This window comes from Nocardioides conyzicola (genome assembly GCF_039543825.1).
GTDB lineage: Bacteria > Actinomycetota > Actinomycetes > Propionibacteriales > Nocardioidaceae > Nocardioides > Nocardioides conyzicola.
In genome coordinates, this window is the sequence record NZ_BAABKM010000002.1 from 568,400 (window position 1) to 624,221 (window position 55,822).

At 72.1% G+C, this 55,822-nt stretch carries 58 protein-coding genes (2 of these 58 cut by a window edge); 27 read left to right on the forward strand and 31 right to left on the reverse strand.

Going from position 1 to position 55,822, the window contains the following annotated elements; translation table 11 throughout:
- Positions 1–1,265: the 5' portion of a WS/DGAT/MGAT family O-acyltransferase gene (locus tag ABEA34_RS05795; RefSeq protein WP_345520169.1), read on the reverse strand. Its footprint begins 184 nt before the window's first position; only the first 1,265 of its 1,449 coding nucleotides appear in the window; the start codon lies at positions 1,263–1,265; its stop codon lies beyond the left edge, outside the window.
- Between the two features lie 126 nt (positions 1,266–1,391).
- Here ABEA34_RS05795 and ABEA34_RS05800 point away from each other — a divergent pair, with 126 nt between their 5' ends.
- Together ABEA34_RS05800 and ABEA34_RS05805 are read left to right on the forward strand one after the other, a co-directional pair.
- A complete protein-coding gene (locus tag ABEA34_RS05800; protein WP_345520171.1) occupies positions 1,392–1,757 on the forward strand; it encodes a hypothetical protein in 366 nt (121 codons plus the stop codon).
- A gap of 12 nt (positions 1,758–1,769) precedes the next feature.
- Positions 1,770–3,098, forward strand: a complete 1,329-nt coding sequence (locus ABEA34_RS05805) for a hypothetical protein (RefSeq protein WP_345520173.1) — start codon at positions 1,770–1,772, stop codon at positions 3,096–3,098.
- A gap of 3 nt (positions 3,099–3,101) precedes the next feature.
- Here ABEA34_RS05805 and ABEA34_RS05810 read toward each other — a convergent pair whose 3' ends face one another.
- A complete protein-coding gene (locus ABEA34_RS05810; RefSeq protein ID WP_345520175.1) occupies positions 3,102–4,322 on the reverse strand; it encodes a nucleotide-binding protein in 1,221 nt (406 codons plus the stop codon).
- A gap of 1 nt (position 4,323) precedes the next feature.
- Positions 4,324–5,040 carry a hypothetical protein gene (locus ABEA34_RS05815; RefSeq protein WP_345520177.1) on the reverse strand — a complete coding sequence of 239 codons (717 nt, stop codon included), beginning with the start codon at positions 5,038–5,040 and terminating at the stop codon, positions 4,324–4,326.
- 98 nt (positions 5,041–5,138) lie between these two features.
- On the opposite strand from ABEA34_RS05815, the gene ABEA34_RS05820 reads away from it, so the two are divergent.
- Complete coding sequence (locus ABEA34_RS05820; RefSeq protein ID WP_345520179.1) at positions 5,139–5,375, forward strand: helix-turn-helix domain-containing protein; 237 nt, start codon at positions 5,139–5,141, stop codon at positions 5,373–5,375.
- Between the two features lie 11 nt (positions 5,376–5,386).
- Here the strand turns inward: ABEA34_RS05820 and ABEA34_RS05825 are convergent, their stop codons facing one another.
- The 4 genes from ABEA34_RS05825 to sigE form a co-directional block, all read right to left on the reverse strand.
- On the reverse strand, positions 5,387–6,670 hold the full coding sequence (locus ABEA34_RS05825) for an HNH endonuclease (RefSeq protein ID WP_345520181.1): 1,284 nt from the start codon (positions 6,668–6,670) through the stop codon (positions 5,387–5,389).
- 468 nt (positions 6,671–7,138) lie between these two features.
- Positions 7,139–8,422: a S1C family serine protease gene (locus ABEA34_RS05830; RefSeq protein WP_345520183.1), complete on the reverse strand. Its 1,284-nt coding sequence runs from the start codon at positions 8,420–8,422 to the stop codon at positions 7,139–7,141.
- A gap of 42 nt (positions 8,423–8,464) precedes the next feature.
- Complete coding sequence (locus tag ABEA34_RS05835) at positions 8,465–8,935, reverse strand: anti-sigma factor family protein (RefSeq protein ID WP_345520185.1); 471 nt, start codon at positions 8,933–8,935, stop codon at positions 8,465–8,467.
- Positions 8,935–9,528, reverse strand: a complete 594-nt coding sequence (gene sigE, locus ABEA34_RS05840) for an RNA polymerase sigma factor SigE (RefSeq protein ID WP_345520188.1) — start codon at positions 9,526–9,528, stop codon at positions 8,935–8,937. The genes ABEA34_RS05835 and sigE overlap by 1 nt, the downstream gene beginning before the upstream one ends.
- A 185-nt stretch (positions 9,529–9,713) precedes the next feature.
- On the opposite strand from sigE, the gene ABEA34_RS05845 reads away from it, so the two are divergent.
- Positions 9,714–10,364, forward strand: coding sequence for an O-methyltransferase (locus tag ABEA34_RS05845; RefSeq protein WP_345520190.1), 651 nt, complete (start codon positions 9,714–9,716; stop codon positions 10,362–10,364).
- Here ABEA34_RS05845 and ABEA34_RS05850 read toward each other — a convergent pair.
- Positions 10,361–11,905 (reverse strand): leucyl aminopeptidase family protein, encoded by a 1,545-nt coding sequence (locus ABEA34_RS05850; protein ID WP_345520192.1) that lies wholly within the window; start codon positions 11,903–11,905, stop codon positions 10,361–10,363. The two genes, ABEA34_RS05845 and ABEA34_RS05850, sit on opposite strands and share 4 nt — an antisense overlap.
- A 4-nt stretch (positions 11,906–11,909) precedes the next feature.
- Positions 11,910–12,077 (reverse strand): DUF3117 domain-containing protein, encoded by a 168-nt coding sequence (locus ABEA34_RS05855; protein WP_082574674.1) that lies wholly within the window; start codon positions 12,075–12,077, stop codon positions 11,910–11,912.
- 159 nt (positions 12,078–12,236) lie between these two features.
- Between ABEA34_RS05855 and ABEA34_RS05860 the strand changes: the two genes are divergently transcribed.
- Together ABEA34_RS05860 and ABEA34_RS05865 are read left to right on the forward strand one after the other, a co-directional pair.
- Positions 12,237–13,013, forward strand: coding sequence for a PaaX family transcriptional regulator (locus ABEA34_RS05860; RefSeq protein WP_345520195.1), 777 nt, complete (start codon positions 12,237–12,239; stop codon positions 13,011–13,013).
- A gap of 12 nt (positions 13,014–13,025) precedes the next feature.
- Positions 13,026–13,820 carry an enoyl-CoA hydratase/isomerase family protein gene (locus ABEA34_RS05865; protein WP_345520197.1) on the forward strand — a complete coding sequence of 265 codons (795 nt, stop codon included), beginning with the start codon at positions 13,026–13,028 and terminating at the stop codon, positions 13,818–13,820.
- A gap of 1 nt (position 13,821) precedes the next feature.
- Here ABEA34_RS05865 and ABEA34_RS05870 read toward each other — a convergent pair whose 3' ends face one another.
- The 6 genes from ABEA34_RS05870 to ABEA34_RS05895 are packed head-to-tail and all read right to left on the reverse strand — an operon-like array spanning position 13,822 to position 17,515.
- Positions 13,822–14,556 carry a M14 family zinc carboxypeptidase gene (locus ABEA34_RS05870; protein ID WP_345520199.1) on the reverse strand — a complete coding sequence of 245 codons (735 nt, stop codon included), beginning with the start codon at positions 14,554–14,556 and terminating at the stop codon, positions 13,822–13,824.
- A gap of 13 nt (positions 14,557–14,569) precedes the next feature.
- Positions 14,570–14,998 carry a hypothetical protein gene (locus ABEA34_RS05875; protein ID WP_345520201.1) on the reverse strand — a complete coding sequence of 143 codons (429 nt, stop codon included), beginning with the start codon at positions 14,996–14,998 and terminating at the stop codon, positions 14,570–14,572.
- A 15-nt stretch (positions 14,999–15,013) separates the two neighbouring features.
- Positions 15,014–15,319, reverse strand: a complete 306-nt coding sequence (locus ABEA34_RS05880) for a DivIVA domain-containing protein (RefSeq protein ID WP_345520203.1) — start codon at positions 15,317–15,319, stop codon at positions 15,014–15,016.
- Entirely contained in the window at positions 15,316–16,047 is a 732-nt protein-coding gene (locus tag ABEA34_RS05885; RefSeq protein ID WP_345522763.1) for an LOG family protein, read from the reverse strand. The genes ABEA34_RS05880 and ABEA34_RS05885 overlap by 4 nt, the downstream gene beginning before the upstream one ends.
- Entirely contained in the window at positions 16,044–17,105 is a 1,062-nt protein-coding gene (gene dapE, locus ABEA34_RS05890; protein ID WP_345520205.1) for a succinyl-diaminopimelate desuccinylase, read from the reverse strand. The genes ABEA34_RS05885 and dapE overlap by 4 nt, the downstream gene beginning before the upstream one ends.
- A gap of 5 nt (positions 17,106–17,110) precedes the next feature.
- The gene (locus ABEA34_RS05895) at positions 17,111–17,515 is read right to left on the reverse strand and encodes an SRPBCC domain-containing protein (protein ID WP_345520207.1); all 405 of its coding nucleotides are present in this window, start codon (positions 17,513–17,515) and stop codon (positions 17,111–17,113) included.
- 105 nt (positions 17,516–17,620) lie between these two features.
- Here ABEA34_RS05895 and ABEA34_RS05900 point away from each other — a divergent pair, with 105 nt between their 5' ends.
- Positions 17,621–18,469, forward strand: coding sequence for an LLM class F420-dependent oxidoreductase (locus tag ABEA34_RS05900; RefSeq protein ID WP_345520209.1), 849 nt, complete (start codon positions 17,621–17,623; stop codon positions 18,467–18,469).
- Between the two features lie 97 nt (positions 18,470–18,566).
- Here ABEA34_RS05900 and ileS read toward each other — a convergent pair whose 3' ends face one another.
- On the reverse strand, positions 18,567–21,752 hold the full coding sequence (gene ileS / locus ABEA34_RS05905; RefSeq protein WP_345520211.1) for an isoleucine--tRNA ligase: 3,186 nt from the start codon (positions 21,750–21,752) through the stop codon (positions 18,567–18,569).
- Positions 21,753–22,145: 393 nt separating this feature from the next.
- On the opposite strand from ileS, the gene ABEA34_RS05910 reads away from it, so the two are divergent.
- Genes ABEA34_RS05910 through ABEA34_RS05930 form a run of 5 tightly spaced genes read left to right on the forward strand, consistent with a single transcriptional unit; the run spans position 22,146 to position 25,519 of the window.
- Positions 22,146–22,745, forward strand: a complete 600-nt coding sequence (locus ABEA34_RS05910; protein WP_345520213.1) for a hypothetical protein — start codon at positions 22,146–22,148, stop codon at positions 22,743–22,745.
- Between the two features lie 7 nt (positions 22,746–22,752).
- Positions 22,753–23,250, forward strand: a complete 498-nt coding sequence (locus ABEA34_RS05915) for a mycothiol transferase (RefSeq protein WP_345520215.1) — start codon at positions 22,753–22,755, stop codon at positions 23,248–23,250.
- A 32-nt stretch (positions 23,251–23,282) separates the two neighbouring features.
- Positions 23,283–24,242 carry a 2,3,4,5-tetrahydropyridine-2,6-dicarboxylate N-succinyltransferase gene (dapD, locus tag ABEA34_RS05920; protein ID WP_345520217.1) on the forward strand — a complete coding sequence of 320 codons (960 nt, stop codon included), beginning with the start codon at positions 23,283–23,285 and terminating at the stop codon, positions 24,240–24,242.
- Positions 24,243–24,288: 46 nt separating this feature from the next.
- Positions 24,289–25,251: a VldE C-terminal domain-containing protein gene (locus ABEA34_RS05925; protein ID WP_345520219.1), complete on the forward strand. Its 963-nt coding sequence runs from the start codon at positions 24,289–24,291 to the stop codon at positions 25,249–25,251.
- A 13-nt stretch (positions 25,252–25,264) separates the two neighbouring features.
- Positions 25,265–25,519 (forward strand): DUF5999 family protein, encoded by a 255-nt coding sequence (locus tag ABEA34_RS05930; RefSeq protein ID WP_345520221.1) that lies wholly within the window; start codon positions 25,265–25,267, stop codon positions 25,517–25,519.
- On the opposite strand, the gene ABEA34_RS05935 is transcribed toward ABEA34_RS05930, so the two are convergent.
- Genes ABEA34_RS05935 through fdxA form a run of 5 tightly spaced genes read right to left on the reverse strand, consistent with a single transcriptional unit; the run spans position 25,520 to position 29,650 of the window.
- Complete coding sequence (locus ABEA34_RS05935) at positions 25,520–26,506, reverse strand: prephenate dehydrogenase (RefSeq protein ID WP_345520223.1); 987 nt, start codon at positions 26,504–26,506, stop codon at positions 25,520–25,522.
- A complete protein-coding gene (locus ABEA34_RS05940) occupies positions 26,499–27,374 on the reverse strand; it encodes a prephenate dehydratase (RefSeq protein WP_345520225.1) in 876 nt (291 codons plus the stop codon). Before ABEA34_RS05940 ends, ABEA34_RS05935 begins: the two co-directional genes overlap by 8 nt.
- Before the next feature lies 1 nt (position 27,375).
- Positions 27,376–28,218: a hypothetical protein gene (locus ABEA34_RS05945; RefSeq protein ID WP_345520227.1), complete on the reverse strand. Its 843-nt coding sequence runs from the start codon at positions 28,216–28,218 to the stop codon at positions 27,376–27,378.
- Entirely contained in the window at positions 28,215–29,327 is a 1,113-nt protein-coding gene (gene dapC / locus ABEA34_RS05950; protein WP_345522764.1) for a succinyldiaminopimelate transaminase, read from the reverse strand. The genes ABEA34_RS05945 and dapC overlap by 4 nt, the downstream gene beginning before the upstream one ends.
- On the reverse strand, positions 29,324–29,650 hold the full coding sequence (gene fdxA, locus ABEA34_RS05955) for a ferredoxin (protein WP_345520229.1): 327 nt from the start codon (positions 29,648–29,650) through the stop codon (positions 29,324–29,326). Before fdxA ends, dapC begins: the two co-directional genes overlap by 4 nt.
- Positions 29,651–29,734: 84 nt before the next feature.
- Here fdxA and ABEA34_RS05960 point away from each other — a divergent pair, with 84 nt between their 5' ends.
- Complete coding sequence (locus tag ABEA34_RS05960; protein ID WP_345520231.1) at positions 29,735–30,628, forward strand: GNAT family N-acetyltransferase; 894 nt, start codon at positions 29,735–29,737, stop codon at positions 30,626–30,628.
- On the opposite strand, the gene ABEA34_RS05965 is transcribed toward ABEA34_RS05960, so the two are convergent.
- On the reverse strand, positions 30,625–31,596 hold the full coding sequence (locus ABEA34_RS05965; protein WP_345520233.1) for a DUF389 domain-containing protein: 972 nt from the start codon (positions 31,594–31,596) through the stop codon (positions 30,625–30,627). The genes ABEA34_RS05960 and ABEA34_RS05965 overlap by 4 nt on opposite strands.
- Before the next feature lie 185 nt (positions 31,597–31,781).
- On the opposite strand from ABEA34_RS05965, the gene aspS reads away from it, so the two are divergent.
- Both aspS and ABEA34_RS05975 read left to right on the forward strand, forming a co-directional pair.
- A complete protein-coding gene (gene aspS, locus ABEA34_RS05970) occupies positions 31,782–33,056 on the forward strand; it encodes an aspartate--tRNA(Asn) ligase (RefSeq protein ID WP_345520235.1) in 1,275 nt (424 codons plus the stop codon).
- Positions 33,053–34,255, forward strand: coding sequence for an AGE family epimerase/isomerase (locus ABEA34_RS05975; protein WP_345520237.1), 1,203 nt, complete (start codon positions 33,053–33,055; stop codon positions 34,253–34,255). Before aspS ends, ABEA34_RS05975 begins: the two co-directional genes overlap by 4 nt.
- Here the strand turns inward: ABEA34_RS05975 and ABEA34_RS05980 are convergent.
- From ABEA34_RS05980 to ABEA34_RS06005, 6 genes are read right to left on the reverse strand one after another with little or no spacing between them, the layout of a single operon-like run.
- Entirely contained in the window at positions 34,239–35,060 is an 822-nt protein-coding gene (locus ABEA34_RS05980; RefSeq protein WP_345520239.1) for an esterase/lipase family protein, read from the reverse strand. The two genes, ABEA34_RS05975 and ABEA34_RS05980, sit on opposite strands and share 17 nt — an antisense overlap.
- A gap of 41 nt (positions 35,061–35,101) precedes the next feature.
- Complete coding sequence (locus ABEA34_RS05985; protein WP_345520241.1) at positions 35,102–36,838, reverse strand: VanW family protein; 1,737 nt, start codon at positions 36,836–36,838, stop codon at positions 35,102–35,104.
- A 9-nt stretch (positions 36,839–36,847) separates the two neighbouring features.
- Positions 36,848–37,183, reverse strand: a complete 336-nt coding sequence (locus ABEA34_RS05990; protein ID WP_345520243.1) for a hypothetical protein — start codon at positions 37,181–37,183, stop codon at positions 36,848–36,850.
- A gap of 7 nt (positions 37,184–37,190) precedes the next feature.
- Positions 37,191–38,114 (reverse strand): N-acetyl-1-D-myo-inositol-2-amino-2-deoxy-alpha-D-glucopyranoside deacetylase, encoded by a 924-nt coding sequence (gene mshB / locus ABEA34_RS05995; protein WP_345520245.1) that lies wholly within the window; start codon positions 38,112–38,114, stop codon positions 37,191–37,193.
- Positions 38,115–38,166: 52 nt separating this feature from the next.
- Complete coding sequence (locus ABEA34_RS06000) at positions 38,167–38,439, reverse strand: hypothetical protein (RefSeq protein ID WP_345520247.1); 273 nt, start codon at positions 38,437–38,439, stop codon at positions 38,167–38,169.
- A 4-nt stretch (positions 38,440–38,443) separates the two neighbouring features.
- Positions 38,444–38,842 carry a (deoxy)nucleoside triphosphate pyrophosphohydrolase gene (locus ABEA34_RS06005; protein ID WP_345520249.1) on the reverse strand — a complete coding sequence of 133 codons (399 nt, stop codon included), beginning with the start codon at positions 38,840–38,842 and terminating at the stop codon, positions 38,444–38,446.
- Positions 38,843–38,866: 24 nt separating this feature from the next.
- On the opposite strand from ABEA34_RS06005, the gene ABEA34_RS06010 reads away from it, so the two are divergent.
- From ABEA34_RS06010 to ABEA34_RS06030, 5 genes are all read left to right on the forward strand, one after another.
- Entirely contained in the window at positions 38,867–39,772 is a 906-nt protein-coding gene (locus ABEA34_RS06010; protein WP_345520251.1) for a hypothetical protein, read from the forward strand.
- Positions 39,773–39,833: 61 nt separating this feature from the next.
- Positions 39,834–41,615, forward strand: coding sequence for an RCC1 domain-containing protein (locus tag ABEA34_RS06015; RefSeq protein ID WP_345520253.1), 1,782 nt, complete (start codon positions 39,834–39,836; stop codon positions 41,613–41,615).
- Between the two features lie 28 nt (positions 41,616–41,643).
- Positions 41,644–41,823 carry a hypothetical protein gene (locus ABEA34_RS06020; RefSeq protein WP_345520255.1) on the forward strand — a complete coding sequence of 60 codons (180 nt, stop codon included), beginning with the start codon at positions 41,644–41,646 and terminating at the stop codon, positions 41,821–41,823.
- A 415-nt stretch (positions 41,824–42,238) separates the two neighbouring features.
- Positions 42,239–43,486, forward strand: coding sequence for an HNH endonuclease signature motif containing protein (locus ABEA34_RS06025; RefSeq protein WP_345520257.1), 1,248 nt, complete (start codon positions 42,239–42,241; stop codon positions 43,484–43,486).
- A 63-nt stretch (positions 43,487–43,549) separates the two neighbouring features.
- Positions 43,550–43,681 carry a hypothetical protein gene (locus ABEA34_RS06030; protein ID WP_345520259.1) on the forward strand — a complete coding sequence of 44 codons (132 nt, stop codon included), beginning with the start codon at positions 43,550–43,552 and terminating at the stop codon, positions 43,679–43,681.
- A 50-nt stretch (positions 43,682–43,731) separates the two neighbouring features.
- On the opposite strand, the gene ABEA34_RS06035 is transcribed toward ABEA34_RS06030, so the two are convergent.
- Positions 43,732–44,541: a thioesterase family protein gene (locus tag ABEA34_RS06035; protein ID WP_345520261.1), complete on the reverse strand. Its 810-nt coding sequence runs from the start codon at positions 44,539–44,541 to the stop codon at positions 43,732–43,734.
- 43 nt (positions 44,542–44,584) lie between these two features.
- Between ABEA34_RS06035 and ABEA34_RS06040 the strand changes: the two genes are divergently transcribed.
- Genes ABEA34_RS06040 through ABEA34_RS06050 form a run of 3 tightly spaced genes read left to right on the forward strand, consistent with a single transcriptional unit; the run spans position 44,585 to position 47,249 of the window.
- Positions 44,585–44,938, forward strand: a complete 354-nt coding sequence (locus ABEA34_RS06040) for a YidH family protein (protein ID WP_345520263.1) — start codon at positions 44,585–44,587, stop codon at positions 44,936–44,938.
- Positions 44,935–46,350: a hypothetical protein gene (locus ABEA34_RS06045; protein WP_345520265.1), complete on the forward strand. Its 1,416-nt coding sequence runs from the start codon at positions 44,935–44,937 to the stop codon at positions 46,348–46,350. Before ABEA34_RS06040 ends, ABEA34_RS06045 begins: the two co-directional genes overlap by 4 nt.
- Positions 46,347–47,249 carry a phosphatase PAP2 family protein gene (locus ABEA34_RS06050; protein WP_345520267.1) on the forward strand — a complete coding sequence of 301 codons (903 nt, stop codon included), beginning with the start codon at positions 46,347–46,349 and terminating at the stop codon, positions 47,247–47,249. Before ABEA34_RS06045 ends, ABEA34_RS06050 begins: the two co-directional genes overlap by 4 nt.
- 2 nt (positions 47,250–47,251) lie before the next feature.
- Here ABEA34_RS06050 and ABEA34_RS06055 read toward each other — a convergent pair whose 3' ends face one another.
- Positions 47,252–48,757 (reverse strand): acyl-CoA synthetase, encoded by a 1,506-nt coding sequence (locus ABEA34_RS06055; RefSeq protein ID WP_345520269.1) that lies wholly within the window; start codon positions 48,755–48,757, stop codon positions 47,252–47,254.
- A gap of 149 nt (positions 48,758–48,906) precedes the next feature.
- Here ABEA34_RS06055 and ABEA34_RS06060 point away from each other — a divergent pair, with 149 nt between their 5' ends.
- Positions 48,907–51,042 carry an MMPL family transporter gene (locus ABEA34_RS06060; RefSeq protein ID WP_345520271.1) on the forward strand — a complete coding sequence of 712 codons (2,136 nt, stop codon included), beginning with the start codon at positions 48,907–48,909 and terminating at the stop codon, positions 51,040–51,042.
- A gap of 1 nt (position 51,043) precedes the next feature.
- On the opposite strand, the gene ABEA34_RS06065 is transcribed toward ABEA34_RS06060, so the two are convergent.
- Entirely contained in the window at positions 51,044–52,024 is a 981-nt protein-coding gene (locus ABEA34_RS06065; protein ID WP_345520273.1) for a hypothetical protein, read from the reverse strand.
- Positions 52,025–52,357: 333 nt separating this feature from the next.
- On the opposite strand from ABEA34_RS06065, the gene ABEA34_RS06070 reads away from it, so the two are divergent.
- The 3 genes in view from ABEA34_RS06070 to ABEA34_RS06080 are tightly spaced (at most 8 nt apart) and all read left to right on the forward strand, a layout consistent with a single transcriptional unit that may run on beyond the window.
- Positions 52,358–54,877 carry a bifunctional FO biosynthesis protein CofGH gene (locus ABEA34_RS06070; protein WP_345520275.1) on the forward strand — a complete coding sequence of 840 codons (2,520 nt, stop codon included), beginning with the start codon at positions 52,358–52,360 and terminating at the stop codon, positions 54,875–54,877.
- The gene (locus ABEA34_RS06075) at positions 54,874–55,314 is read left to right on the forward strand and encodes a DUF5709 domain-containing protein (RefSeq protein WP_345520277.1); all 441 of its coding nucleotides are present in this window, start codon (positions 54,874–54,876) and stop codon (positions 55,312–55,314) included. The genes ABEA34_RS06070 and ABEA34_RS06075 overlap by 4 nt, the downstream gene beginning before the upstream one ends.
- An 8-nt stretch (positions 55,315–55,322) precedes the next feature.
- Positions 55,323–55,822 carry the 5' portion of an SDR family NAD(P)-dependent oxidoreductase gene (locus tag ABEA34_RS06080; protein WP_345520279.1) on the forward strand. The gene runs 295 nt beyond the window's last position, so the window shows 500 of its 795 coding nt (coding positions 1–500); it begins with the start codon at positions 55,323–55,325; its stop codon lies beyond the right edge, outside the window.

Genomic DNA, 55,822 nt, shown 5'->3' on the forward strand with positions numbered 1-55,822 from the left:
CCGATCGCCAGTGGCCGCCCCTCGAAGAGCGGGGGCACGGGATAGGTCGCGACCATCCGCGCGCCTGCGGCGTACAACGGCGCCTGCGGTCCGGGCACGTTGGTGACGCAGAGCTGGTAGCCCCGGCGGCGCTCCGCTCCGGCGACCCGCGCCCCGAGCGCGTGGAACGTCGCGGGCGCGAACCCGGACATCCCCGCCAACCGCGACGCGGGGATGCCGCGGCCGGTCTCCTGGTGGGCCTGGAAGGAGTAGGACACCTGGTGCAGCCGCACGAGGGGGCTCGGCTCGCCGACCGGCAGGTCCACGAAGTGCGCGGCGATCTGGCTGCCGAGCGCGGTCGCCTCGAGCTCGTCGTCGATGACCGACACGGGAGCGAGGGCCCGGATCTTCCGGATCCCGCGCATCGACTCGCCCCGGGTCATCAGCCAGGCCCGCAGGCCCCCGGTGACGGTGGCCAGCACGACGTCGTTGATGGTGCCGCCGTGCACCTCGCGCACCTTGCGGTAGTCGGCGAGGTCGGTGCGGACCGTCACGACCCGTCGCTGCTGCGAGAGCGGCCCGATGATGGGCGAGTCCGACCGCGGCGTGCGGTTGGTGAGGGCGTCGATGACGCGGCCCGTCGTCCGGGCCCCGGAGGCCGCGCTGCGGAGCACGGCGCCCGTGGTCGAACGCACCGTGTCGACGACGGTGTCCAGGTCGGCCGCGGAGTCCTTGACCGCGCCGGCCATCAACGAGAACGGCGACGGCGCACGGCGCGCCCGCCAGTCGTCGGCCCCGAGCTCCTTGGGCTCGGCGCCCGTGTCGAGCAGCACCTGGCCGATGTCGACGGTGTCGATGCCGTCGACCAGCACGTGGTGCGACTTGGTCAGCAGCGCGAACTGGCCGTCGGCCAGCCCCTCGACCACGTAGATCTCCCACAGCGGACGGCTGCGGTCCAACGGCCGCGACACGATCCGGGAGACCAGCTCGCGGAGCTGGTCGAGGCTGCCCGGGCGCGGGAGCGCGGACCGGCGTACGTGGAAGCCGATGTCGAAGTGCTCGTCGTCGACCCAGACCGGGTTGGCGATCCGGCCGGGCACGAACTGGACGCGCTGGCGGTAGCGCGGGACGAAGGAGATCCGGTCCTGCACCAGCTCGACGAGCCGCGGATAGTCGAAGCCGGACGGGCCGGGCTCGAAGATCTCGACGGTCGCGTTGTGCATCGGGGTGGTGGGCGACTCCTCGGCCAGCAGGGCCACGTCGCGCGGGCGGAGCCGCTCGCTCATGCTCTGCCCTTTCGTCTTCGCCGCATCCAGGGGCCGCTCAGCCGGCTCTTGGGTTCCCGTGGGATTCTGACACGCGTCATCGGTCGGCAGGTGTTCCCTGCCCGGAACAGAGCAGAAGGATGCACCATGCGCCGAACCCTCGCGGCAGCCGCCGTCGTGCTGGCCACCCTCACCTTCGCCACCGCGTGCGGGGACTCGGACTCGCCTTCCGACTCCGGGTCATCGGACCCCAAGGTCATCAAGGTGACGTTCGACGGTGACTCGGTCACCCCGAACGGCGAGCGCATCGAGGTCGCGACGGGTCAGGACATCGAGCTCGAGGTCACCGCGGACGTCGCGGGCGAGATCCACGTGCACTCCTCCCCCGAGCAGGAGCTCGAGTACCCGGCCGGCGAGTCGACGCAGACCATCAAGGGGATGGACCAGCCCGGCACGGTCGACGTCGAGTCGCACCACCTGGACAAGGTCATCGTCCAGCTCGAAGTGAAGTGACGGCCGCCTGAGGTGGCATTCGACGGCATCACGCTCGCGCACGGCGTCGGCGGACCGAAGGACCTCCCGATCTCGCCCGAGCTGGCGATCGCGGGGGCGACCGCCGCACTCGTCGTCTCGTTCACGGTCCTGGCGGTCGCCTGGCGCAAGCCGCGCTACGACGCCACCACGTCCGGCCGGCCCGCACCCGCCTGGCTGGCCGGCATCGTCGGCGCCCTCTGGTGGCGGGTGCTGTGGCGCACGGTCGGCTTCGTCCTCTTCGCGTACGTCGCGGCTGCGGCCATCCTCGGCAAGGACCTGGTCATCAACCCGGTCTTCGGCGTGTTCTACGTCTGGTGGTGGGTGGGCCTGGTCCCGCTCTCGCTCCTCTTCGGCCCGGTGTGGAAGGCGATCAGCCCGGTCCGCACCATCAACGCCGCGTTCGCGAAGGTCTCGGGCAGCGACCCCGAGACCGGTGTGTTCACCTATCCCGCCTGGCTCGGCCACTGGCCCGCCGCGCTCGGCCTCTTCGCCTTCGTCTGGCTCGAGCTGGTCTACCCCTACTCCACCGAGCTCGGCCCGGTCCGGCTGTGGTGCGCGGCGTACGTCGCCGTGATGCTCGTCGGCGGGGCCCTCTTCGGCAACGTCTTCTACGAGCGCGCCGACCCGTTCGAGGTCTACTCGACGCTGGTCTCGCGGATGTCGGCGTGGGGCCGCCGCGACGGGGTGCTGCTGATCCGGAGCCCCCTCGCCAACCTCGACTCGACCCCGGCGCTGCCCGGCCTGGTCGGCGTGGTCGCGGTCCTCTTCGGCAGCACCGCGTTCGACTCGTTCAAGGACTCCACGCACTGGGTGCAGTTCGTGCAGGGCAGCACCACCTCGGCGTACCTGCTCAACAACCTGGCGCTGCTGGCCTTCTGCCTGGGGGTGGGGGCGATCTTCGCCGCGGGCACGATGCTCACCGGGCTCGGCGACGACCTGCGTCGCCTCCAGCTGCCCGACCTCTTCGCCCACTCGGTGGTGCCGATCGTGGTCGGCTACGTAGTCGCGCACTACCTCAGCTACCTGGTCGAGGTCGGGCAGCTCACGCTGATCCAGATGAGCGACCCCTTCAGCAACGGCAGCAACCTGCTGGGCACGGGCAACCTCGACGTGAACTACTGGCTCAGCTACCACCCGACCCTGCTGGCCAACATCAAGGTCGTCGCAGTGGTGGCCGGACACGTGCTGGGCGTGATCGCGGCCCACGACCGGGCGATCCGGATCCTGCCGCCGCGGCACCAGCTCACCGGGCAGCTGCCGCTGCTGGCGGCGATGATCGCGTTCACGGTCGGCGGGCTCTACCTGCTCTTCGCCGCGTAGCCCTCAGGTCTCGACCAGCACGGGCAGCAGGCCGTCGGCGACCCGGGCGACCGCCCGGCCGAGGTCGGAGTCGCCGCACTCGACGAGGGTGCGGCCCGCCACCAGGGCTCGGTCGACGGCCGACGGGTCGTCGGGCAGGAAGTGCACGGCGCTGGGCCGGGCGAACTCCGAGACCATGGCGACGATCTCCCGCTCGTTCCAGCCGAGCGTGGACCGCATCCGGTTGACGACGACCTGCGGCGGCCGGCCCGGGCGTCGCTCGCGCAGCTCGACGACCGCCCGCGCCAGCCTGGACAGCCCGACCGGGTCGGCGCCGCCGACGACCAGGACCTCGTCGGCCACGTCCACCGCCTCCAGGGTCATCTGGTTGCGTCCCGGTCGGCCACCGAGGTCGGGCAGCGAGTCCTCCTCGAGGCTGAAGCCGGTGTCGACCACGACCTCGGCGCCCGCGCTGGCCAGCGTCAGCAGCTGCTCCACGGTGCCCGGCCGCACCTCCACCCAGCGGTCGGCCCGGGGCAGGCCGGTCACCACGCTCAGGTGCTGGTCGATCCCCCGCTGCACCGACCCGAGGCGCTGCTCGAGCTGGCCGGCCGCGTCCAGGCGGACCGCGGCCAGCAGCCCGGACACCTCGTCGAGGATCCCGAGCTGCTGCGCGAGCGCCCCGCCGTACGGGTCGGCGTCGACGAGGACGACCCGGCGCCGGCGGCGGGCGACCTCGGCCGCGAGCGCGGCGGCGACCGTGCTGCGCCCGGACCCCGATGGACCCCAGACCGCGACGACGCGTCCGGCGACCGCCGCCGGTCCCTGGGCCGGCGGGCCGACGGGTGCCGGCTCGGCCGGTCGGCGGACCACCGTCGGCGGCCGGTCGTCGGCGCAGATCGCGTCGGCCAGTGTGTCGAGGTCGTCGTCGGTGACGACCTCCGGGATGCCGATCCGGCCCGCCCGCAGCCGGCCGCCGTCGAGCGTCGCGCCGCCCGGGGCGATCGCCACCGCTCGTACGCCGTGGGCGCGCAGGTGGTCGACCGCTGCCCGGTCGAGGCCGGGCGCGTCGAGGCCGACGACCGCGACGTCCGCCTGGCCCGCGGTCGCTGCCGCCAGCAGGTCGTCCACGTCCACGCACCGCTTGAGCACGACGATCCGCGGGTGGTCTCCGAGCAGCCGCAGCGCCTCGGGCTCCCAGCCGGCCCCCGAGGCGACGATGAGGACGACCACCCGATCAGCCATGTCAGCCCCGGCGTACGACCGTCAGGAGCGGGCTGTCCAGGGCGGCGACGGCGGCGAAGTACGCCGTCGCGTCGGCCTGCGGCACCGCCAGCACGAGCTGCCTGCGGCCGGCCGCACCTCCCAGCCCACCGTCGGGGCTCGGCGCGTCCACGACCGTCGCCTCCTGCAGCACGGGCGTGCCCGGCTCGCCGGTGGCCCGCTCGCCCCGCGCGGGGCTGCCGAGCAGGTAGACGTCGACGACCGACCCGGCGTGCACGGCCTGCGGGACCTGCTCCGACTCGACCGCGATCGGGAGCTCCACCGTGTCGGCAGCCTGGTCGCCAGCACCCACCGCTGCCCGTGGCAACAGCTCCCCCGCACCGACTCCGCGCACCAGCCGGAGGTCGTCCGGCAGGGTGTCGTCGACGCGGTAGTAGCCGGCCAGGTCGCCCGAGTCGGCGAACCGCACCCGGTGCACCACCAGGTCGTCCTCGGTCAGCGCCGCACCCGGCCCGGCGTCCGCGGACACCGCCCACACCGCCACGGTGTCGTCGGCCGCCGCGAGCAACCGGGACCCCGCCACCACCGAGACCGCGACGATCAGCAGACCGATCCAGAGCCGCGGATCGCGCCACCCCGGCGACGTGGCTCGCGCAGCGGGCGGCACCGCCGCCGTCACCGCCCGGCCACCGGCCCGGCGTCCGGCGTCCGGGTCGTCGTGCCTGACCCCGAGACTCACCTCGACATGATCACCCCTGCCGCCGAAACCGAAACCAGATCATCCACAGGCACGCGAGGCGGCGAGCGTCGTACCCGCCGGGATGCGACGATGGGCCCATGTCCGCGACGCCACGCTTCCTGACGCTGGCCGACGTCGCCGAGGTGCTCAACACCTCGAGTGCGCAGGTCTACGCGCTCGTACGCCGCGGCGAGCTCGCTGCCATCAAGATCGGCGGCCGCGGACAGTGGCGGGTCGAGTCGGCGCAGCTCGAGGAGTTCATCCAGCGGATGTACTCCGAGACGCGCACCTTCGTCGACGAGCACCCGTTCGTCGACGCCGAGCCCGAGGCATAGTCGGGCCTGGGTCAGGCGGCGAGGACGACTTCGAGGAGGTAGGTCTCCGCGGGGCTGATCTGCCTGGTCGTCGATGGTGTCGGTGTCGGTGGCGCGGTCGACCTCATGGTGTGGCCGGTGGGCAGCCGGGTCTCGATGGTGTGGGGTTGGTCAGGTGGTCCGTTGAGGGGTCGGCTGCGCCAGCCGGGGGCTTGTTTGGTGTGGTTGCAGTGCTCGCAGAGGCCTTGGCCGTTGATGCTGGTGGTGGGGCCGCCGGTGGCGTGGTCTTCTGCGTGGTCGCGGTGGCGGATGGGGGCGTCGCAGAAGGGGGTGCGGCAGGTGCGGTCGCGGAGCTCGATGAACCGGGCGAGCGCGGTGGGGAACTCCCGGGCCACGGACTCCATCGCGACCAGGGACCCGGTGGCGGGTTTGGCGTAGAGCCGTCGGATCGCTGCCAGGTGCTCCGGGTCGACCGCGTCGGCGGGGATCGGGCCGTACCCGTGGAGCCACACGGGCTCATGTCCGCCGTCGAGGAGGGCCTGGTCGGAGATCACGACGTTGACGACCACCGGGATCTGATCGGCTCGGGCGACGCCGGTGATGCGCTCCACGAGGGTGTCGGCCATGACCTGCCCACGGGTGCGGGGGTCGCCGGCGGACCTGGCTTGGTCCGCGATCCGGGTCAGCGTCGCCCACACCGCGACACCCTGCTTCGCGGTCAGCAGGGCGGAGAGGCGGGCCATGGTGTCGGGTGCGGGCCGCATCGAGACGTGGCGGTCCGCTTCGGCCTTGGACCGGCGGTTGACCACGGCGGCGGCGTCGGTGCGGATGACGGCCTTCTGGGTCTCCGCGGTCAGTCTGCGGTCGCCCCACCCGTCGAACGGGTACGTCCCGTCATCGTTGGGTGCGCAGATCTCGGCGTCGACCAGCGCCCGGTCCGCACGGGAGAGGCAGGAGGTCTCGCGGGTGATCAGCGTCGCCCGCCACTCGGAGATCACGCCGGCGCGCATCGCGGCCCAGAGGTGCGGCTGCTCGGCCAGGGCGTGCGCCAGCCCCAGCAGCCGCGATCCCTTCGCGGGGGACTCACGCCGGGCGTAAGCGACCAGCCCGGCGACGTCGCGGCCCTGCCGAGCAGCCGGGATGCGGTCCTGGGCGTGGCGGGTCCGGACCAGGTGGTCGAGCTGCACGGTGAGCTCGGCCTGCTGCGCTGCGATCTGAGCCTTGGTGTCCTCGAGGGCGCGGATCTGGTCGAGGAGCGCGCGTTCGTCCGCGGGCGCCGCCGTGGTGGCGGGGTCGGGGACGAGTTGCGGGGCCATGTCTCATTGTATCGAACAGATGTTCGAATGACAAGCCCAAGTCCAGCACTTTTCTTGGTCCAGCGAGTTGGGTGCGGGGGTCTCGTCGACGCTCGCTGGCGCTCGCTGCTCGACCACCGGGGTACCGGCAAGCCGGGAGGCGGCGTCGACCCGCGCCCGCCGCACCCGCGTAGCTGCCTATCGGTCTGCCACCACTGACCACCCGCAGGCCGCGGTCAGGCTTCCGGGGTCTCGACGACGCTCGCTGGCGCTCGCTGCTCGACCACCGGAAACCGGCAAGCCGGCAAGCCGGCAAGCCGACGAGCGGCGCCGACCCGAGACCGCCGTACCCGCGTAGCTGCCTATCGGTCTGCCACCACTGACGACCCGCAGGCCGCCGTCAGCCTTCCGGGGTCTCGACGACGCTCGCTGGCGCTCGCTGCTCGACCACCGACCACCCGGAGGCGGCTGACAGTGGAGGTGCCGGCGCTAGCCGACCTCGCCGTCCAGGGTGAGCTTGAGGGACCGTTGCTTCCCGTCGCGGAGGACGGTGAACTCGACGGTCTCGCCGGGCTGGTGGGTGCGGATCGCCACGATCAGAGCGATGCCGTCGGTGACCCGGGCGCCGTCGACCTCGGTGATCACGTCGCCCTTCTGCAGACCGCCGGCGGAGGCAGGCGTGTCGGGCTGGACGGAGTCGACCTCGGCGCCGGTGCCGTCGGACTTGCCGGTGCGCACCTTCGCCCCGATCACCGGGTAGCGGGCCTCACCGGTGCGCAGGATCTGGTCGGCGGTGATCTTCACCTGCTCGATCGGGATCGCGAAGCCGACACCGATGTTGCCGGACTCGCCGCCGACCGAGCCGCCGGTGGTGGCGATCGCGGAGTTGACCCCGACCACCTGCGCACGCAGGTTGACGAGCGGGCCACCCGAGTTGCCCGGGTTGATCGCGGCGTCGGTCTGGACCGCGTTGATGTACGACGAGTCGTTGCCGGAGTCGCCGGTGGTGACGGGGCGGTGCAGGGCGCTGACGATGCCCGCCGTGACCGTGGAGCTCAGCCCGAGCGGCGAGCCGATCGCGACGACGCCCTCCCCCACGACGAGCCGGCGGGACGAGCCCAGCGCCGCCGGGACGAGACCCTTCGCCTTCGGCACGTCGAGCACGGCGAGGTCGTAGACGGGGCTGCGGCCGAGGATGGTCGCGTCGTACCGGTTGCCCTCCTGGTCGACGACCTCGATCGGGCCGTCGTCGGAGGCCGCGTCGGCGACGACGTGGTTGTTGGTGATGATGTGGCCCTGGCGGTCGAGCACGAACCCCGACCCGGTGGCTCCGCCGGCCTGGCCGTCGTACTCCGCCACGATCTGCACGGTGCTCGGGAGCATCTTCTGGGCGACCGCCGCGATCGAGCCGTTGTCTGCCGCGAGCGGCGGCTCCGAGACGGTGTCGACGTCGTCGAGGCCCCCGCTGAAGGTGCCCGGCTCGTCCCGGAGTCCTTCGTACGCCGCACCGCCGACGAGACCTCCGAGCACCCCGATCACGAGCGCGAGCACGCACACCGCCGGCCACAGCCAGGCGGGGACGCGGCCGCGGGGCGGGAGGTGCCGGTTGACGGGAGCCGGCTGCTGCCATCCGGGGTACGGCGGCGGCGCCTGGTAGGTCGGCGGCGCCCAGCCGGGCGCGGGACCGGCCGGCGGCGGCGGGTACGGCAGCGGCTGGGTCGGCTCCGTCCCGTACGACGGGGGGCCGGACGGTGGGACGTCGTCGGGGCTCACGGTCCCATCATGTCCCGACGACCCAGGTCTACGCCTGGAGGGTCAGTGCCGGCGAGCGGCGGAGGACCCGGCGAGCGTGGGCTCGGTGGGGGTCGGGACGCGCGGGGACTGGGTGTGGGTGATCGTCGCGGGCGCCCGGCGGTCGTTGACGGGGCCGTCGGCCGGTGCGACCCCGAGCGCCAGCACCCCCATCACGGCCGCCCCGACGGCACCGCCGCCCAGGGCGACCAGCCCGATCTGGCGGCGCCGGTGGTCGCGGCCGGCGACCAGGTAGGCGTCGCCGGGCGAGGAGGGCAGCGCACCGAGCAGGGAGCCCTTCAGGCTGTCCGGCGTCGCGGTGGTGCCGAAGGACAGGCCGGCGAGACTGGTCTTGACCCAGCCCTCGTGCTCGACCAGGTCGCGGCAGGCGTGGCAGGTGTGGACGTGCGCCCAGGCGCGCTCGGTCTCCTCCGCGGACAGCTGCCCGTCGAGCAGCGCGCTGACGCGGGTCCCGAGGTGACCGACCGGGCCCATCACTGCGCGGACCCCTGACCGGACAGCAGCTGGTCGGCCTCCGGGCCGGCGTACCGGACCCGTCCGGCGACGGGCGCCCGGTGGGCCAGGGCGGTGCGCAGCATCCCGCGGCCGCGGTGGATGCGCGAGCGCACCGTCCCGAGCTTGGTGCCGAGGATCTCGGCGATCTCCTCGTAGGTGAGGCCTTCGACGTCGCACAGCACGACCGCCGCGCGGAAGTCCGGGGGCAGCGTCGCGAGCGCGACCTCGATGTCGCCGTCGAAGGTGCGGTCGACGTACGCCAGGTCGGGCGTCGGCGCGGACGACGTCAGTCGCTCGGCGCGCTCGTCGGAGAGGGCGTCGAAGCGGATCCGCTGCTTGCGGCGGGCCTGGTCGAGGAAGAGGTTGGTGGTGATGCGGTGCAGCCAGCCCTCGAAGGTGCCCGGGGTGTACGTCGACAGCGACCGGAAGACGCGGACGAACACCTCCTGGGTGAGATCCTCGGCGTCGTGACGGTTGCCCGTCAGCCGGTAGGCCAGCCGGTAGACCCGGTCCGAGTGCTGCTCGACGATCTCGTCCCACGAAGGGACGTGCTGGTCCGGGGTCGTCTCCACCGGGACCTCCTTGTCGCGCTCTCGCGCTGCTCCGCCGAACAGGGCCTTGTCCTTCCTCACCGTAGGGACACGTACTGAGAGGAACCTGTGAGCCCAGTGTCCCTCTTCCGGGCTCGTCTGGGAGAACGAGCGGGGCACGGGCGGTGTTCCCGCCCGGGGCCGCGCACTCGCGATACGTTGGGCCCGTGAAGCCCCCGAGTTGGTCCTACGCCGAGCAGTACGTCGTCGAGGACGCGGTGCTCGCAGACGCCCGTGCCCGAGCCGCCGAGGTCGGCGTCACGCCGATCGGCGCCGGCGGGGGTGCCGCACTGCGGTTCCTCGCCTCCGTCCTCGACGCCCGCGCGGTGGTCGAGATCGGCACCGGCACCGGTGTCTCCGGCCTGTGGCTCCTGCGCGGGATGCGCGCCGACGGCGTGCTCACGACCGTCGACATCGAGACCGAGCACCAGCGCCTGGCGCGGCAGTCGTTCACCGAGGCCGGCTATGCCAACCAGCGGGCCCGGACGATCTCGGGTGCCGCGCTCGAGGTGCTCCCCCGGCTGACCGACGGCCACTACGACCTGGTCTTCTGCGACGGCGACAAGCGCGAGTACTCCGCCTACCTGGCCGAGGCCCTGCGGCTGCTGCGCCCGGGCGGCGTGGTGGCCTTCGACAACGCCCTGTGGCACGACCGGGTGGCCGACCCCGCTCAGCGTGACGAGGAGACCGTGGCGATCCGCGACCTCGGCCGCGAGGTCGCCGACCACGACGGCCTGGTGCAGCTGCTGCTCCCGGTCGGCGACGGCCTGCTGCTCGCCAAGAAGGAGTGGAGCCCGGACGGCGAGGTCCGGGTCTAGCCGATCCCCTTCAGGGGCTCGGGCGAGCCGAGCCACTCGAGGAGCGCCCGCGACCCGAAGCCGGTCGGCCCCTTCGTCCACTCGTAGGACTCCTCCGGGGCGTCCCCCACCGAGGCGACGTCGAGGTGGGCCCACGGGGTCTCGCCGACGAAGTGCTGGAGGAACAGGGCGGCGGTGATCGCCCCCGGTCCCCCGGGCGCGTTGTCCGCGTCGGCCACCGTCGAGGCCAGCTTGGCCTCGTAGGACTCGCTCAGCGGGAACCGCCACAGCGGCTCGCCGGCGAGCTCCGCCGCCGCGCCGACCAGGGCGGCGAGCGTGTCGTCGTTGGCGAAGTAGCCGCCGACCTGCTGCCCGAGCGCCACCTTCATCGCGCCGGTCAGCGTGGCGACGTCGACCACGACGTCGGGCTTGATCTCGCTGACGGCGTACGCCAGTCCGTCAGCGAGGACCAGCCGGCCCTCGGCGTCGGTGTTGGTGACCTCGGAGGTGCGCCCGCCGTAGTGGCGGATCACGTCACCGGGCCGCAGGGCGTTGCCGCTGACGGCGTTCTCGGCGGCCGTCACCAGCCCGACCACGCGGACCGGGCAGCCGACGGCGGCGAGCGCCGCCATCGTCGCGAGGACGACGGCACCGCCCGTCATGTCGCGCTTCATGTTGACCATGGCCTCGCCGGGCTTGATCGAGAGGCCGCCGCTGTCGAAGGTGATGCCCTTGCCCACGATCACGACCGTGGGCGTACGACGGGTGGCCTTGGCCGGCGCGTAGTCCAGCCGGATCATCCGCGGCGGCGTCGCGGACGCCTGACCGACGGCGACGATGCCGCCGAAGCCCTCGTCGGCGAGACGGCGCTCGTCCCACACGTCGTACCCGAGCCCGTGCTCGTCGGCGATCGCGCGCGCCTGCTCGGCGAGCCAGGCCGGGTTCTTCAGGTTGGAGGGCACGGTCGCGAGCATCCGCGAGCGCCAGCCGGCGCCGCCGAGGGCGACCGCGCGGGCCAGCACCGGAGCCAGGTCGGCCGGGAGGTCGGCGAGGACCACCCGGGCCACCGGCCGGTGCTCGGGCGGGCCCGAGCGCCAGTGGAACCCGAACGAGCCGAGCATCGTGCCCACCACGAACGGCGTGATCGCGTCGTCGGCGGCGATCGCCGGGATCGTCGTCGCCACCGAGGCCCGGTCACGGGTCGCGCGGGCCAGCACGGCTCCCGCGCGGCGGAAGTCCTGGGGTCGCTGCTGGCCGACGCCGACGAGCAGCACCAGCTCGAGGTCGGCGTTGTCGGTGCTGCCCAGCGGCACCGGCACGGCCGTGACCTCACCGACCTCGCCGGTCGCGTCGGCGACGTCGAGGACACCGAGCAGGTCGACGCCCAGGAGGTCGCCCAGGTCGGCCGCGCCCGGCCCCAGCAGGGGCGGGGCGCCGTCCTCACCCGGGAGGACCGGCAGTGCCACGACCTCGACCCCGGCGACACCGTGGGGCAGGGCCGTGCTCAGCGCGAAGTCGGGAGGTGAGACCTGGCTCGGAAGATGGAGCTGCGACGCCGGCACGCCGTCAGCCGACGACATCCTTGAGGGCATCCCCGAGAGCGCCGGCCTCCTCGGCGTTGAGCTCGACAACGAGTCGGCCACCACCCTCTAGCGGAACGCGCATCACGATGCCGCGTCCCTCCTTGGTGACCTCCAGCGGACCGTCGCCAGTCCGCGGCTTCATCGCCGCCATCCGCGCACCTTCCTTCGCCTGTGAGGGACAAACGAGCCTCCGAGCGAGCCCGCTGCGCCATGTGCGCAACCATTATCCCCTATGCAGCGGTGACGTGAACCACAGGGCACGTCACCTGGGCACAACCCTAGTGTCTACGGCTGCTGGCACACTCGTCGCATGCAGGCCCGGTCGGCTCTCTTCGACGTCTACGGCGACCATCTGCGCGCCCGTGGCAGCCAGGCGCCGGTGGCCGCCGTGGTCCGGATGCTCGACCCCGTCGGCATCGCGGCGCCTGCCGTCCGCACCGCGATCTCCCGGATGGTGATGCAGGGCTGGCTCGAGCCGATCCAGCTGAGCGGCGGGCGCGGCTACCGGACCACCGAGCGGGCCAACCGCCGCCTCGACGAGGCTGGCGACCGGGTCTACCGGCGACACCTGCCCAGCTGGGACGGCCGCTGGCACCTCGTGTTCGTCGAGCCGCCGACGGTCCGCGCCCCCCGCAGCCGGCTCCGGGCCGACCTGACCTTCGTGGGGTACGCCGAGCTCGTCGACAACGTCTGGGTCAGCCCGTTCGCCCGGGCCGAGCTCGACTCGATCCTCGAGCGCTCCGGCGCCACGGCCCGGACCGCCTGGGCCGACCGGTTCGACCCCGAGCCCACCGGCGCCTGGGACCTGAGCCGGCTGCGGACGGCGTACGACGGCTGGCTGGCCTCGGCCGACGGACTGGTCGTGCGGCACCTCGACGCCCACGACGACGAGGACGAGGCGGCGTTCGCGGCCCGCTTCCACCTGGTCCACGAGTGGCGGAAGTTCCTCTTCGCCGACCCCGGACTGCCCGACGCGCTGCTGCCCGGCGACTGGCCGGGGCGGGAGGCGGCGGTGCTGTTCGCCGAGGAGGCGACCCGCCTCAAGCCAGGCGCTGACCGCTTCGTGGCCCGCTGCCTGGGCGCCTGACAGGATGCACCCATGACCGACTCCCCCGTGCTGCTGGACGTCACTGACGGCGTCGCCACGATCACGCTGAACCGTCCGCAGGCCTACAACAGCCTCAACATCGAGACCAAGGAGCTGCTGCGCGACACGATCCAGCAGGTCGCCGACGACCCGGCCGTCCGCTGTGTGGTGCTGACCGGCAGCGGCAAGGCGTTCTGCACCGGACAGGACCTCAAGGAGCACATCGAGCTCCTCGAGAACGGCGGCAGCGACGCGCTCTTCACGACCGTCGACAAGCACTACAACCCGACCGTGACCGCGCTGGCCGGGATGGCCAAACCGGTCATCGCGGCGGTCAACGGGGTCGCCGCGGGCGCCGGCTCGAGCCTCGCCTTCGCCTGCGACCTGCGGATCGTCGCCGACACCGCGGGCTTCAACCTGGCCTTCGCCAACGTCGCGCTCTCCTGCGACACGGGCGCGAGCTACCACCTGCAGCAGCTGGTGGGCCGCGCCAAGGCGATCGAGCTCCTCTACTTCCCGCGCACGATCAGCGCCGCCGACGCGCTCGAGCTCGGGCTCGCGACCAAGGTGGTGCCGGCCGACGAGCTCGCCGCCGAGGTGGCGTCGTTGGCCGCCACGCTCGCCGCCGGCCCGACCGTCGCCCTGGGCGCGATGCGGCAGTCGGTCGCGTACGCCGCCGGGCACTCCTTCGAGGAGGCGCTCGAGTTCGAGAGCGCGATGATGACCAAGACCGGCGCGACGTCCGACCACCGCGCCGCGGTTGCGGCGTTCGTGGCCAAGGAGAAGCCGGCCTTCGAGGGACGCTAGGTCAGCGCCGGGCGCCGAAGAGCCGCAGCAGCCGGGGCGGAGCCGAGGTCAGCTGCCGGCGCGACGGGTGCGCGCCGTACTCGACCGTGACGGCCGAGCCGCGCGCGTGGTGGTTGAACCAGCCGGTCATCGTGCCGTGGCAGACGCCGCCGCAGGTGAAGGACTTCGTCGGCAGGTGCAGCGCCCGGGCGACCCGGCGGGAGAACGCACGGTCCTTGGTGTCCGTGTCGACACCGTACAACGGCTGGTGGAAGCTGATGATCCTCGACGGCCGGATCTTGCGCAGGAAGGCCATCATGGCCTTGGTCTCGGGCTCCGAGCCGGCGCGCGGGCCGGACTCGTAGGAGCCGTCGAGGTCGGCCCAGCGGTAGGGGAAGTTGCGGTTGAGGTCGACGCCATGAGCGTTCTTGCGGGTGCCGCGGGCCAGGCCGTCGGGGTTGTAGACCGGCACCACCCACAGGTCGATGCCGCGGATCCGACGGCCGTCGCGCAGGCTCGCCAGGATCTGCCGCGGCTTGCCCTCGTCGCCGTGCATGGTCGCGATCAGCAGCACCTTGCGCTTGCCGGGCTGGCCGAGGTGCCAGGCCGTGATCGGCCGGTGGCGCACGGAGTGGCCGATGACGACCTTCTCGATCACGGCCGGCCGGTCGACGGGCGCCGGTGCGGCGTACGTCGGCGCCGCGGTCAGGCAGGTGAGGGCGATCGCGAGGGTGGTCAGCAGGGTCCCGAGACGCATGCCCTGCACCCTGTCACACCACCGAGGTGAGGTAGGCCCAGGTGAAGATGCAGACGCCGACGAGCATGCCGACGTGGGCGAGGATCGAGAGACCGGGTCCGTCGGACCAGGAGTCCGCAGCGCCGTCGGACGCGTGGCGCCCCTTGGGGCGGCGCCAGCGCACCAGGATCAGCAGGCCGGCGATCACCGTGACCCACCAGAACGCCAGCGACAGGATGCCAAAGGTCGAGCTGCCGAGGAACGTGTCCTCGGAGGCGACCAGGAAGGCGACCCACGAGACCAGCGCGAGCCCGCCGGCGACGGTGTGCACGTCGACTAGCCCGCGGCCCATGCTCAGTCGACCGGCCCCGCCACTCCCACGGCCCAGGCGCAACCGGGTCAGCACCACGACGACGGCAGCCAGCGCGGTGAGGACGTAGACAACGATCTCCTCGGTCGACACGCTGCGAAGTGTGCCCTACAGCGTGTGCTCGTCGCCACGCACGGGCTCGGGAGCGGCCTCCTCGCGGCTCTCGTCAGGGCTCGGGTCCCGCTCGCTCGCGAGGCGGTCCAGGAGGGCGTCGACCTCGGACATCCGGTAGCCGCGGAAGCCCAGCGAGAAGCGCACGCGACGCAGGTCGTCGGCCGTCAGCGGCCCCGTCGCGGGCACGCTGGAGTCGGGGCGGTCGTCGTACACCTCGGCCAGCGGCGTACCTCGCCCGGCGGCGAGCAGGGCGACGCCGCCGAGCGCGAGGACGACCAGGATCGCGAAGAACCACATCATGAGAGGTGCGCCTCCCGGGCGGCGACCATCAGCGCCACGGCCTCGTCGATGTCGTCGGTGAGGATCAGCCGGTCCAGGTCGACCTCGCTGAGGGTGCCGCTGGCCAGGGAAGTGTCGCGCAGCCAGTCCAGGAGCCCCTGCCAGTACGACGCGCCGACCAGCACGATCGGGAAGTCGGTGATCTTGCCCGTCTGCACGAGCGTGAGCGCCTCGAAGAGCTCGTCGAGGGTGCCCACGCCGCCGGGGAGCACGATGAAGCCCTGGGAGTACTTCACGAACATGGTCTTGCGGGCGAAGAAGTAACGGAAGTTGACCCCGACGTCGACCCACTCGTTGAGCCCGGACTCCCACGGGAGCTCGATGCCGAGGCCGACGCTCACGCCGCCCGCCTTGCTGGCGCCCTTGTTGGCGGCCTCCATCGCACCGGGACCGCCGCCGGTGATGACGGCGAAGCCCTCCTCGACCAGGCGTCGCCCGGCGGCCTCGCCGAGCGCGTACCAGGGGCTGTCGACGGGTGTGCGGGCCGAGCCGAAGACCGCGATCGCCGGACCGAGCTCGGCGAACGCCCCGAAGCCCTCGACGAACTCCGCCGTGATCCGCTGGACCCGCCACGGGTCGGTGTGCACCCAGTCGGTCGCGCCGCGGGAGTCGAGCAGCCGCTGGTCGGTGGTGCCCTGGTCGACCTGGTTGCGTCGCTGCAGGATCGGCCCCTTGCGCTTGGACATCATGGGGTCAGCCACCGGGTCAGCAGCGCCTCGCAGCGCTCGATGTGCTCCACGGGCACGTGCTCCTCCTGCTTGTGGGCGAACATCGGGTCACCCGGGCCGAAGTTGACCGCCGGGATGCCGAGGGCACTGAACCGCGCGACGTCGGTCCAGCCGAACTTGGGATGGACGTCGCCGCCGACAAGGTCGACGAACGCCCGGGCGGCGGGTACGTCGAGGCCGGGCAGCGCGCCGGGCGCCGAGTCGGTCAGCGTCACGTCGTACCCCTCGAAGAAGTCGCGGACGAACGCCTCGGCGTCGGCCTCGGAGTAGTCGGGCGCGAAGCGGTAGTTGACCTCGACGACGCACTCGTCGGGGATGACGTTGCCGGCCACGCCGCCGCGGACGAAGACCGCGTTGAGTCCCTCGTGGTACTCCAGCCCGTCGATCACGGGCGTGCGCGGCACGTAGTCCTCGAGGCGGCGCAGGACCGCGCCGGCCTTGTGGATCGCGTTGGAGCCGCGCCACGCCCGGGCGCTGTGGGCGCGCTCGCCGGTGGTGCGTACCTCGACGCGCAGCGTGCCCTGGCAGCCCGCCTCGACGCCCGCGTTGGAGGGCTCCATCAGGATCGCGAAGTCGGCGGCGAGCAGCTCGGGGTCGGTCTCGGCCAGCTTGCGCAGGCCGTTGTGCTCGGCCGCGATCTCCTCGGCGTCGTACAGGATGAACGTGACGTCGCGGTTGGGCTCGGGGACGGTGGCGGCGATCCGCAGGATGACCGCGTCGCCGCCCTTCATGTCGCAGGTCCCGAGCCCGTGCAGGATCGCTCCCTCGCGCCGAGCGGGCAGGTTGCCGTTGACGGGCACGGTGTCGAGGTGACCGGCGATCACCACGCGCTCGGCACGGCCGAGGTGGGTGCGGGCGACGAGGTTGTTGCCACGGCGTACGACGTCGAGGTGGGTGAGACCGCGCAGTGCGTGCTCGACGGCGTCGGCGATGGCCTGCTCGTCCAGGCTCACCGACTCGATGTTGACCAGCTGCTCCGTCAGCGACACGGCGTCGGTCGTCAGGTCGAGGGTCGTCACGTGCCCTATCCAACCAGCCGGGCCAGCTTGTCCAGCGCCATCCTGGTGCCGAGCTCGTTGTCGGCGCGGGGCACGGCGTCGGGAAGGCCGTCCATCCGGATCTCGACCTCGGTGCCGTCGGGGACGTCGCGCAGCGTCGTGGTCATCGTGATCGGGCCGTCGAGCGCGGCGTCGTCGGTCTCGAACTCGACCCGCTCCACGACCCGCTCGTGGGGCACCAGCTCGACGTACGTGCCGCTGTAGGTGTCGGTCGCGCCTCCGGACTTGCCGGCGGTCGCGGGGTCGTCGTAGGTCAGCGACATCCGGACCCGGCCGCCCACGCGCGGGTCGAGCTCGTGGACCTCGCCGGTCATCCCGTCGGGGACCCGCCACTGCGCGACGGCGGCCGCGTCGAGCAGAGCGGCGTACACGGTCGGCCGGTCGCGGCGACGGTGCGGCCCGCCGTGGTGGAGTACACAGCAGAACTCTAGGCAGACACCTGTCCAGAAAAGTGGAACACGTTCTAGTGTGGGCTCATGCGCAACGGACTCGTCCTCTTCACCTCCGACCGCGGCATCCGGCCGGCCACCCTCGCGGCAGCCGCGGAGGAGCGGGGCTTCGACACGTTCTACGTGCCCGAGCACACGCACATCCCGATCAAGCGCGAGGCCGCGCACCCGGGGACCGGCGACGAGACGCTGCCCGACGACCGCTACACGCGCACCCTCGACCCGTGGATCTCGCTCGCGACGGCCGCGCAGGTGACGTCGCGGATCAAGCTGTCCACCGCGGTGGCGCTGCCGGTCGAGTCCGACCCGATCACGCTGGCCAAGCAGATCGCCACCCTCGACCACCTGTCCGGCGGGCGGGTCGAGATCGGCGCCGGCTTCGGCTGGAACACCGACGAGCTCGCCGACCACCACGTGCCGGCCGCCAAGCGACGGACCGTCCTCAAGGAGTACGTCGAGGCGATGCGCTCGCTGTGGACGCAGGACGAGGCGTCGTACGACGGTGAGTTCGTGTCGTTCGGGCCGTCCTGGGCGTTCCCGAAGCCAGCTGCCCACATCCCGCTGATCATCGGTGCCGGCGGCGGCCCGAAGACGTTCGCCTGGATCGCCGCGAACGCCGACGGCTGGATGACGACCCCGACCCAGTCGGACATCTCCGGTCAGATCGAGGCGCTGAAGAAGGCCTGGGCCGACGCCGGGCGCTCCGGTGCGCCGGACATCCGGATCCTGATCGCCTTCAAGCCCAACCCCGAGGACCTGATGGCCTGGGCCGAGGCTGGCGCCACCGAGCTGATCTGGGGCGTGCCGGACAAGGCCGAGGACGAGGTCCTCGGCTCGCTCGACCGCCTCGCCGGCCGCCTGGGCATCTCCGGCTGACGCCGAGTCGGCGCCAGATTTCAGTCGAGTCGGCGCCAGTTTGCGCGCGCACCCGCAATCTGGCGCCGACTCGGCTGCAAAGTAGCGCCGACTCGGCCTACTGCCTGGTGACCGTCACCGTCGGCTCGCCCTCCGGGCCCTCGATGACGTCGTACGACGTCGCGAGGGTCTCGGACGTGATCAGCTGCTCGTGGGTGCGGGCCGCCGCCTGGACGTCCGCTCCCCCGGCGATCGTGAGCGCGATCCGGTCCGACACGTCGAGACCGGCGTCCTTGCGGGCCTGCTGGACCGCGCGGACCAGGTCGCGGGCGAGGCCCTCGGCGGCGAGCTCAGGGGTGACCTCGGTGTCGAGCACGACGAAGCCGCCGCTGCGGAGCACGCCGGTCGCCGTACCTCCGTCGGCGGAGCCGGCGACGGTCTCGAGGGTGTACTCCCCCTCCTCCAGCGCCAGCCCGCCGGACGTGACGGTGCCGTCCTCGGCCACCGACCAGTCGCCCGACTTGGAGCCCTTGATGGCGACCTGGACCTCGCGACCCAGGCGCGGGCCGGCGGCACGGGCGTTGACGGTGAGCTTCTGCTCGACGCCGTACGACGCGGCCTCGTCGGACTCGGTCGCGAGCAGTCGGACCTCCTTGACGTTGACCTCGTCGCGGACGATCGCCTCGAAGCCGGCCAGCGCGGCCGGGTCGTCGACGACGACGGTCAGGGAGCCGAGCGGCAGGCGGTTGCGGAGATTGCGCGCCTTGCGGAGCGCGGACGAGGCGGAGCAGACCTCGCGGACCAGGTCCATCGCGGCCACCAGGGCGTCGTCGGCGGGGAGCTCGTCGACGAGCGGCCAGTCGGCGAGGTGCACCGAGCGGCCACCGGTCAGCCCGCGCCAGACCTCCTCGGTCGTCAGCGGCATCAGCGGCGACGTCGTCCGGCAGACGACCTCGAGCACCGTGTAGAGCGTGTCGAAGGCGGCCGGGTTGTCGCCCCAGAAGCGGTCGCGCGAGCGGCGGATGTACCAGTTCGTCAGCACGTCCAGGAACGACCGGGTCGCGTCGCACGCGTCGGCGACGGCGTACGCGTCGAGCGACGTCGTCATCTCCTCGACGTAGTCGCGGCACTTGGCCAGCAGGTAGCGGTCCAGCGGGTCCGTGGACGCGGTCGACACCGAGGCGTCGTACGCCGACGCGTTGGCGTAGAGCTGGAAGAAGTACCAGCTGTTCCAGAGCGGGATCAGCACCTGGCGCACCGAGTCGCGGATGCCCTGCTCGGTGACGACCAGGTTGCCGCCGCGCAGGATCGGCGACGACATGAGGAACCAGCGCATCGCGTCGGCGCCGTCGCGGTCGAAGACCTCGCGCACGTCGGGGTAGTTGCGCAGCGACTTCGACATCTTGTTGCCGTCGGAGCCGAGCACGATCCCGTGGCTGATGCAGTTCTCGAACGCCGGCTTGTCGAAGATCGCGGTCGCCAGGATGTGCAGCGTGTAGAACCAGCCGCGGGTCTGGCCGATGTACTCGACGATGAAGTCCGCCGGGAAGTGGTGCTGGAACCACTCCTCGTTCTCGAACGGCACGTGCACCTGCGCGAAGCTCATGGAGCCCGAGTCGAACCACACGTCGAGCACGTCGGCGACGCGGCGCATCATCGACTTCCCGGTCGGGTCGTCCGGGTTGGGGCGCACCAGGTCGTCGACGTACGGGCGGTGCAGGTCGGGCTCACCCTCGTGGTTGAGCGGCAGCCGCCCGAAGTCCGCCTCGATCTGGGCGAACGAGCCGTAGACGTCGATGCGAGGGTACGTCGGGTCGTCGCTCTTCCACACCGGCACCGGGGATCCCCAGAAGCGGTTGCGGGTGATCGACCAGTCGCGGGCGTTCTCCAGCCAGCGGCCGAACTGGCCGTCCTGGATGTGGTCCGGGACCCAGTTGATCTCCTGGTTGAGCTCGAGCATCCGGGCCTTGATCGCGGTGACCTCGACGAACCACGACGAGACGCCCTTGTAGATCAGCGGGTTGCGGCAGCGCCAGCAGTGCGGGTAGCTGTGGTCGTAGGTCTCGCGGCGCAGCAGCACGGTGCCCGGCGACACCGAGCCCGTCTCACCCGTGCCCGCGGTCGCCGCCTTGAGGTGGTCGATCACGTGCAGGTTGGCGTCGAAGACGTTCATGCCCTCGTAGTCGACGACCGGGAACGTGAACCGCCCGTCCTTGCCGACCGGCATCACCGCCTCGATGCCTTCGCGATCGGTGACGATCTTGTCGTCCTCACCGAAGGCGCCGGCGGTGTGGACGAGGCCGGTGCCGTCCGTGGTCGTCACGAACTCGGCCGGCACGACCCGGAACGCCCGGTCGTGGCCGGCGTAGTAGGTGAACGGCGGCGTGTAGACGAGCCCGAGCAGGTCCGCTCCCTTGCCGCGCCAGGTGACCTCAGGCGCGTCGCCCAGCTCGCGGGCGTACGACGCGAGCCGAGCCTCCGCCAGGATGTAGCGCGTGCCCTCGACCGACACCACGACGTAGTCGATGTCCTCGCCGACCATCACCGCGAGGTTGCTCGGGAGGGTCCACGGCGTCGTCGTCCAGACGAGCAGCTTCGCGCCCTGGAAGTCGCCCGGGGTCGTCACGTCGTACCCGACGGTGACGGCCGGGTCCTGGCGCATCTGGTAGACGTCGTCGTCCATCCGGAGCTCGTGGCTCGACAGCGGGGTCTCGTCGTTCCAGCAGTAGGGCAGCACTCGGAAGCCCTCGTAGATCAGGCCCTTGTCGAACAGCTGCTGGAAGGCCCAGATCACCGACTCCATGTAGTCGGGGTTCATAGTCCGGTAGTCGTTGTCGAAGTCGACCCAGCGCGCCTGGCGGGTGACGTACTCGCGCCAGTCGCCGGTGTACTTCATCACCGACGCGCGGCAGGCCTCGTTGAACTTGTCGATGCCCAGCTCGAGGATCTCGTCGGTGGTCTTGATGCCGTTGAGCCGCATCGCCTCGAGCTCGGCGGGCAGGCCGTGGGTGTCCCACCCGAAGCGGCGCTCGACTTTCTTGCCCCGCATCGTCTGGTAGCGCGGGATCAGGTCCTTGACGTAGCCCGTGAGCAGGTGGCCGTAGTGCGGGAGGCCGTTGGCGAACGGCGGACCGTCGTAGAAGACGAACTCGTTGGCGCCGTCCTCACCCGCGTCGCGCTGGTCGATGCTCGCCTGGAAGGTGCCGTCCTGCTCCCAGTACGCGAGCACCCGCTCCTCGATCTCGGGGAACTTGGGGTTCGAGGGGACGCTCGCGGCGTCGGAAGAGACCTTGGGGTAGGTCATCGGTGGCATCTCCTGCGGGTGTCGTGTCTCGGACACGAGGACGACGTGAGCCGCGGTACCACCTCGCTTGACCCCTCCCCGAGGGAAGGAGACCACTCGTTCACGGCTGTGACGGGCCTACCCGTCCGGTTCTACTGAGCTTTCGCTGTTCTTCCGGAGGCTCACCGCTGATGACGGCTCAGACGCCTGTGTCGCAAGCGTACGGCGTGCGCGTGACGACCTGCCAATCGGTTCTCCTGCGCAGGTTGCGCGGCCCGTCGTACGGGGTAGGACGCCGCCGTGGGACGAGCGGACTCGCGGAGACGACCGGCGCGGCAGCGACGACCGACGCGCACGCCCAGCCCTCCGGCCGGCCGCGGTCCTCGTCTGCCGCGCGGTCTCCCCCGAGCGATCGTGGTGCTGGCCACGGCGGTCGCGTGCGGGGCCATCGTGGCGATCGCCGCGACCGAAGAGCTCGACCTGCTCTGGGTCGTCCTCGGCGCCGACGTCGCCGTCGGCCTCGGCCTCGCCACCACGGTCGGGCTCCTCAGCCCGCTGGGCGCGACGGCGCCCATGATGACCGCCATCCTCCGCAGCGGTGGCCTCGTCGCCCTCGCCCAGCTCGTCGTCGGGTGCCTGGCGACCCCCCTGGCGCGGGTGCCCGGCGAGGACTTCGACTGGGGATGGTTCGGCGTGCCGGTGCTCGCGGTCCTGATGGTCGCCCTCTCGGTGCCCTCCGCCCTGCTGACCTGGTGGCTGGTGGCGCTGCCCGTGGCCGCCATCGTGCGCGGACTGCCCCGCGTGCGACGCGGTGACGGTCGAGCCGTCGTGGAGGTGGCGTTCTCCCTGCTGCTGCTGGAGATCGTGGCTCTCGTCGTGGCGCAGACCGGGTCGGAGCGGTGGGGGTGGACAGTCTGGCCGATCGTGGCCGTGGGCGCCGCGATCGTGCTGACGGTCGCCGCGCTCGCCGCGATCGGATACCTGGCTGCGTTCCGGCACTCCCGCGTGATCTAGTCGGCCCATGACCGACGACACCCCCAGCCGCGGCGAGGAAGCCGTCCTGCAGGAGTACCTCGACCACTTCCGGGGCGTGTTCGAGCGCCAGTGCGCGGACCTCGACGCCGAGCAGCTCGCCACCCGGTCGGTGCCGCCGTCGACGCTGTCGCTGCTGGGCCTGCTGCGGCACCTGGCAGCCGTCGAGTACTCGTGGTGGCGCCGCGTCATGGACCGCCACCTGGAGCTGCCCAAGATGTGGGGCAAGGACGAGCACCGCGACGCCGACTTCGACGGCGCGGTCGCCGACGACGCGGTCGTGGCGGAGGCGTGGGCCGCCTGGCGGGCCGAGGTCGCCTACGGCCGGGAGTTCCAGCAGAGCCACCCGATGGACCACCTCGGGCAGCACGACGACGGCGACCTCGAGATGCGCGAGGTCGTCGTCCACCTGATCGAGGAGTACGCCCGCCACTGCGGCCACGCCGACCTGCTGCGCGAGCGCATCGACGGGCGGACCGGTCACTAGCGGCGGCGTACGACGGCCCTAGGCTCAGACCCGTGACTGCGACTCCGACGACTGCCTGGGGCTTCGGCCTCGCCACCCTCGACGCCGCCGGCACCGTGCTGGACGTGTGGTTCCCCCAGCCGGCGCTCGGCGAGAAGCCGGCCGACGAGCTCGTGCCGGCCGACCTGGGCCGCCTGCAGGGCCGCGACGAGGACCGCGGCGTGTCCCGCGAGATCCTGCTGGTCGAGATCGCCGACCTGCAGGCCGCGCCCACCACGACCGAGGACGTCTGGCTGCGGCTGCACCTGCTCTCCTCGCGGCTCGTCGTCCCGCACTCGGTCAACCTCGACGGGATCTTCGGCCTGCTGAGCAACGTCGTGTGGACCAGCGCCGGCGCCTGTGCGGTCGAGGGCTTCGAGCTGACCCGGGCGCGGCTGCGCGCCAACGGCCGGCACCTGACGGTCTTCGGGATCGACAAGTTCCCCCGGATGGTCGACTACGTCGTGCCGGCCGGCGTCCGGATCGCCGACGCCGACCGGGTCCGCCTCGGCGCGCACCTCGCCGAGGGCACGACGGTCATGCACGAGGGGTTCGTCAACTACAACGCGGGCACCCTCGGTGCGAGCATGGTCGAGGGCCGGATCTCCGCGGGCGTGGTGGTCGGCGAGGGCTCCGACGTCGGCGGCGGGGCCTCGATCATGGGCACCCTCTCCGGCGGCGGCAAGCAGGTCATCTCGATCGGCGAGCGGTGCCTCCTCGGCGCCAACTCCGGCATCGGCATCTCGCTCGGCGACGACTGCGTCGTCGAGGCGGGCTGCTACATCACGGCCGGCACCAAGGTGACCGTCGCCGACACCGACCCGGCGCACAGCAAGACGCAGGTGATCAAGGCGGTCGAGCTGTCGGGCCAGAGCAACATCCTCTTCCGCCGCAACTCCGTGACCGGCACCATCGAGGCCGTCCCGTGGAAGAGCTCGGCCATCGAGCTCAACGCGGCCCTGCACGCCAACTGAGCGCCTGCGTGCTCGCCGCCTTGGCACGCCTCCGCACACTGGCTGCATGAAGTTCCGCACGGGCGTGGCCCTGGTCGGCCTCGCCGGTGTCGGCGCCGCCGTGTTCGTCGGGTACGGCGTGCTGCGCCAGGTCGCGCCGATCCTCCAGCCCGACGAGTGCACCGCCGAGGTCGACGGCCGCAGCGTCACCCTCGACCCCGAGCAGGCCGAGAACGCCGCGCTGATCACCGCCGTGTCGGTCGACCGGGGCATGCCCGCGCGCGCGGCGACGATCGCCCTCGCGACGGCGTACCAGGAGTCCAAGCTCTACAACCTCGAGACCGGCGACCGCGACTCGCTGGGCCTCTTCCAGCAGCGACCGTCGCAGGGCTGGGGCTCGCGGGCGCAGGTCCTCGACCCCTACTACGCGACCAACGCGTTCTACGACGAGCTCGAGAAGCTCGACGACTACCGGTCGATGCGCGTCACCGTCGCCGCCCAGCGGGTGCAGCGCTCGGGCTTCCCGGAGGCGTACGCCGACCACGAGGCCGACGCGCGGGTGCTGGCCTCCGCCCTGACCGGCAACTCGCCGCACGCCTTCAGCTGCCGTCTCCGCGGCACCCCCGAGACCACCTCGGCCAAGCTGAGGGGCTCCGGCCTGACCGGGCGCGCCGAGGTCGTCCGGCACGAGGTCGACGAGGTCTTCGACAACCCGCCGCTGGGCGGGTTCGCGCCCGGCGGCGTACGGACCGGCCACATGAAGGGCTCGGCCCACTACGAGGGTCGCGCCGTGGACATCTTCGTGCGGCCGATCAGCGCCGAGAACAAGATCCGCGGCTGGGCGATCGCGCACTACCTGGTGGCCCAAGCGGACCGTCTCGACATCAAGACCGTCATCTTCGACGGCCGCATCTGGACGGCCGGGCGCAAGTCCGGCGACGGTTGGCGCACCTATGTGCCGCCCGAGACGTCCGGCGACCGCGCGATCCTCGAGCACCGCGACCACGTCCACGTCGACGTGTTCCCGTAGCCGCGACGCAGTTGTGGAGAACCGGCTGCGGATCATCGACGACCGGCGCATCCTGGACGTGAGCATCCACCACTGGAGACCGACGATGTGCACCCATTCACCGACCTGCCCGGACACCGACTCCGCCGACTGCTGCACCGCCCAGGTGATCGCCGACCACCACGGCGACCAGGGCTGGTGCCGGTTGTGCAACGGCGTCATCCTCTTCGACGACGGGCACTACCTGACGCCGGACGGGCACGACGAGACCATCGCGCTGTCCGCCTGATCAGAAGACGCGGTTGAGCGCTCCGCGCTGGAGCCGGTAGCCGTCCGCGTCCGTGCCCACGACCAGCCAGCCGTCCTCGCCGTGCTCGACGAGGACCTCGTTGGTGGCGTCGACCGGCAGCGTGCTGGTCTGCGGGGCGTCGACCAGGTAGGTGTCGCGCACGTTCTCCGAGGCGGCGAACCACGCCTCCAGGTCCGGCTTGTCGGCCGCGTCGAGCAGCGACTGGAGCTCGGTGAGGCGCTCGATGGCGGCGGCCAGCGACGCGGCGACCGCGCGGCGGTTGTCGGCGACCATGTTGGCCGTCCGGGCGGAGTTGTGCCCGCCGACGCGGGTGCCGTCACGGAACGACCCGGCGGCCATGGCGGCCGCCGTCCAGGGGTGGTCGCTGGCGCCGAGGTCGGTCAGGAGCTCGTTGGCGAGCACATGCGGCAGGTGGCTGACGCTCGCCACGACCCGGTCGTGCACCGTCGGCCGCAGCACGGCGACATGGGCGTCGAAGTGCGTCGACAGGAAGCCGATCACGTCGCGGACGGCCGCAGCCGGCGTGGCCTCGACCGCGGTGACCGCCCAGGTCACGCCGACGAGCAGGTCGGCGCCGGTCGCGCCGAAGCCGCTGAGCTCGGACCCGGCCATCGGGTGGCACCCGACGAAGCGATCGGCCAGACCGGCTCCGGCGGCCAGCTCGTGCACGGGCTCCTTCACGCTCCCGACGTCCCACACGAGGGCATCGGGGCGCGCGTACGCCGCGATCGTGCCCAGCGACGGCTCCATCACGTCGAGCGGCACGGCGAGCACCACGACGTCGGCGCCGGCGAGCCACTCACCGAGCTCGTCGTGGACCTCGAGACGGGCCTCGGCGGCGAGGCTCCGGGTCGTCGGGTCGGGGTCGTACCCCTCGACGTCGAGGCCCGCAGCGGCCAGGCGGAGCGCGATCGAGCCGCCGATGAGGCCGAGCCCCAGCACGGCGACCCGCTGCCGGTCAGCCATCGACCGTCATCCGTCGCGGCAGCGATCGGGTTGCGGGAGTGACGTGGCGGACGTGCCCCGACAGGCGGCCCAGGTTGGCGACGGTCGCGCCGGTCCCGCGGATCGCGCCGAGGAGCCCGGAGTGCGCGGCCGCCTCGTCCATCCCCTCGACGAAGAGCAGGAAGAGGAACTCTCGGTCGCTGTGGGCGATCGGCCGGGCCAGGATGTTGACCAGGTTGAGCCCGGCCTCCCGGATCGGCGAGAGGACGGACAGCAGGGCACCGGCCTCGTTGTGCTGCGGCACGACCGCCAGCAGCAGCACCGACGCGTCGGTCGCCGACTGCACCGGGTCGACCCGCTGTCCGGGCGACACGACCTTGCCGAACTGGGTCGCGGCGCCGACGACGTCCTCGACGCCGCGGTCCACGACCTCGAGACCGTAGAGGTCGCCGCACAGCGGGGCGGCGATGGCCATCTCCCCGTCGGCGAGCGTCCGGCAGGCCTCGGCGGTCGACGAGGCCGCGCGGGTCGCGAGACCCTGCGCCTGCACGAACGCCGAGCACTGCGCCAGCGCATGGGGGTGGCTCACGATGACCCGCGGGGTCGACGAGTCCGGCTTCACGAAGGCATCGAACGTCACGGGGACGGTGGTGTCGGCGACGATGGTGGCGTCGACCGATCCCAGCAACGCGTCCCAGGTGGGCAGCACGAGGCCGTGCACCGAGTTGTCGACGGGTACGACGGCCGCGTCGATCTCGCCGGCGCCGAGCGCGTCGATCGCGACCGCCTGGGTCGACAGCGCGATCAGCTCCGCGTCGGGGCACAGGTCGAGGGCGGCACCGTGCGTGAAGGTGCCGATCGGCCCGAGGTAGCCGACCCTGGCGGTCACGTCAGGTCCCTGCGGTCGCAGTCGCGATGCTGGCCAGGAAGCGGACACCCACGCCGGCCGCGCCCAGGTCGCTGACGAGCTGGTCGGCGGCCTCCTGCCCGACGTCGCCGAAGCCCACGAAGAACCGGTGGGAGGCGTCGTCGAGCGCGTCGCTCATCAGGAAGTCGAGGTCGACCCCGTGCGTCGCGATGATCTGCAGCGCGCTCGCGAGCGTCCCGACCGACTCCGCGGCCGGGCGCAGGGCCAGCCAGTGGTAGTCGGCGTGGTCGGTCCACAGCCGCGAGATCAGGCCGAAGGACAGGTCGGCTGCGGGACCGAGGTCATGGCGGTGCAGGCCCGCAGGGACCTCGTCGCGGTCCAGGATCACCGAGCGCGATCCGTCCGCCACGCCCTGGAGCATCACCGCGGTCGGGGTGCCGTCGGCGACCAGCTCGACCTCGACGCCGAGCAGCGGGGCGGCCTGGGCGACGTCGGCGAACGCGCGGCGGCGGACCCGGACGGGCTTGGAGTGGACCTGCTGGCCGGAGCACCACACCCAGGGGCTCTCGACCGTCACCACCTGCACGAGGCGCTGATCGACCGGCAGGTCGTAGAGGGCACGGAGCACCCCGAGGTCGGGCTGCTGGACCTGGTCGATCCGCACGACCGCGTCGACGTCGGCAGCGAACGCCACCGTCTCGAAGGTCGCGCGACCGCTGGACATCGCGACCACGTGGTCGACGTTGGGCGGGTAGCCGAGCAGGACCGCCAGCCGCATGGCCAGGGCCGGTGGCTCGTCGACCTCGTAGGCCAGCGTGCGCACCTGGCGCGCCACCAGCCGCGTCGACTCCGTCAGCACCGTCATCGTGCCCTCAACCTCTCTTCAGCCTTGCCGATCGCGGCGTCGGTCGCCGTGAACGCGACCCGCACGTGCCGCGATCCCGCGACGCCGTAGAACGAGCCAGGCGCCGCCAGGATGCCGCGGTCGGCGAGCCAGGACATCGTCTCCCAGCAGTCTTCACCACGCGACGACCAGAGGTAGAGCGAGGCCTCGGAGTGGTCGATCCGGAAGCCGGCCGACTCCAGTGCCTCGCGCAGCCGGGCGCGGCGCGCGGCGTACCGCGCGTGCTGCTCGACGACGTGCTCGTCGTCGTCGAGCGCCGCCGCCATGGCGGCCTGCTGCGGGCCGGGCATGATCAGGCCGAGGTTCTTGCGGACGGCGAGCAGCTCGCCGACCAGCGCGGGATCGCCGGCCACGAAGCCGCACCGGTAGCCGGCCAGGTTGGAGCGCTTCGACAGCGAGTGGACCGCGAGGATGCCGTCGTGGGAGTCGCCGCTGATCGACGGGTGCAGCACCGACAGCGGCGTCGCGTCCCAGGCGCACTCGAGGTAGCACTCGTCGGACACCAGGATGGTGCCGCGCTCGCGGCACCAGTCGACGACCTTCTTCAGGTGCTCCGGTGGCAGCACCCGTCCGGTCGGGTTGGCCGGCGAGTTGACCCACAGCAGCGCCGGAGTCTCCGGGCCGAGGGAGGTCAGCGAGTCGGTCGCCACGCCGCGGGCGCCGGCGAGCGCCACGCCGACGGCGTAGGTCGGGTACGCGAGCTCCGGCCACGCGACCAGGTCTCCCGGGCCGATGCCGAGCTGGCTCGGCAGGGTCGCCACCAGCTCCTTGGAGCCGATCGTCGGGAGGACCCCGCCGAGGTCCAGACCGGTCACGCCGTGGCGGCGCGCCAGCCAGTCGATGCAGGCCTGCCGCGTCGCGACCGTGCCGATCGTCAGCGGGTAGCCCGGGGCGTCGGACGCCGCGCTCAGCGCGTCCCGGACGACCGCGGGTGTCGGGTCGACGGGGGTGCCGATGGAGAGGTCGACGATGCCGTCGGGGTGCGCCCGGGCTCGTTCGGCGTACGCGGTCAGACCGTCCCAGGGGAAGTCGGGCAGTCGTGCCGAGACGCGGTCGAGCCGGGTGATCAGTGCTCGGTCTCCTGCGGAGGCAGCGCGGCGATCAGCGGGTGGTCGTGGTCGATCTCGCCCATCTTGGCGGCGCCACCCGGCGAGCCGAGGTCGTCGAAGAAGTGGACGTTGGCCTCGTAGTAGCTCTTGGACTCCTCGGGGACGTCGTCCTCGTAGAAGATCGCCTCGACCGGGCAGACGGGCTCGCAGGCGCCACAGTCGACGCACTCGTCGGGGTGGATGTAGAGCATCCGCTTGCCTTCGTAGATGCAGTCGACGGGACACTCGTCAACGCACGCGCGGTCCTTGAGGTCGACGCACGGCTGGGAGATGACGTAGGTCACCGGTTCCTCCTGGAGACAAGACTGGGAGACGGTCGAGCACAGCCTAGTATCCCCACCGTGCCGTCCGACGACTCGCCTCACGATGTGACCAAGCACATGCTTGGTCCGCACGTCGTCGGGCAGCGCGTCGTGGTCCGCCGGGTGCTCCGCGGCGAGACCGGTCCGAGCGGCGGCCCAGCCCTCACGGACCTGCTCGGGAACTGCCTCGCGTGGGGCGACGGCGGCTGCGTCGTGCAGCCCGAGACCGGGCCCGCCGTGACGATCGCGCTCGCCGACATCGTGTCCGGCAAGCCCGTGCCGCCACGTCCGTCGCCCCGGCACCGGGTCACCCCGCTGGACGCGCAGCGCCGCGCCCTCGCGCTGTGGCCGGACCTCGCCACGGAGCCCCTGGGCGACTGGACCCTGCGCCACTCCCCCACGTCGACGGCCCGTCGCGCCAACTCCGTGCTGGCGGTCGGCCCGTCGGGCGTCGACGGCGACTACCACCGCGTCGTCGACTTCTACGCCACCCGGACCGGGCGGCCGATCGCGGCCGTGCTGCCGGACTCGGCGGAGGACGCGCTCTTCCGTAGCCACGGCTGGGTGCTGGAGAGCCACGACGCCGACACGCTCTTCCAGATCGCGTCCGTGGCCCAGGCCGCACGGGTGGTGTCGAGGCTCGCTCCGCCCGCACCCCCGCCACCGGTCACGTACGACGAGGCCGGCGACGTCGTCACCGTGCGGCTCGGCGACCGGGCCAGCGGCGTGGCGGCGTACGGCGAGGACTGGGTGGGGTTCCGCAGCATCGAGGTCGCTCCCGCGCACCGCCGCCAGGGGCTCGGCGTGGCCGTGATGGCCGCGCTGCTCGAGTGGGGCGCCGAGCAGGGCGCGAGCACGGCGTACCTCCAGGTGCTCGGCGACAACGTCGCGGCCCTCGGTCTCTACGAGCGGCTCGGGTTCGTCACGCACCACGCCTACCGCTACCTGACGCCGGCCTAGCCGGTGCCGAGGTCGGACTGCCGGCCGAAGACGCGCTCGGACGCCGCGGTCACTCCGGGCCAGCACCACCGCATCAGCAGCAGCACGACGGTCCCCGCGATCTGCATGCCGACGATGTTGACGACCAGCTGCTCGCCAGACCCGGCCATCTCGCTGCGGTCCCAGAAGGCGAGCCCGAGCGCCAGGTTGCCGGCGGCGGGCACCGTGGTCACGCTGATGAAGACCCCGACCAGCGTCGCGGTCTTCGACAGCGCCAGCGCCAGCGCGCCCGCGGCGCCGGCGATCAGCGCGACCACGAAGGACCACTTGTCCGGGTGCCAGATGAAGCCTGTGTTGGGTCGGGGCCGGGTCACCTCGTCGAGGGTCACCATGCCGAGTCCCCGGGCCGCCAGGGCCAGCAGCGCGACGACCACGATCGCGAAGACGAAGGACAGCACCAGGAGCCGGACGCCGCGGCCGAAGAGGCTCCACCGGCCGAGCGCGATGCCCGCGCAGCAGGCCGCCACCGCGCTGTACTCGGGACCGACGACCATCGCCCCGACGACCAGCACGGCCGAGTCGGTGATCACCGCGATCGAGGCAAGCGCGACCGCGAGCACCAGGAAGACGTGGAAGGAGACCGTCGGGATCGCCCCCGCCTCGGCCTGCGCCTCGACCGCCTCCCAGATCACGGCGTCGTCGGGGTGGCCGGGAGCGGCCGCCTCCAGGCGGCGCGCCGCGGCGTACGGCGTGCCGGTCGGCGTCGTGACCACGATGCCGCCGACCTCGTCGAGACCGAGACCGTTGAGCTTGTTGAGCAGGACGCCGGCCTTCTCGCGCGCCACGTCGCACTCGACCAGGTCACCCGGGGGCTGGACGACCACACCTTCCTGGAGCGTCACGTTGGTGACCCACTCCTGCTCGGTCAGGAGGTGCACGACCTGCTCGGTGAGCGTCGGCGGCGACGTCAGACGGAAGTGCAGGACCACGCGCCGCAGCGTACGCTGAGGGTGGCGCACGGGAGGCCTGACAACCCTCTCCCGGCAACGGGAAACGTGCCCCGCGCGGATCGGCGTACCGACGAGAGGCCGAGGGATCACTCGGCGAAGGTGTGGTGGCACCGCGACCTTGCCCCCGCCCACACCTCCAGGGCTCCACGCCACTGGAGGTAACCATGCAACGCACGCTCTGCTCTGCCCTACCGACCACCCCGCCCGGCGAGACCGTCCGGCTGCAGGGATGGGTCCACCGTCGCCGCGAGCTGGCCACGGTGGCCTTCCTGGTGCTCCGCGACCGCAGCGGCCTCGCCCAGGTCGTCGTCCGCGACGGCAGCGCGCTGCCGCCGGAGGAGACGACCGTCGAGGTCGTGGGCACGGCGACCGCCAACCCGCAGGCACCCGGCGGCATCGAGATCACCGACCCGGTGGTCACGCCGCTCACCGAGCCAGCGGCCACACCGCCGGTCGAGCTCTGGCGGCCCGAGCTGAACGCCTCGCTGCCGACCCTGCTCGACCACGCCCCCGTCGCCTGGCGGCACCCGGCGCAGCGCGCACGGTGGGAGCTGGCCGCCGCCTCGGTCCGCGGCTTCCGCTCGACCCTGGACGCCGCCGGCTTCACCGAGGTCCAGACCCCGAAGTTCGTGGCCTCGGCGACCGAGTCCGGCGCCAACGTCTTCGAGGTCGACTACTTCGGGAGGCCGGCGTACCTCGCGCAGAGCCCGCAGTTCTACAAGCAGCAGCTGGTGGGCGTCTTCGAGCGGGTCTACGAGGTCGGGCCGGTCTTCCGCGCCGAGCCGCACGACACCGTGCGGCACCTGGCCGAGTACGTCTCGCTCGACGTGGAGCTCGGCTTCATCGACGACCACCGCGACGTGCTCGCCGTCCTGCGCGAGGTGGTCGCGGGCATGGTCGCCGGGGTGCACGAGCACGCGCCCGCGGCGGTCGAGCGGTCCGGCGCGCGGGTGCCGGTCGTGCCCGAGGAGATCCCGGTGATCCACTTCCGCGACGCGCTCGCGATGGTCGGCGCGCCCGAGGACGAGCCCGACCTGGCCCCCGAGCACGAGCGGGCCCTGGGCGCGTGGGCGCTGGAGGAGCACGGCAGCGACTTCCTCGCGGTCGAGGGCTACCCGATGGCGAAGCGGCCGTTCTACACGCACCCCGAGCCCGGCGACGGACGGTGGAGCAACAGCTTCGACCTGCTCTTCCGCGGGCTGGAGCTGGTCACCGGCGGGCAGCGGCTGCACCGTCCGTCGGCGTACGACGCCGCGATCCGTGCGCGCGGGGAGGACCCGGCGACGTACGCGCCCTACCTGCAGGCGTTCGAGCACGGCATGCCGCCCCACGGCGGGTTCGCGATCGGCCTGGAGCGCTGGACGGCACGGCTCACGGGAGTCGCCAACATCCGGGAGGTGACGCTCTTTCCCCGGGACCTCCATAGGCTCACCCCATGAGCTGGGTTGCCGGAGAGACGGACCGCCTGTGGGAGTTCGCCCGGGCATCGGTGCACCCGGACGGCGGCTTCGCGTGGCTCGACGACGAGGGCCGCCCCGAGCTCGACCGACCGGTCGAGCTGTGGATCACCTGCCGGATGACGCACGTCTTCGCGCTCGCGCACCTGGCGGGCCGGCCCTACGCCGCCGAGCTCGTCGACCACGGCATCGCCGCTCTGACGGGCCGGATGCGCGACGCCGTCCACGGGGGCTGGTGGGCGCAGGTCGGCCCGGACGGGCCGGTCACCCGGGACAAGACGGCGTACGAGCACGCGTTCGTCGTGCTGGCCGCCTCGTCCGCCGCGGCGGCGGGGCGCCCGGGCGCGTCCGAGCTGCTGGCCGACGCGCTCGACGTCGTCGACCGGCACTTCTGGGACGACGAGGCGGGGATGGTCGTCGAGCAGTGGGACGAGTCCTGGACGGAGCTGGACGACTACCGCGGCGTCAACGCCAACATGCACTCCGTCGAGGCGCTGCTCGCGGCCGCCGACGTCACCGGCGACACCGTGCTGCGGGAGCGGGCAGCGCGGATCGTGACGACGGTCGTGCACGGTTTCGCGCGCGACCACCAGTGGCGCCTCGCGGAGCACTACGACGGGCACTGGCGGCCGCTGCTCGACTACAACCGGGACCAGCCCGCGCACCCCTTCCGGCCGTACGGCGCGACGATCGGGCACTGGTTCGAGTGGAGCCGGCTGACGCTCGGGCTGCGCGCGACACTCGGCGCCGACGCGCCGGACTGGATGCTCGAGGACGCCGTCGCTCTCTTCGACGCCGGCGTGCGCGAGGGCTGGGCCGTGGACGGGGCCGCCGGCTTCGTCTACACGATCGACTGGGACGGCAAGCCGGTCGTCCGGCAGCGGATGCACTGGGTCGTCACCGAGGCGCTCGCCGCCGCCTCGACGCTCGGGCAGGTCACCGGCGACCCGGCGTACGCCGTCTGCGAGCAGGTCTGGTGGACGTACGCCGAGCAGTACCTGGTCGACCAGGCGCGCGGGTCGTGGCACCACGAGCTCGACCCGGCCAACCACCCGGCCGCCAGCACCTGGGGCGGGAAGCCGGACGTCTACCACGCGGTCCAGGCGACGCTCGTGCCGCGGCTGCCTGTCTCGCCGTCGTTCGCGACGGCGCTGCGGGAGGGGCTCAGCAGGCCGGTCTGAACCCCGGGTCGGCAGGCCCTCGGTGGTCGAGTGCGTCGAGGGTGACCGCGATCGCCGTCCGGCTCATCGGGATCAGGACGTGCTCGACGACCTCCGCCGGGCAGAGGTCCTGGATGGTGACGTTGGTGGTGCGCGGCCCGGCGGCGAGGTAGGCCGACGTGTACGGCACCACGACCTCGTCGTACCGCGTGGTGATCTGGGTGTAGCTGACCCGGCCCGGCGTCTCGTCGCCCTTGTTGAGCCTGGTCAGGAACGGCGAGCCGGCCGCCTGCTGGCTGCACGCCGGGCAGAAGCCGCCGGTGAGGGGGTTGTCCGAGTCGCCGACGATCGTGGTGCCGTGGTTGGACGGCGAGAGGCCGACGAGGTCGTCGACGACCCTCTTCCCACCCAGGAACCTGATGTAGTAGCGCGGCATCATCCCGCCCTGCGAGTGGCCGACCATCGAGACCTTCGCCGCGCCCGTGGCCCGGCGTACCTTGCCCACGAACTTCTTGAGCTGCTTGGCCGAGTCGACGATGTCGCCGGTCCCCCGGTTGCCGTAGTCGAGCGAGTAGACGCAGTAGCCCTGGTCGACCATCGCCGACGAGAGGTCGTCGAGCAGGCTCTTCCGGTCGCCGAAGGTGCCGTGCACGATGATCACCGGCGTCGGCCGACCGGCGGTCGGCCGGCACGTCCAGTCGTTGGCGCCGGTGGGCTCACCGAACGGCGACGTCGGGTACGCCGGGGCCGCGGCGGACGCCGGAGCTGCGAGGCCGAGCAGACCGACGAGCAGCGGGGCGAGCAGGGTGACCAGGATGCGTCGCATGCGTGGTCAACGAGGTCACGTGGCGACGGTCACGCTGACCGTCAGTCGTCGGCCTTCGGGGGCTTGCAGATCACCGTGTCGGAGGCGATGTAGCTGGTGTGGAACCTCTCCGACTTCTCGACCGCGTCGCTGCCCGGCTTGTGGAAGTAGCGGGTGACGTCGACGTCGAAGCCGTCGTACCCGGTGTTGGGCACGCAGTCGGCGGTGTTCTGGGTCTGCGTCTTCGGCGACCGGTAGTTGTAGCGCGCGCCGGTCTTGCTGGTGATGTCCCAGGTCTTCGTGGAGTACATCGAGACCGTGACGACGCCCTGGGAGGACGAGCTGCCGGGCTGCACGGTGGCGTGGACGAGGACGCCGTAGTCGGTGTCGTTCTGGAACCGCAGGTCGACCGAGCCCCAGGCCACGGTCGCCTCGCGACCCTCGGGATAGCGGTCGATGTAGACCGAGTGCGGCTTGTGCTCGATGTCCTTGAGGCCGGCGAAGTACATGGCGTTGAACGTGGTGGTCGCCATCTGCGAGACGCCGCCGCCGAGGTCCTCCTTGAAGAGGCCGTTGCTGATGATGAAGCCGGTGGTGAAGCCGTTCTCGCGGGTCCGCTCGCCGACGATGTCGTTGAGCGAGAACGTGTCACCCGGCTTGAGCACCGTGCCGTCGATGAGCTCGGCGGCGCGGCCGATGTTGACGTTGCGGTACTCGGCGTACGGGTAGTAGGTCGTGAACGTCGAGACCCGCTCGTCGATCTTGAGGGCCTGGGCGTCGGCGGTGGTGAAGTCGGGCTCGGCGACCGTTGCCTTGACCTTCATGCTGCGGTCGTCTCCCTTGCTGGTGACCAGCTGGAGGAAGGCCTTGCTCACGTCGTCCGGGTCGAAGGTGACACCCGGCTTCGCCGGCACGACCTTCGGCTTGCCGTCCACCAGTGCGACCGTGGCGTCGACGGGCTTGTCGTCCTCGCTCACGCCGGACTCCACCAGGGAGGTGAGCTTCGTGGTGTCGAGGTCGGGCACGAGCTGGCCGTCCTCCGCCTTCATGGCCAGCGCCGCGGAGAACTGGCTCGGCTGCAGCTCGACCGGCGAGTCGCCGAAGACCAGGGTCACCGGGCCGGACATGGCCGGGTTGGCGAAGGTGTCGAGCGCCTTCTGCACGTCGGCGTCGTCGATGTCGGGCTGCACCACCGCGGTCTCGAGCTCGGCGACGTCGTCGTCCTCAGAGAGGTAGGACCCGAGCAGCGCGGTCCGGGTCGTCTCGGGGTCGAAGCCCTGGCCGGGAGCCGGGTCGGTGGTGACGATGCGGCCGCGCTTGAACGCCACCCCGCCGTCGGTCGCCGCCGTGCCGACCTCGTCGGCCAGGGCGTCCAGGGCGCCGTCGAAGGCCTTCTCGTCGACCGTGACGACGGGGTCCTGGTCATCACCGCCGGTCCAGTAGTCCCAGAGGTGGCCGGGTGCCCAGCTCTTGCCGCCGCCGGCCTGCTCGACGGTCGCCTCGACGTCGACGGCGAAGCCGGCGTCCGCTGGGTCGACCGTCGCCGACGAGCCGTCGATGCTCACGGGGATGGGGCGGTCGACCCGGTCGGCGAGGCCGTCGGTCAGGGCCGCCTCGGCCTGGGCCGGGGTCTTGCCACCGATCTCCACCCCCGCGACGCTGGTGCCGCGCGGGAGCTTGTCGCCGGCCGCGACGTACGCCGCGACGTACGCCCCGGCGACCAGGACCAGCAGGCCGCCGAGCAGGAGCAGCACGACCTTGCCGCCGGCGGACTCGCGGTCACTGGAGGGCTTCGTCACCCGGTCATCCTAGGGAGCGTCGGGTGCGGACCGGCCGGGGCGGGGCAGCGTGGCGAGCCCCACGACGAGCAGGACCATGCCGAACCCGAGCACGCCGTACCCCTGCCAGTCCTGGCTGATCAGGTAGTCGCCCTCGGCTCGCGGCACGGTCAGCCAGCCCACCATCACGACCCAGCCGGCCACGAAGGCGAGCCGGCTCCACCATCCCGGCGGGAGCGCGAACACGGTGACGGCGGTGGCGGCGAGGGCCAGCACGAACCCCCACACGAGCTCGTGCACCGCGATCGTCGCGACCGCCGTCGCCGCGCCCACGAGGAGCAGGCCGACGGCGGCCAGGAGCTTCACGCCCGGCTCAGACGCCAGCGAACAGGTCGGTCTCGAGCCCGTCCTCGCCGAGCTCACCGCGCTCGCCCTTGACGATCCGGTAGAACTCGATGCCCCACGCCGTGCTGCCGACGTTGTTGGACAGCGCGAAGAACGGACCGTCGGTGGTGACCTGGGTCGGGTAGGCGCGCAGGGCGTCCAGCTTGAGCTCGACGTACTCCTGGGCGTCGACGGCGGCCGAGAGGTTCTCGTCCGCGGTCACGAACGGCGGCAGCGGACCGTCGGGGTCCATGCCCTCGAAGCTGGTCGTGTCGCCGGCGTCGCGCAGCGCCCGGAGGCCCGCGCGCATCCGGGACTCGGACATGGCGTTCCAGTAGATCTTGGCGATCTCCCACGGCGCGCCGAGGTCGCGGCGGTAGGACGGGACGGCGGCGAGCTGGGCGGCGTACATCGCCACCCGGTGGGCCTGGATGTGGTCGGGGTGGCCGTAGCCGCCGAACGGGTCGTACGTCGCGAGCACCTGGGGCCGGACCTCGCGGATGATCTCGACCAGGTAGTCGGCGGCCACGGTGAGGTCAGCCGCCCAGAACGCGTTGTCGTGGATGTCGTCCGCGGGGATCGCGTAGCCGTCGTCGTGCCACTTCATCCCGGAGTCGCGGAACCGCTGGAAGCCGCCGAGCCAGCGGTGGTCGATGCTCTGCCCCTCGCCGGGGGCGAGGACGGCGAGCGCGTTGGCGATCTCGCCGCGACGGTGCTCGCCGAGACGGTCCTCCTTGTCGGCGGCGAGGTGCTCGAGCTCGGGGACCAGGATCTCGCCCATCTCACCCGCGGTGCAGGTCACCAGCGTGACGTCGCGTCCGGCGGCGACGTACTTGGCCATGGTGGCCGCGTTGCCGATGCACTCGTCGTCGGGGTGCGCGTGCACGAGCAGGAGGCGCTGGTCAGCAGGCATGTGGTGATCCTAGGTAGAGGGTCGGACAACGACCGTGTCCAGAGCGACAACGTCAGGAGGGGCGCTTGATCTTCCGCGGCTCGGTCGGGAGCTCGAGGGGTGGGCGGGCCGGCGGCTCCTCGGCAGCGTCCAGCCAGCCGTCGTACTCGTCGACCAGCAGCTCCAGCACCAGCTCGGGCGCATCCGTCAGCACCGCCCAGGGGTGGTCCTCGTCGTCGTCCTCGCCGGCGAGGCGCTCGCGCTCGGCGTGGGCGTCGTACCCCGACGACCTCAGGCGGGCGACCACCGCTGCCGCGTCGTCCTCGTCGAAGAAGATGCCTCGCACCCGCTCATCCTCCCCCACCGTCGGCGAGGGCGTCCCGCAGGTGCGGGAGGAAGGGCCGGTCCGGCTCGAGCCAGTCGACGTCACCGAGCTCGGCGGCCGTCAGCCAGCGGATCTCGTCGTGCTCACGCGGCTCGGGGTCCTCGCCGGCGGCCAGGAGGGCGAGCGCGACCGACAGCACGTGCCGGTCGCCGATCGGCACCTCGCCGGGCAGCCAGGCGGTGACCTCGACGTCGCAGCCGAGCTCCTCGCGGATCTCGCGGACCAGCGCCTCGTCCGCGCTCTCCCCCGGCTCGACCTTGCCGCCCGGGAGCTCCCAGCGGCCCGCGGCCTCCGGCGGCGCCGTACGACGTGCCGCCAGCACCCGGCCGTCGCGCACGATCGCTGCTCCGACGACGGCGACCATGGTGCGGACGCTACCGTTCGCGGCGTGCACCTCGCCCGCACGCCCGAGCTCACCGCCGAGGTCGACGCCCTCGCGGCGCGACACGGCGGCCGTGTCGGCCTCGGCGCTGTCCTGACCGACCTCGACCGACGGCTGTGGCGCACCTGGGCGCCCTGCCGCACGCGCCACCGCGCCTGGACGTGGGACCGGGCGGACCGGCGCGATCCCGGGTGGTGGCCGCAGGGCATCGCGATCCAGCCGGGCGGCGCCCACGTCGCGGCGACCTGGTACGCCTCGGGCGGGGGCGCCCGGCTGTCGGTCCTGTCGCTGACGGAGCGCCGCTACCGGCACGTCACCCTCGTCGTCCCGACGGCGACCGGGCACGAGCCGCTGCGGGTGCACGCGGGCGGGCTGGGGTGGCACGGGTCGCGGCTGTACGTGGCCGCCACCCGCGCGGGCCTGTGGGTGTGCGACACCGACGACATCGTCCGGGCCGACGGGGAGTACCTGCTCCCCGTGCGCTTCCGGCTGTCGCCGGAGGCCGAGGAGGGCTTCGAGCCGCTCCGCTTCTCGTTCCTGACGGTCGACGACACGAGCGACCCGCCCAGCCTCGTCGTGGGTGAGTACGGCGGCCGCCGCCAGACGCGTCGGCTGGCCGAGGTCCCGCTCGACGGCGGTCCGGTCACGCTGACCGACCACGACGTCGTACGCGCCCAGGGCGTCGCGCGGATCCGCGGCCGGCTGTACGTCACGGCCTCCCACGGACCGTGGGCGCTCGGGTCGGTCTGGTCGGGTGGCCCGGGAGGCTTCCGCGAGCACCGGGGGGCGGTCCCGATGGGACCTGAGGACGTCGCGTACGACGCGTCGACCGACCGGCTGTGGACCGTCACCGAGCACCCGCGCCGCCGGTGGATCGTGTCGGTCCGGCGCTCGTCGTTCGACCGAGGATGACCCGCGGATAGCCCGTTCGGGCCGTATGACCGCGGCGCCTGGGGTGCTTACGGTCGTGACCATGTCGCGTCTCGCCGTCTCGGCCACCGTCCTCGCGCTCGCCGTCGGCTCCCTGTCCGCCCTCCAGGCGCCCGCGCTCGCAGCCGACCCGGTCGCCCCGCTCGTGTTCGACGTCGGCGTCCACCACACGGTGGTGGTCGGCGCCGACGGCAGGCCCTACGGCACCGGCGACAACAACGCCGGCCAGCTCACCGGCATGAGCGGGACGGACACGACCACGCTCACCGCCATGACCGGGCTCCCGTCGGGGGTCACCGCGACCGACGTCGCGGCCGGCGGCGCGTTCTCGTTGGTGCGCGGGTCGGACGGGCTGGTCTACGGCACCGGCGACAACACCAACCGCGAGCTCGGGGTGAGCGACGGAGCCCCGAACTACCGCACCACGCTCACCCCGATCACCGAGGGTGCGCCCGCGGGCGGGTTCACCGTGGTCGCAGCGATGCGGCGTACGTCGTTCGCCGCGGGCGCCGACGGCAACGTCTACGGCATCGGCCAGAACCTCTACCCGCTCCTCGGACCCTTTGTGTCCGGCGGCCAGGCCGACAAGACCTCCTGGACCCTGATCCCGAAGCCCGCCGGGCTCGCCGCCGGCGCGGTGCCGGTCGAGCTGGAGACGACCTTCGGCGCGTTGGTGGTGCGCTACTCGAACGGGACCGTCTATGGCATCGGTGACGCCGGGAACGGCCAGATCACGGGCGAGGACTCCACCGCCCGCGCGGTCCTGACGCCCTTCAGCGGGCTCCCCGACGGCGTGACCGCTGTCGACATCGGTGCCGGCGCGAGCTCGACGATCGTCATCGGGTCCGACGGCGTCCCCTACGCCACGGGCTCCAACACCTGGGGCCAGGCGGGACAGACCTCGAGCGACGACATCAAGACCTTGACCCCCATGCTCGGCCTCCCGTCGGGAGTCCAGGCGGTCGCCGGCGACATCGGGCTCCAGCACTCGCTGGTCGCCGGCTCGGACGGCAACGTGTACGCCGCCGGGCGCACGGCGTACGGAAGCCTCGGCATCCCGGACGACTCGACCCCGCGGCACCAGCTCGTGCTCGGCGGTCGCACCGACACCGCCGGCGCCGTCGTGGCGGTCGGGGTCAGCGACTACGACGGGGCCGTGGCCACGGACGCCGGGACGGTCCTCGGCGCCGGCAACAACGACGACGGCCGGCTCACCGGGACGGGCGACAAGGACTCGTTCACGCCGTTCACCGGGCTGCCGGTCGCGACCCCGCCGGTGGTGGTGCCGGCCGGGACGCCCACGATCACCGGCTCGCCGCGGGTCGGCAGCACCCTGGCCGCCACGCTGGGCAGCTGGGTGCCGGCCGGCTCGGACCTGACCTACGCCTGGAGGCGCGGCGGTGCCGTCGTCGCGACGACCACGACCTACCAGGTCGCGGTCGCCGACGTCGCGAAGTCGCTCACCGTCACGGTGACCGTCACTCCTCCCGGCGGGGAGCCCACGCCACGCACGTCGGCTGCGGTGACCGGCGTCGCCGTACCCCTGCACTGGACGAGGGCGAAGCCGAAGGTCACCGGCACCGCCAAGCAGGGCAAGCGGCTGAAGGTCGCTGGTGCCGCCGCCGGGGGCTTCGCTCCGGCCGCGACCGCGCTGTCCTACCAGTGGCTGCGCAACGGCTCGGCCATCCGCGGCGCGACCGGGCGGGCGTACAAGGCGACGGTCGCAGACGTCGGCAAGCGACTGAGCATCCGGGTCACCGGGCGTCGCTCGGGGTATCTCGCCGGCAGTGTGGTCTCGACGACGGTCCGGGTCAGGAAGCGGTAGGTCAGCCGCTGCTGGGTACCAGGAGGGCATGTACTTCGACAGCGCGCCCTGCTCCGTCTGTGGCTCCGAGGTCCGACTGGTGGCGCGCTCCGCGCCGCCCACTCCCTCCGGTGAGCCTGTCGGCGATCCCGAGGGCTTCGTCGGCGACGGCGACTCGACCGTCGACGAGCGGGTCTGCACCAACCCGGACTGCCCGACGAATCGGTAGGTGTCCGTCGGCTGCGGGTTCGTCCGGGTCGGTCGCCGACAGGGCAGCTACGGGGTACGGCGGGCGGTGGGTTGCGGTCGGCGCCCGGGTTTCCGGCCGTAGCCCTCGCCGGTGGTTGAGGAGGGCCGCTAGGCCCGTGTCGACGCCGCCCTCCGACTGTCAGTGGCCTGCGGGTCCGTCCGGGTTGGTCGCCGATAGGCAGCTACGCGGGTACGGCGGGCAGGGGGTTGCGGTCGCCTCCCGGCTTTCCGGTCGTGGCCACCGGTGGTTGAGGAGGGCCGCCAGGCCCGTGTCGAAACCCCGGAAAGCCAACCGCCCTCCCTCCATCAGATCGTGACCGTTTCGTGACCTACAACCCTGTGGATAACGCCCTCTGAGGCCTCTGACTGTCGGTGGTCAGTGCTTGGCTAGTCCCATGACAGCGATGACCACACCCCACCACCAGGTGGCGACGGCGACCGCGCGGATGCGCGGTGTCGCCGATGCCGTGGTGGATGCGTCGGTGTGGTCGATGAGCGCTGGCGAAGCGGCGTCGACGCTGCTGGAGCTGACCCGGTTGGAGGCCCAGGTCGTCGAGCTCCGCGCCCGGGTCGCGCGGCACGCCGACGAGCTGCAGGTCGGCACCGAGACCGGCGCGACGTCGACCGCGACCTGGCTCGCCCACCAAACCAGGCTCACCCGGTCGGCCGCCGCTGGGGTGGTGCACCTCGGCTACGACCTCGACACCCACGACGTGGTCCGCGACGCCCTCGCCGCCGGTGACCTCCGCCCCGAGCAGGCCCAGGTCATCGTCCGCGCCGTCAAGGAGCTGCCGGCTGACCTGGACACCGACCTGGTGATCCGCGCCGAACGGCACCTGGTCGATGCCGCGTCCGAGCATGGCGCCAAGACCCTGCGGATCCTCGGCCGCCGCCTGTTGGAAGTGGTGGCACCCGACCTCGCGGACCAGCACGAGGCCGACCTCCTGGAGAAGGAAGAGGCCAAGGCCGCGCAGGCGATGCGGTTGACGATGACCGACGACGGGCACGGCAAGACCCACGCCAGGTTCACGCTCCCGACGGTCCAGGCGGCGATGCTCAAGAAGATGCTCCTCGCGATCGCCGCGCCCAAGCACCAGGCCGCCACCCACGGACCCGGCGTCGAACGCCGCCCCGGACCCGAGCGGATGGGCCGCGCCTTCGCCGAGCTCATCGAACGCATCAGCGCCAAGGACCTGCCCAAGGTCGGCGGCACCGACGCGACGATCATGGTTCACATCGATCTCGACGTGTTGACCGGAAGACTCGAGAAGGCAGGTGTCCTCGACACCGGCGAGAAGATCAGTCCCCGCCAGGTCCGCCGCTTGGCGTGCACCGCTCGGATCCTCCCCGTCGTCCTCAACGGCAAGAGCGAGGTCCTCGACGTCGGCAGAGCCAAGCGGTTCTTCACCAAGGCCCAGCTCACCGCCCTGAGCATCCGTGACGGCGGCTGTCGCGCCGAGGGGTGCGACTGGCCACCTTGGATGTGCCACGGACATCACTGGACCCGCTGGGCCGACGACGGCGACACCGACCTGGTTAACGGCGGGCTGCTCTGCCCGAGACACCACGCACGAGCCCACGACCCGACGTACGACACGACCCATCAAGCCACCGGAAAGGTCAGCTTCCACCGCCGGTGCTAGACCGAATCTCCACAGCACGCTGATTCCCGGGCGTCCGCCCGGGTGGCGGTCTACGCTCGCGGCGTGAACCTCAACCTCTCGGTCTTCTGGACGCTGGTTGTCGTCGTGATCGGTGCTCCACTGCTGGCCGCCGCGCTCCTATGGGGAACATTTTTCATAGCGCTCCTCCTCGGATACAACCCAGAGGAGTTCTGAGGCCGCCACGTCCAGCTCGGCACGGGTGCTGGTCGAAAGGCGTCCGCCGGTCAGACCGGGCGGGGCTGCCTCGCGAGCTGACGGCTCTGGGCGACCAGGCGGCCGGCGGAGTCCCAGACCTCGCAGTCCTCCTCGAACATGCCGCCGGCCAGGTTGCGGGTCGCGTGGCGGACCTTGAGCCAGCCCGGGGCGGGCTTCGCGCGGACGTGGGCGGTGAGCTCGAGGGTGGGTGCCCAGCCCATCATCCCGAGCGAGAAGGTCACCGGCGGCAGGGCGTCGACCACCATCAGCAGCGAGACCGGGTCGGGCTCACGGCCGTCGGCGAGGCGGAACCACGCGGCGATCTCACCGCGCCCGTTGGGCTGGCCGACGGCCCAGCCGACGTGGTCGGGGTGGAAGCGCATGTCGAAGCGGCCCATCATCGGCGCCATCTCGAGGATCTCCTTGGGGGAGAGCGTGTTGGCCACGCACTCCTCCACCGGCGGCAGGTCGAGCTCCTCGGCCGTGGTCCGCACGTCGTCGCCCAGCCGGTCGAGGTCGCCGTACGTCGCGAGCGCGGCGATCCGCGTCACGCCGTCCTGGCGGAGCTCGACGGAGGCGGTGCCGACGCTGCCGCCCTCACGGCGTACGTCGACGGCGACCTCGGCCGGTCCGGGAGTGCCGGCGGAGAGGTAGTAGGCCGAGACGGCGAGCGGGTCGGGCTTTGCGGGGAAGCTCGCGCGCAGCGCCGTACCGATCACCGCGAGCAGGTAGCCGCCGTTGACGCCACCTCCGACGACCCACCCCGGGTCGAGGTCGGCGGCGTACGTCCCGTCGCCGTTGTCGTGCACGGCCGTGTGGGCGTCGAACTCGTACGTCACACCCGCGAGCCTAGAGGCGCCCGGATGCGGAAGGATGGGCGCCATGACGCAACGCCGACCGCACTGGGTCTACGACGCCGGGCAGGAGCCGGACCCCCGCTACACGCTCGCCAACGAGCGCACGTTCCTCGCGTGGGTGCGCACCTCGCTGGCGATGCTGGCGGGCGGCGTCGCGCTGCACGCGCTCGGGCTCCCCGAGACGCAGTGGGTGCGGTCGGTGCTGGCGATCACCCTGGTGCTCTTCGGCGGGCTGTTCACCGCCTTCGCGATGGTCCGGTGGGCGCGGGTCGAGCGGGCGATGCGCACGAGCGCCCCGCTGCCTGCCTTCAACCTCGGCTTCCTGCTGACCGGCGCCGTGCTCGTGGGAGCAGTCCTGCTCGCCATCTCGTTCGCGTGACCCCTCGGAGACAGGTCGGGATCCTGGCGGGCGTCGCCGGGCTCTGCCTGGTGCCGTTCGCCGGCCGCTCGCTCAGCCCCGACGAAGGCGGGCTGCTGCTGCTCGCCAGCCAGTGGTCACCGGGTTCTTCGCTGTACGGCGACTACTTCGTCGACCGTCCACCCGGGCTGATCGCGCTCGCCGACCTGGCCGACGTCGCCGGCGGCGGATGGGCGTTCCGGGCGCTCGGCATCGTGGCGGTGGTGGCCGCGGTGCTGCTCAGCGGCGTGCTCGGCCGGCTCGCGGCACCTGGCCGGCCGTCGGCTCCGGTGCTGACCGCGGCGACCGCCGCACTCCTGACCGTGACGCCGCTCTTCGGCGGCACCGTCGTCAACGGAGAGCTGCTCGGGCTGCCCTTCCTGGTGGGCGGGATCGTCGCCGCCCTCTGCGCCGTACGTGCCGACTCGGGCCGGGCGGCGCTGTGGTGGGGGGTCCTCGCCGGCGCCGCCGGAGCGAGCGGCGCCCTGGTGAAGCAGAGCCTGCTCGACGTGTTCGTGTTCGCCGCCGTGCTCGCCCTCGTCAGCCGCCGGGTCCGCCCGGTCCTGGGGATCGCGGTCGGTGCGGTCGCGACGATCGGGTTCGCGCTGTGGGTCGCCTCCACCCGCGGCACCGATCCGGGCGAGCTGTGGGACGCCGTCGTGGTCTTCCGCCAGCAGGCCGCGTCGGTGATCGCCAGCTCCGCGACCGACAGCACGACCCGGCGCCTCGGCTCGATGCTGCTCGCCCTGCTGCTCACCGGCGCCCCGGTGCTGGTCGTGGTGCTCGCGCGACGGCTGCCCGAGCGCGCCACCCCCGGGGTCGTCGACCTCCGCTGGCCCGCCCTCGCGACGCTGGGGTGGGAGCTGTTCGTCGTGCTCGGCGGCGGCAGCTACTGGCTCCACTACCTGATGGGCCTGGTGCCGGCGCTGGTGCTGCTGACCGCCGCTGCCTGCCAGCGGACGTTGCCCGGGCAACGCCTCCTGCGTGCGACGTACGCCCTGATGGCGGTCTCGACCATCGGCGCGCTGGTCGTCGTGGGCGTCCGGCCGATCCAACGGCCCGAGCACCCGGTCGTCCACTGGCTCGACGCGCACAAGCGGCCCGGTGACACCGCGGTGGTTGCGTTCGGTGCGCCCAACATCCTGCAGTCGACCGGGCTGCGCAGCCCCTACCCCGACCTGTGGAGCCTCCCGGTGCGGGTGCACGACCCGGAGCTCCGCGACCTCAGCGCGCTCCTCGAGGGCGCCGACCGGCCGACCTGGGTGATCGTCGCCGGCAGGTCGCTGGGCTCTTGGGGTATCGACGGCTCGACCGCCAACCGGGTGCTGGCCGAGCACTACGACCGCGCGGCCACCACCGACGACTGGACCATCTACCGCGAGGTCGGTCGATGACACGCACGACCGCGACGACGGCGTACGGCGTCCTGCTGCTCCTCTGGTGCCTCGTCGTCGGCATCCCCAACGACCCGGCCGGCGTCATCGTGTGGATCTGGCTCGGCACGCTCGCGTGGCAGGTCGAGGAGCGGCCGCGCGACCCGCTCGCGTTCTGGCGCGACTGGTGGAAGCCACTACTGCTGATCGTCGTCTACTGGCTGGGCCGCGGGCTGGCCGACGAGATCGGCATCGCCCCGCACTACACGATGCCGATCCGCGTGGACGAGTGGCTGGGCGGCGGCGTCGCGCCCACGGTCCGGCTGCAGCACGCGTGGTGCGGCCAGCCGTGCCTGAAGACGCTCCCGCCGCACTGGTACGACGTCGTGCTGACCACCGTCTACGCGTCCCACTTCCTCGTCGCGCTCACCCTGGCCGGCGTGCTGTGGGTGCGCAACCGGGACGAGTGGGTGCGGTGGCTGCGGCGCTACCTCACCCTGCTCTTCGCCGGGCTCGCGATCTACGTCGTCTACCCGATGGCGCCGCCGTGGATGGCCGCGCGTGACGGCTACCTGCCCGAGGTGCACCGGATCACCAGACGTGGCTGGTCCCAGCTGGAGCTGGGCGGCTTCGACCTGCACCGCCAGACGATGGTCATGTTCGGCATGGGCAACCAGGTCGCCGCGATGCCGTCGCTGCACTGCGGGATCGCCTGCCTGGTCGCGCTCTACGGCATCTCGCGGCTGCGGACGGCGTACCGCTGGCTGCTGCTGCTCTACCCGGCGGCGATGGCGCTGGCGCTGACCTACTTCGCCGAGCACTACGTCATCGACGCGATCTGCGGCTGCCTGCTCGCCGGTCTGGTGATGATCGGCGTCTCGCGGTGGGAACGACGCCGCGCGTCGTCGGTCAACCACTGACCTCAGCCGGCGTACTCGTCCCGCAGCCTGCCCTTCACCATCTTCCCGGTGGGCGTGCGCGGCAGCTCGTCGCGGAAGTGGAACTCCCGCGGCACCTTGAAGTGCGCGATGCGCTCGCGGGCGTACGCCGTGAGCTCGGCCGCGAGCGCGTCGCCGGGGACCGCCGACGGCGCGGCCTCGACGAACGCGACCACCCGCTCCCCCATCTCGTCGTCCGGCACGCCGATGACGGCGATGTCGGTGACCGCCGGGTGCAGGCTGAAGAGGTCCTCGATCTCCTGCGGGTAGATGTTCACCCCGCCCGAGATGATCATGAAGGCCTTGCGGTCGGTGAGGAAGAGGTAGCCGTCCTCGTCGAGGTAGCCGAGGTCCCCGACCGTCGTCCAGTTCTCATGGTCGGGATGCTGCGTGGACACGGTCTTCTCGGGGTCGTTGTGATAGCTGAACGTGCGCTGCTCCCGCTCGAAGTAGACGGTGCCGACCTCCCCCGGCCCGAGCACGCTGCCGTCGTCGGCACAGATCCGGATGATCCCCATCAGCGCGGTCCCGACCGAGCCGGGCTTCTCGAGCCACGCCTGCGAGTCGATGAAGGTCGCGCCGTTGGACTCGGTGGAGGCGTAGTACTCGTGGATGATCGGGCCGAACCACTCGATCATCCGGCGCTTCACGTCCACCGGGCACGGGGCCGCCGCATGCACGACGACCTGCAGCGAGCCCACGTCGTACGACGCCCGCACCTCCTCGGGCAGCTTGAGCATCCGCACGAACATCGTCGGCACCATCTGGGTGTGGGTCACGCCGTACCGCTCGATCGCCCGCAGGGCTGCCTCCGCGTCGAACTTCTCCATCATCACCAGCGTGCCGCCGAGCGTGTGGATCACGCCGCCGAAGCGCAGCGGCGCCGCGTGGTACACCGGAGCCGGCGAGAGGTAGACGGTGTCCTCGTCGAAGCCGTAGAGCGACCCGAAGACCGTCGGGTAGACGTAGCCGGGCTCGTCGACCGCGATCGGCGGCAGCGGCGGCTTGATCCCCTTCGGCCGTCCGGTGGTGCCGGACGAGTAGAGCAGGTCGTCGCCGTGGGGCTGCTCGGCGAGCGGCTCGGCGCTCGCCGCGGCCAGGGCGTCCTCGTAGTCCCCGCCGAAGGTGAGCACCGTCCCCACCTCGACGTCGAGGTGCGCCGCCAGGTCGGCCTTGGCCGGCGAGACGAGGAGGGCCTTCGCGCCGCAGTCACGGACGATGTACGACGCCTCCTCGGCCGAGAGGTTGTGGTTGACGGCGGTGATGTAGAGCCCGGACCGCAGCGCCGCCCAGTAGGCCTCGTACGTCTCGGGTCGGTTGTCGGAGAGCAGCGCGACCACGTCGCCCACCCCCAGGCCCGCGTCCTGGAGCACGTGCGCCAGCCGCAGGCTGCGGGCGTCGAGCTCGCCGTACGTGAGCGTCCGGCCGGAGCCGGCCATCACCAGCGCCGGCTTGTCGGGGTTCTTCGCCGCCCAGGTTCCCGGGTACATGAACCGAATCTAGGACACCGGGTCCGCGGCGTCGGATCCGGACTGTCCGGTTCGTCGTACGGGTGACCGATGAGTCCGCCATCCTTCGACGGTCGGACTAGGGGAAAACCCCGATGCGACTGTCCCCGCCCCCTGAAAGAGTGGACACCATGCACCGTCAGATCGCCGGCAAGCTCACCAGCCCCGTGACCAAGTGGATCGTCGCAGCCTTCGCGCTGTTCGTCTTCTTCCCCATGGCCTTCCTCGGCTCAAAGCTCACCGACGTCCAGAACAACGAGGCCTCCTCGTGGCTGCCGTCGAGCGCGGAGTCGACCAAGGCGCTGGACCGGTTGGCGCCGTTCCAGGACCAGAACGACATCCCGACGATCGTCGTCTACCACCGCGACGGCGGGCTGACGCAGGACGACCTGGCGGCGATCCAGGGACAGCTGCCCGACATCTCCGCGATGGACGGCGTGGTCGGCGAGGCGAAGGGCCCGCTGGTGTCCGACGACGGCCAGGTCGCCCAGACCGTCGTGACCTACAACTTCGGCAAGAACGGGTGGAACGACCTCCCCGACACCGCCGACGAGCTGCGCAGGATCGCGGCGATCGACGGGGTCGACGTCAACATCGCCGGTCAGGGCGGGCAGGCGGCCGACTCGGCGGAGGCGTTCGCCGGCATCGACGGGACGCTGCTCTTCGCGACCCTCGGCGTGGTCATCATCATCCTGCTGTTCACCTACCGCAGCCCCATCCTGTGGATCGTCCCGATCCTGTCGGCCGTCTGCGCCCTCGAGATCTCCCAGGGCCTGGTCTACCTGCTGGCCAAGTACGCCGACCTGACGGTCAACGGCCAGAGCCAGGGCATCCTCACGGTGCTCGTGATCGGCGCCGGCACCGACTACGCGTTGCTCCTCGTCGCGAGATACAGGGAAGAGCTCCGTCGTCACGAGGACCGGCACGAGGCGATGGCGTACGCGCTGCACCGCGCCGCGCCCGCGATCATCGCCAGCGCGTCGACGGTCGCGGTCGGCATGCTCTGCCTGACGCTCGCCGAGATGAACTCCACCGCCGGCCTCGGGCCGGTGCTCGCGATCGGCGTCGGCGTCACCCTGCTCGTCATGCTGACCGTGCTGCCCGCCTGGTTGGTCATCTTCGGGCGCTGGCTCTTCTGGCCGAAGCGTCCGGCGTTCGGCTCGCCCGAACCGACCGCCTCCGGCCTGTGGTCGAAGGTCGGGCGCTCGATCGCGCCGCGACCGCGGGTGGTCTGGGTGACGACCGCCGTGATCCTCCTGATCGCGTGCCTGGGCGTGTTCAAGCTCGACACGGGCGGGCTCAGCTCGACCGACCAGTACACGAAGACGTTCGAGTCGGTGAAGGGCCAGCGGCTGCTCGAGCAGCACGGCATGGTCGACACGTCCAGCCCCATCATGATCGTGGCCAACGCGGACCAGGCCCAGGCGGTCGCCGACGCGGTCCGCTCGGTCGACGGAGCCGGTGAGCCCAACACCGACATCCCACCCCAGGACGGCACCGCGCTGGTGACCGTGCCGGTCTCGGGCGACGTCGCCGACCAGGCCGCCTTCGACGTCGTCAAGGAGATCCGGACCGCCGTGCACGCCGTGCCCGGTGCCGACGCCCAGGTCGGCGGCACCTCGGCCCTCTACCTCGACATCCAGGAGGCCTCGCACCGCGACAACTGGGTGATCATCCCGGTCGTCCTGCTCGTCGTGATGCTGATCCTGATGCTGCTCCTGCGAGCCGTGCTGTCGCCGGTGCTCCTGATCCTCACGGTGATCTTGTCGTTCGGGGCCGCGCTCGGCATCTCGACGCTGATCTTCCGGGGGATCTACTCCCACCTCTTCACCGAGGGAGACGGCTTCCTCCACACGGATGCGTCGTTCCCGTTGTTCGTCTTCACCTTCCTCGTCGCGCTCGGCATCGACTACAACATCTTCTTGATGACGCGCGTCCGCGAGGAGACGCAGACCCGCGGCACCCGTCAGGGCAGCCTGGTCGCGCTGCGCGCCACGGGCGGCGTGATCACGTCCGCGGGACTGGTGCTCGCGGCGACGTTCGCGGTCCTCGGCTCGCTGCCGCTGGTGTTCCTGAGCGAGCTCGGCACGGCCGTGGCCTTCGGTGTCATCCTCGACACGATCATCGTCCGGTCGGTGCTCGTGACGGCGATCAACCTCGACCTCGGCGGGAAGATCTGGTGGCCGAGCGCGCTCGACCGCAAGCCGCCGGTGGAGCCGCCGGCAGAGCCGGCAGCCGAAGCCGAGTCGGAGCCTGCGCGGGTCTGACTCAGCCGCGCCGGGCGTCGCCCCAGGCGACGCCCAGCGCGAGCATCGAGCTGACGCCGAAGTGCTCCATCGCGTCGGCGACGCGCCGCCGACCGGTGCGCTCGGAGATCCCGAGCGCCCGGGACGCGGCCTCGAGGGTGGCCCCACCGTCCATCAGCATGAGCAGCGAGTCCCAGGCCGCGCGCTCGGCGCGGACGGGGACGGCCCGCTCCCACAGCCGCTCGAACACCCAGGCCGCCATGCCCGCGACGGCGCGGCTGCGCACCGCGACGACGGACGTCGGCCACGCCTCGCCCCAGGTCAGCGGGAGCGCGACGGTCGTCTCGTCGGTGATCCAGAACCAGCCGGGCGGCCGGGCCAGCAGGCGCAGCTGCACGCCGCCCTCGAGCTCCTCGGTGACCCGTTGCTGCGCGGCGGGGTGGACGGCGTCCGCGATCGAGGCGATCACCCGCGTGGAGTTGCCCTCACCCTTGCTCGCCTCGTGCCAGAACTCCTGCATCGCCGGATCGGCGACGTAGAGGCGAGAGGCGTCCGGGAGCACGACGTCGGTGCGCCTGGCGGGCTGCTTGCTCTGGCGCAGGTGCCAGAGGTCGACGACCGCCTCCGGGCCGTGGAAGACCTCGATGTCGAGGACCTGGTGGGCGTCCGCACCCGTGTCCCACTCGCGGGCCAGTGCCGGCAGCTGGCCGACGACCTCGGCCAGGTCGGCGAGGTGCCGGAGCATCTCGGCGCCCAGGTCGCCGGCGCGACGGCGTACGACGTCGGCGATGACCTCCTCCGGCGCGGTGTAGCCGATCCGGTCACCATGGACGTCGACGAAGCCCTGGGAGTGGAGCCACTCGAGGTCGCGGCGTACCTCGTCCTCGTCACGCACGGCCAGAGCCGCCAGCTCGGCGACGGTGCCCGCACGGGAGCGGAGCCCGACCCCCAGCACCTCGAGGGCCACGAGCTCGGCCGAGCGAGAGTGAGGGTCCGAGCGCACCGGGAGATAGTCGCACGCTCCAGCGAAGCAGCCGAGCCCGGTCACAGCGTGTCCGCTGGCGGCCATGTCCGAGATCGGACAGTCCGATGTCTGCCATGGCCGGTTTCGGACACGACTTCTGACGTGGCGCGCGCCACTATCAGTTCGACGCCCGATCGCAGGGTCCGCTCCGGGGGGAGTGCGAGATCCGCGGTCCGGGCGCCGACATGGGGATGTCACATGCACCCTGGGTCGACTCGGGACACGGGGGTCGAGTCGGCCCAGGGCGCGGCGTCGTTGACCGACAGGCGACCGCCCGTCCCGCGTCTGGGTGCGGCTGGCTAGCCTGAGGTCGTGAGTGACCGGCCCACCCCCCAGCAGGTACGACGGGCTCTGGCGCGGGCCGAGCGCGGCGCGGCCCTCGACGTCGCCGAGGCGGCCGTGCTCCTGGCCGCCACCGGTGCCGATCTCGACCGGCTCACCGCAGCCGCCGCCAAGGTCCGCGACGCCGGCCTGGTGGCCGCGGGACGGCCCGGGGTGGTCACGTACTCCCCCAAGGTCTTCATCCCGGTCACCAAGCTGTGCCGGGACCGCTGCCACTACTGCACGTTCGTCGAGTCACCGGGTCAGCTGACGCGGGCCGGGCACGCGATGTTCCTGTCGCCCGACGAGATCCTCGACATCGCCCGCCAGGGAGCCGAGCTCGGCTGCCTGGAGGCGCTCTTCACCCTCGGCGACCGGCCCGAGGACCGCTGGCCCGAGGCGCGGGAGTGGCTCGACGAGCAGGGCTACGACTCGACCCTCGCCTACGTCCGCGCGATGGCGGTGCGGGTGCTGGAGGAGACCGGGCTGCTGCCCCACCTCAACCCAGGCGTCATGTCGTGGGAGGAGCTCAACCGGCTCAAGCCGGTCTCCCCGTCGATGGGGATGATGCTCGAGACGACGTCGCGCCGGCTGTTCGAGACCAAGGGCGAGGCCCACTACGGCTCCCCGGACAAGGACCCCGAGGTCCGGATGCGGGTGCTCGAGGACGCCGGCCGGCTCTCGATCCCCTTCACCACCGGCCTGCTGGTCGGCATCGGCGAGACGCTCGACGAGCGCGCCGACACGATCTTCGCGTTGCGCCAGGTCTCGCGGGCCTTCGGCGCCGTGCAGGAGGTGATCGTCCAGAACTTCCGGGCGAAGCCCGACACCGCCATGCGGCACACCGACGACCTCGACCTCGACGAGTACCGCGCGACGATCGCCGTCACCCGGATCGTGCTCGGGCCCAAGGCCCGGGTGCAGGCGCCGCCCAACCTGGTCGACCTCGAGGAGTGCCGGCTGCTGCTCGGCGCCGGCGTCGACGACTGGGGAGGCGTCTCCCCGCTGACGCCGGACCACGTCAACCCGGAGCGTCCCTGGCCGTCGCTCGAGCGGCTGCGCGACCTCACTGCGGAGTGCGGCTTCGAGCTCACCGCCCGGCTGACCGTCCACCCCGAGTACGTCCGTGCCGGCGAGCCCTGGCTGGACCCGCGGGTCTCCGGCCACGTCGCGGCACTCGCGACCCCGGACGGCCTGGCCCGGCCCGGCGTACGCCCCAGCGGGCTGCCGTGGCAGGAGCCCGACGGCGGGTTCGCGAGCGTCGGCCGCACCGACCTCTTCGAGGCCGTCGACACCGAGGGCCGCACCGACGACCGGCGCTCGGACTTCGCCAACGTGTACGGCGACTGGGACGAGGTGCAGCACGCCGCCGACCGCACCGGGGGCCCCGCGGTGCTGCACGCCGAGGGTGGCGAGGCGCTGAAGGCGGCCGAGCGCGACCCCGGCAACCTCTCCGACGAGCACGCCCTGACCCTGATGACCGCCGAGGGCGACCTGCTGCGTGAGGTCTGCCGGCTCGCCGACGACCTGCGCCGCCAGACGGTCGGCGACGACGTGACCTACGTGGTCAACCGCAACATCAACTTCACCAACGTCTGCTACGTCGGCTGCCGGTTCTGCGCGTTCGCCCAGCGGCGGACCGACGCCGACGCCTACTCGCTGTCCCTCGACGAGGTCGCCGACCGCGCCGAGGAGGCGTGGGAGCTCGGTGCCACCGAGGTCTGCATGCAGGGCGGCATCGACCCGGAGCTGCCGGCGACGGCGTACTTCGACCTGGTCTCGGCCGTCAAGCAGCGCGTGCCGGAGATGCACGTGCACGCGTTCTCGCCGATGGAGATCGTCAACGGCACCGCCCGCACCGGCCTCTCGATCGAGGACTTCCTCATCAAGGCCCGCGAGGCCGGCCTCGGCTCGCTGCCCGGCACGGCGGCGGAGATCCTCGACGACGAGGTCCGGTGGGTGCTCACCAAGGGCAAGCTGCCGACGAAGACCTGGGTCGAGATCGTCTCGACCGCGCACCGCGTGGGCATCCCGACGACGTCGACGATGATGTACGGCCACGTCGACCACCCGCGGCACTGGGTCGGACACCTCAAGGTCCTCGCCGGCATCCAGGACAGGTCGTTCGAGGCCGGCGCGGCGAGCTTCACCGAGTTCGTGCCGCTGCCGTTCGTGCACACGTCCGCGCCGATCTACCTGGCCGGCGTCGCGCGCCCGGGCCCGACGCTGCGCGACAACCTGGCCGTGCACGCGATGGCCCGGATCATGCTGCACGGCCGGATCAGCAACATCCAGACCTCCTGGGTCAAGCTCGGGGTGGACGGCACCCGTGCCATGCTGCAGTCGGGCGCCAACGACGTCGGCGGCACCCTGATGGAGGAGACGATCTCCCGGATGGCCGGCTCGGAGCACGGCTCCGCGAAGACCGTCGAGGAGCTCGTCGAGATCGGGGCCGGGATCGGCCGGCCCGTCCGCGAACGCACGACGACGTACGGAGGGACACCACGGTGAGCAGCTCGGACAACGGCGACCAGGAGATCTACGGCGGCTACAGCGTCGACGACGAGGACCAGCCGGGCAACATCGACGACCTCGGTGATCCCACGGTCGCCGACGAGCTGGACCGCGGCTACTCGCCGCCCGAGAAGTACTCCGCCGGCCAGGGCTACGGCAACACGCCCTGGGAGGAGGAGCACCGCGAGGGCATCGACCAGCGGCTCGCGCAGGAAGAGCCCGAGCCGGACCCGTACGCCGAGACCGAGGACGACTTCGTGGACGACGCCGAGGTCGGCGACGTCCGGGCCGGTCGGCTGGTCGACGTGGACCAGGGACTCGGCGAGGACCAGGAGAAGGACCTCGTGGGCGACGACGTCGGCATCGACGACGGCGCCGCGTCGGCCGAGGAGGCCGCCATGCACGTGGTCGAGGACTACACCGAGGGCGACTGACCGAGCCGATGCAGATCGACCTCTCGGGCCGCACCGCGCTCGTCACCGGTTCCACCCAGGGCATCGGCCTGGCGATCGTGCGCGGACTCGCCGCCGCCGGCGCCCGGGTGGGGGTCAACGGCCGCAGCGCCGCCTCGGTCGACCGCGCCATCGACGAGCTGCGTGCCGACCTGCCGGACGCCCACCTCGTCGCCGTGGTCGCCGACGTCGCGTCCGACGACGGCTTCGCGGCCGCCGTCGACGCCCTGCCGGACGTCGACGTGCTGGTCAACAACCTCGGCATCTTCGAGTCGCGCCCGGCGCTGGAGATCACCGACGACGAGTGGCGTCGCTTCTTCGAGGTCAACGTGCTGGCCGCCGTACGCCTCACCCGCCACCACCTGCCCCGGATGGCCGACCGCGGCTGGGGCCGGGTCCTCTACATCGCGAGCGACTCCGCGGTGGTGATCCCGACTGAGATGATCCACTACGGCGTGTCCAAGACCGCGCTGCTGGCGGTCTCCCGCGG

Coding starts and splice junctions, on each gene's coding strand:
- ABEA34_RS05800 (WP_345520171.1), top strand. CDS start 1,392: ATGCGCCGAACCCTCGCGGCAGCCGCCGTCGTGCTGGCCACCCTCACC.
- ABEA34_RS05810 (WP_345520175.1), bottom strand. CDS start 4,322: ATGGCTGATCGGGTGGTCGTCCTCATCGTCGCCTCGGGGGCCGGCTGG.
- ABEA34_RS05820 (WP_345520179.1), top strand. CDS start 5,139: ATGTCCGCGACGCCACGCTTCCTGACGCTGGCCGACGTCGCCGAGGTG.
- ABEA34_RS05825 (WP_345520181.1), bottom strand. CDS start 6,670: ATGGCCCCGCAACTCGTCCCCGACCCCGCCACCACGGCGGCGCCCGCG.
- ABEA34_RS05835 (WP_345520185.1), bottom strand. CDS start 8,935: ATGGGCCCGGTCGGTCACCTCGGGACCCGCGTCAGCGCGCTGCTCGAC.
- ABEA34_RS05855 (WP_082574674.1), bottom strand. CDS start 12,077: ATGGCGGCGATGAAGCCGCGGACTGGCGACGGTCCGCTGGAGGTCACC.
- ABEA34_RS05860 (WP_345520195.1), top strand. CDS start 12,237: ATGCAGGCCCGGTCGGCTCTCTTCGACGTCTACGGCGACCATCTGCGC.
- ABEA34_RS05865 (WP_345520197.1), top strand. CDS start 13,026: ATGACCGACTCCCCCGTGCTGCTGGACGTCACTGACGGCGTCGCCACG.
- ABEA34_RS05870 (WP_345520199.1), bottom strand. CDS start 14,556: ATGCGTCTCGGGACCCTGCTGACCACCCTCGCGATCGCCCTCACCTGC.
- ABEA34_RS05880 (WP_345520203.1), bottom strand. CDS start 15,319: ATGATGTGGTTCTTCGCGATCCTGGTCGTCCTCGCGCTCGGCGGCGTC.
- ABEA34_RS05885 (WP_345522763.1), bottom strand. CDS start 16,047: ATGATGTCCAAGCGCAAGGGGCCGATCCTGCAGCGACGCAACCAGGTC.
- ABEA34_RS05900 (WP_345520209.1), top strand. CDS start 17,621: ATGCGCAACGGACTCGTCCTCTTCACCTCCGACCGCGGCATCCGGCCG.
- ileS (WP_345520211.1), bottom strand. CDS start 21,752: ATGACCTACCCCAAGGTCTCTTCCGACGCCGCGAGCGTCCCCTCGAAC.
- ABEA34_RS05915 (WP_345520215.1), top strand. CDS start 22,753: ATGACCGACGACACCCCCAGCCGCGGCGAGGAAGCCGTCCTGCAGGAG.
- ABEA34_RS05925 (WP_345520219.1), top strand. CDS start 24,289: ATGAAGTTCCGCACGGGCGTGGCCCTGGTCGGCCTCGCCGGTGTCGGC.
- ABEA34_RS05935 (WP_345520223.1), bottom strand. CDS start 26,506: ATGGCTGACCGGCAGCGGGTCGCCGTGCTGGGGCTCGGCCTCATCGGC.
- ABEA34_RS05945 (WP_345520227.1), bottom strand. CDS start 28,218: ATGACGGTGCTGACGGAGTCGACGCGGCTGGTGGCGCGCCAGGTGCGC.
- aspS (WP_345520235.1), top strand. CDS start 31,782: ATGCAACGCACGCTCTGCTCTGCCCTACCGACCACCCCGCCCGGCGAG.
- ABEA34_RS05975 (WP_345520237.1), top strand. CDS start 33,053: ATGAGCTGGGTTGCCGGAGAGACGGACCGCCTGTGGGAGTTCGCCCGG.
- ABEA34_RS05980 (WP_345520239.1), bottom strand. CDS start 35,060: ATGCGACGCATCCTGGTCACCCTGCTCGCCCCGCTGCTCGTCGGTCTG.
- mshB (WP_345520245.1), bottom strand. CDS start 38,114: ATGCCTGCTGACCAGCGCCTCCTGCTCGTGCACGCGCACCCCGACGAC.
- ABEA34_RS06005 (WP_345520249.1), bottom strand. CDS start 38,842: ATGGTCGCCGTCGTCGGAGCAGCGATCGTGCGCGACGGCCGGGTGCTG.
- ABEA34_RS06015 (WP_345520253.1), top strand. CDS start 39,834: ATGTCGCGTCTCGCCGTCTCGGCCACCGTCCTCGCGCTCGCCGTCGGC.
- ABEA34_RS06020 (WP_345520255.1), top strand. CDS start 41,644: ATGTACTTCGACAGCGCGCCCTGCTCCGTCTGTGGCTCCGAGGTCCGA.
- ABEA34_RS06025 (WP_345520257.1), top strand. CDS start 42,239: ATGACAGCGATGACCACACCCCACCACCAGGTGGCGACGGCGACCGCG.
- ABEA34_RS06040 (WP_345520263.1), top strand. CDS start 44,585: ATGACGCAACGCCGACCGCACTGGGTCTACGACGCCGGGCAGGAGCCG.
- ABEA34_RS06050 (WP_345520267.1), top strand. CDS start 46,347: ATGACACGCACGACCGCGACGACGGCGTACGGCGTCCTGCTGCTCCTC.
- ABEA34_RS06055 (WP_345520269.1), bottom strand. CDS start 48,757: ATGTACCCGGGAACCTGGGCGGCGAAGAACCCCGACAAGCCGGCGCTG.
- ABEA34_RS06060 (WP_345520271.1), top strand. CDS start 48,907: ATGCACCGTCAGATCGCCGGCAAGCTCACCAGCCCCGTGACCAAGTGG.